The sequence below is a fragment of the Secundilactobacillus paracollinoides genome (assembly GCF_001702155.1).
Taxonomy (GTDB): domain Bacteria; phylum Bacillota; class Bacilli; order Lactobacillales; family Lactobacillaceae; genus Secundilactobacillus; species Secundilactobacillus paracollinoides.
In genome coordinates, this window is record NZ_CP014912.1 from 749,729 (window position 1) to 807,399 (window position 57,671).

The following is a 57,671-nucleotide window of genomic DNA, read 5'->3' on the forward strand; positions in this document are numbered from 1 at the left end:
TTTTTGGACTGCTTCAACAGCAGCAACGCTCCCTGACAGACCTGCGCCAATGATCACGACATCATAGTTATCCTGCATTTCTGGCTCCTTTCTTTATGAATGTTTGACGGTTAAAGGTACAGCAGTCTTTTGCTCAGTCTGACTATCAAAAATATGATGGTAGCGAATCGTAATCAGGGCTGCTGAAATAAACCCAATAAGCGCCAATCCAACGTCGAATAAAATGACGTTTGCTAGATTAGTCGCCAACGCACCGGCAATCAAATTGACCGTAAACCCAGCAATGGCTGACGCAGTGGTAATAATCCCCGTTGCAGTTCCCTTTTCGTTTGGAAAAAAGGTCCCCATAACTGTAATGCCAATTTGCATCACGCCGCCTGCTGCGGAGAAACCGACAATGAAAGCCATCAGCGTACTAATGACGGGCGTTGGGAAAAGGTATAGCACAAGTAATGAAACGAAAGAAATTGCCATGTAGCTCAGCAAAAATTGAATATCCTTCACACCACGGTGCGATAGCCAAATTGTCAATAGCACGCAGGAAATCGACCCCACACTATAATAGCTGACTAAAGCACGCGAACTCACATCGTTCATGCCAACGACTTCTTGACCATATTTCGTAATCCAAATGCTAACAAGTAGAAAAACGCCATCCGCTGTGTAGCCAAATATAGCAAACAGCAACCCGTCAATCCAGATATTGCCTGATTTTTTCGAATGATTTTTCACAACATGTGAATTGCTGTGTTGAACATTTGTCTGCTGTTCTCTAACAGGAAAATGCGCAAAAAAGGTGATAAAAAGCACAACGACAGCAAGCACTGCAATGCACATGATAAACGACCAGCCATACCATAAATGCTGTGCAACAATGAAACTGATCACCAGTGGTAACGTAAACTGACCAATGGAAGCAAATGCTTTTAGTGTCACGTTGGCAATCGTCTTATGCTCTGGGAATAACTCCATCAGTGCTGGGTAAGTCCCTGAATCAAGAAACGCGCCACCGATCCCGCCAATAATTGCGAAAATTAAGGCGAGCGTCAATGAGGTACATAGCAATTCACCAAGGAAGAACACGATGGACAGCAGGCCACCCAAAATAATAAACAGTCGACGGCCTAGTTTATCTGATAACACGCCAGAGACTAGTGAAACAAATACCCGTCCAAGTCCAACGGCCGAAATGACAACGGCAACTCCGGCTAAATTAGTTTGCCATTGCTTCGCCAGCACATCCATATTCTGTGGCAAAATAATAATCGACATCCCGACAATGAGGTAGTTCAGATACATGCCGGCACTCGTTGATAAAGCCCGATTTTTCATGATGTCTCCTCCACTTCATTACAATCTCTATCGTGCACTCTAATTGGTGTTCTGTGATGCAACCTCGAGTTGCGCCTTAGGTGCTTTCTTGTGACGACCAAATAATTTACGGTAACGGTACATGATGGCACCCGCAACAACAAACCCAATCAGAGCTAGGACAACATCAAACAACAGGACATTTGCAATGTTGCCTGATAATGCGCCACCAAATAGCGGAACAACAAATCCGGCAATGGAAGCTGATGTTTGCGAAACACCGGTAACTGTTCCCTTACCATTCGGGAAGAAGGTGGCCATCATGGTCAACCCAATCTGCATGACGCCTCCGGCAGCTGAGAATCCGACGACAAATGATAAAATCGAGCAGACCCAAGCTACTGGAATCAAATACATTAAGAGGAGCGAAGCAAACGACATCATCATGTAGACAAACAAGAAGTGAATATCCTGAACACCACGATGTGAGAGATAAATGGTTAATAGAACACAAGTGATCGACCCAATGCTGTAATAACTGACTAGTGCACGGGAACTCACATCACCCATTTTGACAATGGCCTCACCGTACTTGGTGATCCAGGTACTAAACAACAGAAAAATACCTTGAGCAACAAATGAGAAAATCGTAAACAACGTCCCATCGATCCAGACATTTCCTTTAGACTTCTGTGGCTTGACAGGTGCGGCAGTTTCTTCTTTTTTACTGCTACCTTGACTGGCTGCAGGAAACTTCGACAACGTTAACAGGAAGACCACATTGAGAATCAAAATTGCGGCACAAAGCAAAAATGACCACCCATACCAAAGCTTATTCGCAACAATCATGCTAATGAACAACGGCAATATAAATTGGCCACCCGAAACAAAGGCTTTGATGACAACATTGGCAGCCCCTTTATGCGTTGGATACATTTCCATCAGTGCTGGATAAGTACCAGCATCTAAGAATGAATTGGCAATTCCAGCTAGAACACCAAAGATAATTGCAACAATCAATGAATGACTGATTAAAATTCCGAGGAAAAATAAAATATAGGTTGCACCACCGACGACGGCAAATGGCTTTCGACCCAATTTATCTGACAAAACACCTGAAACAAGCATCACGATCAGCCGACCAATTCCGACAGCCGAGATAACGACTGAAACACCGGCGATGCTTGTATTCCACTGTTTGGCTAACGTATCCATATTTTGCGGTAGGATCAATATTGCCATCCCAACAACGAGGTAGTTCATATACAGGCTAATACTGGTAGGGACATATTTATTCTTCATTATTTCCACCTTCGCATTTTCTGGTCGAAAACACAAAAAAGCCATAGCTATAGTTTCCGACCAAGTAATTATGAGTCGACTAATACTAAGCTTGTGATTTTTAAAATAATTTCTAACACCTGTAGACAAAACAGTTTCTTGTCTATTAAAAAGCATTAAATCACAACTATATCGCTTATTATGCATCAGTGACATCATATTGATTTTTAGAAACGAACTATGGGATTAAATAAATATGTTAACTAATTCACTTGTCACTATACCACATGAAAACGGTTTATCAAATAGAAATCCGTTGTTGTTTTAATAGAAAAATTCTATAAATATTGTAGTTGATTTAAAGCCTATATAGGTAATAATAGAAGTTAATTCATCGTCAAAGGAGGAAAACATGGCTGCTTATGAGCATCAATTTGTCTACACGACTAAAAAATTGCCGGTCCTATTTATCGTGCACCCGGCATTAAAAAACGTTGTTGTTCATCGACACTGGCATGATGACGTAGAATTAAATTACACTATTAGTGATACGATTGATGACTTTTCAATTGGTGATGACCACTTCACAACCTCGCCGGGACGAATATTGCTGGTGAATTCACGTGAAGTTCACGGCGTACAGTCCAAACAAGCGAGTGCAGATGGTCAACAACCTGCCGCACTGACCATCGTTTTTCCCCTACCTTTTTTGAAAGACTGTTATCCGTCAGTTGAACAAATTCAATTTGATCTCAATCACCCTGACAGGTTCTCAAACGATCAAAAGCGTGCTTACCATGAACTTCAACGCCTACTGAATGAAATCATGAGCCAGTTTGGCCATGACCAAAACGAACTGACTATCTTGAAAATTCGAACGTATTTAATGATGATCGTCACCACGCTTGTTGAACATTTCTCGCGTTCAAAAGTTTACGCTCTGCCACAAAACACTGAGAAACAGCAACGACTCTCGTCAATTACCGAGTACATGTATCAACATTATCAAGAACCGCTGAAGATCGATGATATTGCAAACAGTGTCCACCTTTCGAAGGAATATCTTATTCGGTTCTTTAAACAGAATTTAGGGACAACGCCATATCAATATTTGGCATATGTCCGTTGTCAAAAAGCACAGAGCTTGTTACTTCACAGCGAAAACAACCTGACAGAAATTGCCGTTAACACGGGGTTCGGTAGTTTGCGATCCATGAATCGCACCTTTGAAAAATTTGTGCACGCAAATGCCAAAAATTGGCGAATCAAAAATCAAGCAAGTCAATAAACGCCGAATAGTCGTCAATAATTAGCCTAAATTAACCGCTTTCAACTGTTAGAATGACGTTGGGATGAAGTAAATGTTATCTAATTCTGATAAATAGCCTATTATACAGAAGAGGATGATGCATATGACAGAAAAAGAAATTACAGTACAAAGAGACAACCTAACCATCCGCGGCACAATTCTAACGCCGGATGACACGACCACCTACGATTTAGCGATTCTCATGCACGGGTTCACTTCAAATCGCGGCTTCACGCCGGATCACATTCTCTATAACCTGAGTCGAAAACTGCTAAAACAGGGTATCGCCTCACTTCGGTTTGACTTTAACGGTCACGGTAAAAGTGACGGCAAATTTGAAGATATGACGGTGCCAAACGAAATTTCCGATGCCGAGGCCATTCTGACCTATGTCCGGCAACTTCCTGAAGTGCGCCACATCTATCTGATGGGTCACTCGCAAGGCGGTGTTGTGGCCAGCATGCTTGGCGGGTTATACCCCGAGTTCATCACAAAGATCGTGTTGATGGCACCAGCTGCCACTTTGAAGGACGATGCGCTTGCGGGCGTGTTACAGGGTGCAACCTACGACCCCAATCACGTGCCAGATAAGCTATTAGTCCGGCCAGATGCTGGGTTAAGCGTCGGTGGAGCCTATCTGCGCTCAGCACAGGTCCTGCCAATTTACGAAGTCGCGCAACGGTATCACGGCCCAGTCACCATTATTCACGGCGACCACGATGTCGTTGTGAATATCAAGGCCTCTAAACGGTACGAAGCCGTTTACGAAAATGCGACCCTGCATGTGTTGAAGAACGCTGACCATAGTTTCATTAATGCCTCCCGGGAGACTGTGACCAACTTGGCGACAGAAGCAATTGTTAAACAAGTTCAACTGAACCATTAAAAAAACACCAATCAGACAACGTGCTGATTGGTGTTTTTTTAGTCGGTTAAATAATCCAGTAATTTAAAAACAGTCTCCTGATTCTCTGCAGGAACCGGTGTCGCAAGGATATCCTGTGGCGTTTCATTCAAAACAGAACCGGCTGTATAGGCGCCATCGTTCACGACCATTTCCCGGACATTGTCCGCTAATGGCTCAAAATGAAACTGGAGACCAATGGCTTCGTGGGGAATCACAAATCCCTGGTTCTGTAACCCCTCACTAGAATAAAGCAGTTCAGCCTCGTCTGGAATCTCAAACATTTCCTGGTGCCAATGCAGGACCAGCGAGGTTGCTGGCAAATCAGGGATGGCATGGTTCTGCAACGTAACTGGTGCCCAGCCAACCTCTTTTACCGGCGAGGCGTGAACCGCGTATCCTAGTGTTTTTGCGATTTGTTGCGCACCATAGCACGCGCCAAAAATCGGCTTATGTGCCGCCAAAAGTTGCTTGATCAGTGCGCGCTCCTGTTTGATCCAGTCCAGGTCATCATTTGGACTCATGGGGCCGCCGAGAACGATCAGCATATCAGTCTCATCCGCTGTGGGCAAATGACCGAACTGATACGGATGATACACATACATCTCATGGCCCCGAGCCTGCGTCCAGGTCTGAATCGCGCCCGGCCCTTCATTTGGCGTGTGCTGTAAAACGTTAACGCGCATTTATCGTCGCTTCCTTCTCTAATTGTCTTCCTGCATGGTAGCACAAATCGTCAGTTCAGAACATCAAGCCTTTATTAAAATCATAATCATGACGGAAATAATCAACAAATAAAATTATTGTTGACAATATATGTAAACAATTTATAATTAGGTTTTGAATTGAGGTGTTTCGATGAACTTTCAAGATTTACCCATAGCAGCATTGATCCAAGGGTACCATCCGGTCGGTGGTCAGCTGCAATGCAACTACTGCACCGCCCGTTTTTCAGAACCTGAAGCTGTCATTACCCATCTGAACGCAACCCATGGCGGCGCCCTAGACGCACTGTTAACAGCTGATACGAAGTACAACACGTTAACTGAGACGCAGATTCGGTTATTGCAGGCGTTTAGCCTTAAACAAAAGAACCAAGCCATTGCTGACCAGCTTGGGGTAAGTGCTTCGACGATTCGCCACCAGAAATTTACTTTTCGGGAAAAGGCCAAACAAGCACGCCTATATCTCGCGCAGTATCAGGCCGTTTTTGGCGACGAGCCGACTAAGGATTACCTGCCAATTCCGCCCATGGCCACTGACAACGACGACCGCTTCCGGATCACCGAAACAGAATACGCAGACACCACGCAAAAATATTTCACATTCACTGATGCCGGCATTGTGCTCACCCGCTTGCCAAAGGGACAGAAAAAGATCATCACCCTGCTCTATCGCATCGCTGATGAATTTTCGTTTAATACCAAATACCCGCAGCACGAAGTGGATACCAAACTTAAGGCCATCTATTTCGACTACGGCATCATCAAACGCTACCTCATTGATTACGGGTTCTTAGCCCGCACTACTGACAATCGGACCTACTGGCGCATTTTTTAAAGGAGCATACTCATGACTGACCACAAAGCGTTGAAGGACGCCTATAAACGACAATCCACCTACTATGGTGTCATTCAGATCACCAATACCGTGAACCATAAGATCTACATCGACACCGTACCGAACACCAAAAATCGCTGGAATTACTACAAGTTCAATCTTAAAAATCACACCTATGGGCACACGCCATTGCAGGCCGACTGGGACGCTATGGGGGAAGACGCCTTTACGTGTGACGTCCTTTGGGAAGAGAAAACGGATGACGTGGTTAACCTGCGTTATGAACTGCGGGAATTAAAGAAAAAATGGTTCGAAAAACTGCAGCCGTTTGGCGATAACGGCTATAATACCCCGCTTAAGGAGCTAAAATAATGACCCCAACCTTCACACCAATTGATTTACAAACCTGGCAACGCCGGGATTACTTTTACTACTTCACTAAAATGATGCCGACTGGCTTTACCGTCAACGTGGACGTGGATATCACTGCCACCTACGACGCCGCAAAATTGGCTGGCTATCACTTCAACGCGGTCTACCTGTATCTGATGACGCGGCTGATCAGCGAACAACCAGAATTCATGATTGCCCAACGCGGGAAACAATTGGGTTACTACGACCATTTGACACCGTCATATTCGGTATTTCATGAAGACGACCACACGATTTCCGGCATTTGGACTGACTACAATGCTGATTTGGCAGTATTTAACGCCAATTATGAGGCCGATAAAACACAGTACAGCGACCAACACGGTGCTGTTGCCAAGCCGGATCAACCAGAAAATGCCTACATGATCAACATGAATCCGTGGTTGCACTTTAACAGTTATACGCCGCTATCGTTTAACGGTCTACCCAACTTTTTACCAGTGATTGAAGCCGGCAAGTATGTGCTTCAGGACGACCGGCGAACCATGCCCGTTTCGTTTACCATTCACCATGCGGTTGCGGATGCTTGGCATGTTAGCCATTTTTTTAAGAAGCTGCAGGAAGCATTGAATAAGCCGGAAGATTGGCTTAAATAGACTTAAAAAGGATCTCCACTAATCTGGAGATCCTTTTTGTTACGCTGGAACAACGGTTAATTCAAGTTTCATCCCTAATCCATCCGCATACTGACTGAGTATTTTAAGGGTTGGCATTGTCTCTAGCAGTTCAAGGCTAGTGACTTGAGCCAGACTCATACCACTCCTCTTAGCCAATTCTTTCTGGGAAACCTTCAAATTCCATCTCTTTGAAACAAGTTGGACTAAGGCGTCTATCAAAACTTTATCCACTGGTGAAATTGCGGTCAGTATTTTTTCAAATTCCTGCCATGTTGTCATCTTAGCGCCCCTTCGAATGCCATGCGTCGCTACACATTCAGGGCACCTGACGTTTCGGTTGATGACAAGCAATGTGTCCTTGTGACCAAAATCACCTTTACACAACCTTTACACGTTCAACACATTACCCTTACATTGGTTCGGTATACTAGTCTCAACAACTCAGCCATCTGCCGTTACTTATTTTGGTGATGTGCCTCTGCATAACCGCGACGACCACCAGGCTTAGGAATCATATCCTGCATCATGATCCCGATACCGCCATCCACTGCCAACTCTGCGCCGTTGGTGTAGTCTGACCGGTCACTGGCCAGATACAGCACGCTGTTGGCAATATCGTCCAGCGTCCCGATTCGCCGGCTAGCAACCAATCGCGTCCGGCCACTTTCCACATCAGGATCCGCGTAAAAGCTCTCCGACATCGGTGTTTTTACCAGACACGGCAAAATGCAGTTACTCCGAACGCCGTACTGGCCCCATTCAGCCGCGATCTGTTTGGATAACATATTAACCGCCGCCTTAGTCGTGCTATAAGCGCCACTATAGGTTTCAGGGAAGTAGGAAGCGACCGTTGAAATATGCACCATCGTGCCCTTTCTTTGCTTGATCATCTGTTTACCGAATCGCTGGGCCATCAAGAAATAGCCCGTGACGTTGATGTTTAGCGCCGTCTGCCATTCATCCAGCCGCAGATCTTCAAGTGGCGAAAACCGTAAAATAGCCGCTGTATTTACCAGGATATCGACGCGACCAAACGTGGCAACCACCTGTTCAACGGCTGCGTCCACCTGTGTTTCAGCCGTCGTATCGCAAGTCAACGCCAACGTCTTCACGCCAAATTTAGCCGCTAAGTCGGTCGCATACGCTGTCACCTTATCCGCCAGCAGGTCGACCAACACGACGTTAGCCCCCTGTTTCGCAAATTCAGCACAGATCTTCGTCCCCATTCCGCCAACGGCCCCAGTAACAACGCACACTTTTCCGGTTAACCCTAACCAACTCTTTTCTGCCATGTTCAAGATCTCCAATCTAACCTGCTGTAAGCTTCAAAAATGACCCAATTTCCGCACTTGGAATCGACACGATCTGTGGCGCACCAATCGTCTTAATCATGACCAAATTGAGGTGCCCATGCCGATTCTTCTTGTCGTTTTTCACTTTATCCAACGCTGCTGGCAAGTGTAGCAACGGTGACGTTGTCGGTAATCCAACCGCTTGTAAACGGTCGCGGAGCTTATCGGTGATTCCGGCCTGTGCATCACCATTGTTCTCGAAAAGTTGCATGATAGCGACCATGCCAATGCTGACCGCCTCACCGTGCCGCAAACCGCCATCTGCCAATGCCTCAACCGTGTGGCCAAGGGTGTGGCCAAAGTTTAGCAGTTGTCGTTGACCACTCTCTTTTTCATCCCCCATCACCACGTCGGCCTTAAATTGAATCGACCGGGCACTGAGTTCTTCAGTGTGCGTCATGATGTCGGCTGGTGAATTGATTGTTTCGATCAGCGACCAAAACGCACCACCAACCATGGCCGCCGTTTTGACAATTTCGCCGTAGCCTTCCACCAAATCACGCTGTTGCAACGTGTTCAATGTATTAGAATCGATCAGCACTAGATCTGGTTCGTAGAAGGCCCCAATAATATTTTTGATGCTGTCCAGATCTACTGCGGTCTTCCCGCCAACGGAACTATCGACCTGCGCTAACAGTGACGTTGGCATCTGAATGAACCGAATGCCGCGCATATAGGTGGCGGCTAGTAGACCCGTTAAATCACCCGTCACACCACCGCCAAGCGCAATCACGCCGTCGTCGCGGTTAAACGCATCCGCGGCTAATTGACGCGCCAAGTCACCCAAAACGGTCAGTGATTTCGACGATTCTCCAGCGGGAAAGTCGTAGCAAAATACCTGAAACCCAGCCTGCGTTAAAGTATCCGCGACCTGCCGTTGATACAGTGAGGCGACGTTAGAATCACTCACCAACGCAATTTTGCACGGTGACCAGACATTCGCCACCAACTGACCGGCTTGTTGCAACAGCCCAGCGGCAATCATGACCTGATAAGTCTTGTTTGTGAGTTTGACATCAACAGTTTTTATTTTAATGCCTCGTTTGTGGTTCCGTGTCAGTCTCTTCTTCGTCCATTCCAAACAGGAGATCATGCACCGCAACCGCCTTTTCAGCTAGGTCTTTGAATTCGTTTGGCTTCAATGCTTGCGTACCGTCTGATAACGCGTGAGCAGGGTCGTCATGAATTTCCACGACCAGTCCTGAAGCCCCGGCAGCTGTCCCGGCCAAGGCTAACGGCGTAACAAACTCAGTGTGCCCAGCGGCATGACTTGGGTCAATAATCACTGGATAGTGGGTCAATTTCTGCAAAACAGGGACCACACCTGCATCCATGGTGTTGCGGGTGTATTTGTTATCAAACGTCCGAATCCCCCGCTCAGCAATCATAATATTGTGGTTACCGCCAGCCGCAATGTATTCAGCGGCATTCAAAATATCGTCAACCGTTGCGGACATGCCACGCTTTAGCATCACTGGAATGTCAGTCTGCCCCACTGTCTTCAGCAACGAAAAATTTTGCATATTCCGGGCACCAATTTGGAAAATATCGGTGTATTTGGCAACCATTTCAACATGTTCGTCATCCATGACCTCGGCCAGCACATCCATACCGAACGCATCAGCAGCTTGACGCAGATACTTCAGACCGTCTTCCCCAAGTCCTTGAAACGAATAGGGTGATGTCCGCGGTTTAAACGCACCACCACGTAAAACAGTTGCACCGTTCTCCTTAGCAACCCGCGCCATCTTCAGCACATGTGCTTGTGATTCAACGGAACAGGGTCCCGCCATTAGGGTAAAATGATCACCACCGATAACACTGTGCTTCGTTTTAATGACCGTATCTTCTGGATGAAATTGACGGCTGCCTTGAACGGCCTTAGGCTCATCCGTAATCAGCTCCTCGGCAGCAGCCTTCTCCGATCCAATCAGTTCATCTGCAGTAATACCGGCAATGGCAACGCGGTTCTCATGGACAAACACATCGTGATGGTCGCCAAAGTGACGCTTTAATTCAGTCACAACGGATTCTTGACCTGGTTTCAATACAATTATCATTCTATGAATTACCTCAGTTTTCTTTATATTTTCTATCAATAGAAAAGAAGGTAGCAATAACAATGACACAACGTTATCACCACCTCCTTAGGTTTAAAGTGCAAAGTATTTTCTTTAATTGAGTGATTCATCTGGTGCAAGTATGTCGCTTCGTTGCGCCGGTCGGCCCTGCAGGCTGAGGTGGGGTCGCTCCAGAGCTATTGAATTTCTTTACAGAAATTCAAGAATCTCCTACGTCTCCCGTATTAGTAAGCGACCAAAAGACGGGCGCTAACTAATACCGACACCACAGCCTGCAATGCCGACCGGCTCCACTACGCTACGTTACTGTTATCCTCATCATAGATAGTAAGGCTTCATAAATGTTGTCATGAAACCTGTTAATCAATCGTTATCTGTGTCTAGAACGTGGTGAGAAACGTAGCTGTCAATGGTCTTACTAGCAGTCGAGGGCGAATTCTCCGCAAACTCGGTTTAACGCCATTGTGATACTTAATCAGTGATAGAAAGTAAGCTCAACGTCAGTGGAATGAAGCAATTTGGCACGGAGCTGTGGTGTCGACATCAGTTAGCGACCGTTCTTGGGGCGGTTACTGATGTGCGAGTCGATGGAGATCCATTCGAGAGCTGCGCAGCAGAAATCGAATTAGCTTCATCGCGAGCCACTCTCAGCGGAGTGCCAAATTGCGGAATGCAACGAACTCAGAACAACTAATTAAACTTCCTGAGCCTTCTTATCTTCATCCGCACTCTTCAACGCAATGAACTGAACGAAGTTACCAAAGCACTGCTTCAAAAAGCTAACACTGCCGGGATCATTAATGGTGCCGTTATCCTCAAACTTAGTTCCAGCTTGTGGCAACATGAATTCATTTCCTGGCATCACTTCAGCGTCAACACCTGGTGCATCCAGAATTTGACGGAGATTCATCTGGGCGCGAACGGTGCCTTGAATCCCAAGCGACGTACCAACGATCATCACTGGTTTGCCAGTAAATGGGTGTTCAGCACATGAGAGCCATTCGATTGCGCTCTTCAACGCTGCAGGCACTGCGTGGTCGTATTCCGGCACACCGATGATCACACCATCGGCATCGTCGATCTTTTGACCAAATGCCTTAACGTTCTCGGGTTCGTCGTTGACCAGGTCTTCGTTAAACAGTGGCAACTCCTTAATTTCGCACAGGTCAATGTCAGCTTGGGTATCAAATAAATCTTGCATAGCAGTCAGTAGTTTCCGGTTGTAAGACTTTGAAGCATTCGTCCCAACAAGGGCAACTAAATTGACTGCGTCCGGTCCTGCCGCTTTGAGACGATTCGCGTTTTCGCTAGCCGCTTCCCCAGCAACATACCCAGAAGAAATGCCCCATGAGTTCATCATACTTGGCATTGAGTCATGGCCGTTCGCACCGCCGACAACTTCACCAGCAGCGTAGTAGTTCGCAATTGGCTGGTCATCCGTGTTCACGAGTTGCATCTTGTCAGCGTTGACGGAGTAGCCGCCCAAGGTTGTGGCAAACCGGCCCCGTTGTTCAACCATGTAGAAGGTGTCTCCTTCGAATGCGTGTAGGTATTCAGGCTGACGATCGAATTCAGGATCCTTACCTGCCTTAGCATAGCCTTGATAGTTTTTAACAGTCTCTTCAAGTCCGGCAACGTCCACGTGAGCAGCCGCAGCGACTTCTTCAAGGGAACCTTTAACAAACAATGGTTCCTTATCCTTATTATCAAAGAACTGCTTGATCTCTTTTTCAGTGAAGTCATGCAGGACCAAAAGCTTGTAAACTTCTTTCCAGGTCCGTTCGTCCATCAACATGTAGGACATCCGGTCTGGTTGTTGCAGGATGGCATCACGGAAATCAGTATAGACAGCTGATTCGTTAACGATCCGCTTCCCCTTTGAGTTCACGTAGAGGGCACCGAGATCAGTGGCTTCCTTTGAAGCATAGGTGGTCAACTTAGCGATACCCGGTTCCGTTTCAACACCGTGTGGATAGATCTTGTACCAGCCCATGTTGTGGGACTTCAGGTTCAGATCCTTGTTAAAGCTGTAGGCGTCACCAGTTGAGGTCATTGGGCCATAGTAGTCAATGCCTTCACTCTCGGCACCACGCATTTTTTGGTTAGCACCGTAGCCACCGGAAGCCAAAACGATTGAGTGCGCCTTAATTTTAAAGGTTTCATTCTTAGCTTCAGCTACCAGGCCGATCACTTCACCCTTGCTGTTTTCGGTCATGTCTTCGACCCGGGCACCGAGGATGATCTTGCCACCCTTGTCTTGGAAGGCTTTAGAAACTTTACTGATAAATTCAAAACTAGAGGCAGTCGGTAATTCAATTTGCCGTTCAACGGAGTGTTCTGGAGTTTGCGTTTGTGCTTTTTGATAGTGCAAATCAGCAAAGTCACTGATGAAATCAATGGCTGGACCAATGTTGTTGGCCATCAATTTTGTTAAATCAGTTAAGTTCGTTTCACGTGATTCACGCGCAACATCTTGTGCCAACCGCACTGGGGTGTCTTCAGTGTGACCCAGCGCTTTTTCAGAGACCTTTGAGCCAGTCCCAACAACGTTAGAGCCGTTTAAGATGGTGGCACCGCCCATGTAGCCGTTCTTTTCAACTAAGATAACGCTTTGGCCCTCAGTCAGGGCGCGGGCACCGGCAACTAATCCGGCTTCACCGCCACCAATGATGACAACGTCGGCCTTCAAACGCGTTGTGACGTGGGTAACTTCTTTCTTTGGCTTTGGTGTCAGCTTAACGTCCTTGTCGTCCGCAACTGCTTCCTTAGCTGAATCCAGAATAGCTTGCGTCATAACGGTTGCCCCGCTGATGGCGTCCACGTCAAAGGACTGTTGTTCAATGATGTTGGCCTTCAGTTTGTCGATGACCTGGTTAAAGATACCTGACGTTTCAGAGTGCTTTAAGATCTTTAAATCTTCAAGCTTGTTATCGTTAACGTCTAGTTCGTAATTGATGATCCCGTTGTGACCCATTGCGGATCCTTTGATTTGTTTTTCGTTACTCATATGAAAACACTCCTTTATTTGTGACGGTTAAGCCGCTCGTATGATGAACAGCGTTGGTTTGGTCGATAAATATCGCTTCAACATCCTTGCGCCCTTCCACCATGGCTAGACCACGCTCACAGCCCTTAAAGAAACAGACTGTGGATAAGACCTCGGCAAGTTCGGAATTATCGGTGATGATGGTGACCTGTTGCACGTCATTTGTGACGGGAAAACCGGTCTGCGGGTCTAAGATATGGTGGTAAGTGCGGCCGTTGATTTCAAAATGACGTTCGCGGATGCCTGATGTGACAAATGTTTTAGCAGGGGCTTGCACCTGAAGTCGGGGTCGGCCCCGTTGCTGTTGCGGATCTTGAATGCCGATCTGCCATCGGCCGTCAGACGTGGCTGGATTCGTCCCCAGAATCTGAACGTTGCCGCCAAGGTCGATGATGGCACTGGTAATCCCCTGATCCTGCAACTGCTGACTAATCTGATCAGCAAAGTAGCCCTTGGCTATCGCGCCCAGATCGAGCTGCATGCCCGCCTGCGCCAGATACACAGAATGCTCATTTTCGTTAAGCACCACATCCGCAGAATGAATGAGCGTCAGTCGTTTGGCAATTTCGGTCTTTGGTGGCACCTGAGCGCCGCCAAACCCGATCTTCCACAGCTTGACCAGCGGCCCCATCAACACGTTGAAACTATCCGCATGTTTGCGGGTATAGTGAATGGCGTCCTGAATCAGACCATAGGCGGTATCGCTAACCGTTACCGGTGCGACGCCTGCTTGCTGATTAATGCGCGATAACTCTGAATCACCCCGGTTCGCCGAGAAAACGCGATCCATTTGGGCTAAATAATCATAGACGCTTTCGACAGCGTCCTGATTTTGTTCAAATAACGTCAAAGAGATGATCGTGCCCATCATCGAGAACTGCGAAACATATCTTTTTGACTTGGTATGCATTGGCATGGGGTTGATCACCTCCTTAAGGTGTGACTATTCAGTTTGGTCCGGCTTAGGACAACTTGAGATCTTCAAGTTCAACCTTTAAGTGGTCTAATGCAACTTGACCAGGGGCTGATGCAGCACCCACGGTACCAAAACTGAGACTTGAGCCAAAGACTTCACCAGCGATCCGGGAAACTTTCCCAAGATCACCCATAGACATTGTGATAATTGGTTTGGATAACGATAAACTTGCTCTATGAGTAGCCTCCAGGAGAGTGATGACATCCTGGACTGAATTTGGCATGACGGCCATTTTGGCAACGTCAGCACCGTATTCAACCATGCTGGTCAAACGACCAACAATGTCATCTTCCGCTGGGGTCTTGTCAAAGCCATGATTACTCATGATAATGACAACCTTTTGAGCATGTGCTTTCTCGATAATCCCTTTAACAGCTGATTCTTCGTGATACCGTTCAACGTCTAACGCGTCAGTAAAGTCACCGGCAACAACGTTTTCGCAGACTTGGAAATAACCGGCGTCGTCTAAAACGAGTTCGCCGCCTTCACCCTTTGTCCGGAACGTGGTGAGTAGGGCTAAATCGCCAATGGCGTCGTGCAATGCCTTACCCGTTTCAGCTAATCGATCAGCGTCTAGCACGCCATCAAAGAAATCGATCCGCCATTCAACTACGTCGGGTTGGGCAGCCTTAATGTCGGCTGCTTGACTTAAGATGTCTTCCTGCGTTTTTCCAGTGATCGGCACGGCAATCTTTGGCCGGCCGCTGCCAAGAACGGTGTTCCCTACTTTAACTGTTGGGTTTGCCAAGATTAAGCAGCTCCTTCCTGTACTTCTTCATTAGTTTGAGCATCTGAATGTTTGAAAAGATGGTAGTAACGAATCGTGATAATAGTTGTAACGATGAACCCGAGGGCTGCGATAATAATATCGAACAGCCAAATGTTTGCCAGGTTCGTGGACATCATCCCGGTGAACAGCGGAATGGTGAAGGATGCAATCGAACCAGCCGTGTAGAAGATCCCGGTAATGGTCCCCTTGCCTTTCGGGAAGAAGGATGACATCACAGTCAACGCTAATTGCATGACCCCACCGGCGGCTGAGAAGCCAACCACGAATGACATGATGGAACAGATCATTGCGGTTGGGAACAGGTACATCAACAACAAGGCAACAAATGAAATCGCGGTGTAGATCGACAAGAATTGAATTTCTTTGACAGCCTTCTTAGCCAAGGCTGCGGTGACGAACACACAAACTAGCGAGCCAACACTGTAGTAACTGACAAGTGCCCGTGAACTGGTCTCACCCATTTTTGCAATCGATGAGCCATATTGACTCAACCATTGACTGACCAGGTAGAAGGTCGCTTGAGAAATGTACCCGTAAAGGATGAAGAGCACGCCATCAAACCAGATGTTACCAGGACTCTTGACGTCAGCAACGTCTTCCTTTTCTTCCTTGGCTTTTGCTTCGGCTGCGGCCTTGGCATCAGCGTTTGGTGCTGGGAAACGACCTCGACCGTCATGAAAATGATGTTCAGCAATAGGATCGCGATACAGATGACGAATGACCAGCCATACCAGATATTGTCGGCGATTAGGAAGCTGACAAATAGTGGTAATGCAAACTGACCAGCTGAGATAAACGCCTTAATGATGACGTTTGACGTCCCCTTAGCATCTGGGAACATTTCCATCAGTGCTGGATACGTCCCGGAATCCAGGAACGAGTTCGCCATCCCGGCAATGATCCCGAAGATGTAGGCGACCACGATCGAGTGGCTTAACAAGATCCCAGCGAAGAACAGCAGGTACGTTGACGCCCCTAAGATAACGAATGGCTTGCGGCCAAACTTATCTGACAGCATCCCAGAGACCAGCAGCACGATCAACCGACCGATACCAAGTGATGAAATGACCACGGCAACGCCACCGGCATTGGTGCCCCATTGTTTGGCCAAGAACGACATGTTTTGTGCTAAAACGATGACCCCGATACCATGAACGAAGTAGTTCAGGTAAAGGCTGATCGCTGTTGGCATATACTTGTTTTTCATAATGAATACCCCTTCAACAATTTACTGACACCATTAAACGACTGGATACTTGGTGACTTCATGTCACGCGTTGAAAGGGCTCAATATGTGTGTCGGATATGCCCTTTCACAAAGGATGAATCATCGTTTTGATGCAGCTTAGTGCGTTTATCTACTATATGGTTAGTTGTCGCCGTTAAACAAAATGTCGCGGATGTAGTCAACAGGCATTTCCTTACCCGTCCAAAGCTTGAAGGCTGCGGCGCCTTGTTCAAGCATCATACCCAACCCGTTGAAGACGTGTTCAACACCAGCTTCTTCAGCAACTTCCATCAACTTAGTTGTCCGTGGGGCGTAGACCGTATCGAACACGATCAGATCCTTGCGGAACCATGATGGGTCGCTCACTAAGGTTTGACCTTCCAACGGGTTCATCCCAACGCTGGTGGCATCGGCATAGATGAAGGCGTCGTCGATTTCCTTCTTGAAATCATCCTGGTCTTCCAAGTGGTGCAATGTGGCTTTGCAGTCCGTCTTTTCGTTGATCAGATCAACGTTGCGTTGTGCTTGGGCCAAGAATTCATCATCCCGGTTGAAGATAGAAATTTCTTTAACACCATCTAATGCACATTGAATGGCAATCGCAGTTCCGGCACCACCGGCACCAGCTAACGTCATCTTCTTGCCACGAATGTTGATGCCTTCGTCGTCCAATGACTTGATCATGCCGATTCCATCAGTGGTGTACCCTGTCAAAACACCGTGGTCGTTAACAACGGTGTTAACAGCGCCAATCATTTCAGTAGCTGGGTCAAGTTTATCTAATAAAGGAATAATTTTTTTGCTTGTTTGGCATTGAGATGTTTGAGCCTCTCATGTCCAATGTTCTGATAGCGTTTACAGCACCTTCCAAACCATCATTTGTGATTTCAAAAGCAAGGTATGCGTAGTTTAAACCCAGTTTTTCGAAAGCATGGTTGTGCATTGTAGGAGACATGGAATGGCGAATAGGATAAGCCATTAAGCCGATTAAAATTGTGTGTCCATCTAGTTGATTCAAAGACATGAAAATCACTCCTAAGTTTATTTAATAAGGTAAAGACATTAATTGTTACTCAATTCACTTGCAATATTATCATGGCAATTTATCAAAATAAATAATACTCAGCGCTTTTTATGATAGAATATATCTATAAATAGCAAGGAAGGCTAAGACTATGAACTTACGTCACCTACAATTTTTCCGCGAATTAGCAAAAACACAACACATGTCCAAGGCGGCTGAAAACCTTGGTATCTCACAACCGTCACTGAGTTACGCCATTAAAAAATTAGAAGCTGAAGTCGGCGTCCCGTTGTTTGAACCCGACGGTCGCAATATTAAACTGACACAAATTGGTAAGATCTATCTCTCGTATATCGACAACAGTCTGGACAGCCTGTCCCAAGGAAACGCTATTGTCCGCCAATTAACGAATCCGGACCAAGGGCACGTCAATTTAGGATTCACCTATACCATGGGGCAACGACTTGTGCCTGAGCTGATGACCCACTTTAAGGCGCAAAAAGAAAATCAAAAGATCAGCTTTGATCTTGGCCAAAACACCACCCCACAACTTTTACAGGATCTGTACAACGACAAGTACGATGTCGTTTTAGCGTCCTATTCTGAATTCTTTAATGAACAGGAAGCTGATAATGTCTTTCAGTTCATTCCCATCGTCAAGCAAGCCATTCGGGTCGCTATTCCAGTCGACCATCCGTTAGCAACCAAGGATAAGATTTACTTCAAAGACCTGGAAAAATATCCGATAATTCTCTTTTCAAAGAATAGTGGCTTGCGCCCATTAATTGATAAAATCATCGCCAGCAGCGGGATCAAACCCAATGTTCTGTATGAAATCGAGGAAGACTACACCATCGCCGGCTTCGTCGCGAACGGTGTCGGCATCGCCATCATGCCAAATCTCCCGTTGCTGAACCAGGACCGCGTTTTGTTGCGGCCAATCGAAGACAACACCACGAGCCATGATCTTTATCTCATCACCAAACAAAACCACTTTGTCACCCCATCCGTTCACCGGTTCCACAATTTCGTTCGCAGTTATTGTCGGCAGACGTTCGCTAGTGCTAAGCAGTTGATTTAATGTGCTACACTGTCGATTCGTTGCAGGCATATGTCAGTCAACACCTGGTGCCATTAGTACTTCGACGCCGCTTCGTTGCGCCGTTCGGCCCTGCAGGCTGAGGTGGGGTCGCTCCGGAGCTATTGAATTTCTTGTCAGAAATTCAAGGATCTCCTACGTCTCCCGTGTTACTAGGCAAGGAAAGAACCCTTGCCAACTAACACCGACACCACAGCCTGCAATGCCGAACGGCTCCACTACGCTACAATCCTTGAAAGCCTCAATATTGAAAATGAGTGTTCATAGCAGTGCTCAGAAGCCAGTTAGTTTATCCAGATTGTCAACTGACACATCGTAAGAAGCATTGCTATTGAGAGTCTGGCAGCAGTCAAGTGCGGATTCTCTTCGAACATGGTCTAACGCTAATGTGATGCTTAACTTATCCGAAAAATAAAACTCAACGTCAGTGAAATGCAGCAATTCGGCAGGTTGTCGTGGTGTCGACATCAGTTAGCGACCGTTTCTTGGTCGGTTACTGATGTGCGAGACGACTGAGATCCACTCGAGAGCTGCGCAGCAGAAATCGAGTTAGCTCAGTCGCGAGCCACTACGACGGCCTGCCGAATTGCGGAATGCAACGAACTACTATGGACAAATCAAAAAAACAGATACCGCTCACTCGAGCCATACCTGGTTTTTTAGTTTAAATCAATTCTTCTTCCGTTACACCCTCAGCATCAGGCTTCTTCTGCCGTAGAATCACCATCACTGACAGTGCACATAAGATGCCGATCAGTGCGATGCCCACGTCAAACCACATGATGCTGTGAACGCTTGTTTTCGACAGGATACCTGTAAATACGGGGATCGAAAACGACGCGATGGCGCCCGCCGTATTGTAGATGCCCGTGATTCGACCCTTGGACCTTGGAAACACATTGCCCATAATCGTCAAGCCAATCTGCATCACGCCACTGGCTGCTGAACAGCCGATAACAAACGAACCGATATACATCAACCAGCCAACTGGGAACATCGCCATCAGCAACAGCGTCACAAACGACAACAGCGTGTCACCCACCATGAACCAAACGGGTTTGATCACGCGTTCCACCAGCATGACCGTTGTGATCACACCCAGAATCGAGCCGACACTGTACACGCTAACTAGCATCCGTGCATGCACCATGTCCAGTTTAACGACTGTTTCACCGTACTGGGTCAGCCACTGACTGATTAGATAGAAGGTGGCCATAGAAATGTAGCCGAAGATGGTCAACACAACCCCCAGCAACAGTTTGCGCGGCGTCATTTTTGACTTTTCCTCTGGTGCGGTTAACACGCTCTTCGTGGTGTCAATTTCCGGCTCCGGTGCAACTTCCTGCGCCATATCTGGGAACTGTCGGTGCCACATCACAACAAAGTTGATGGCTAAGGCAACCACACAGAATGTAAATGACCAGCCAAACCACAGATTGAAGCCTTCCAAGGTCGCAACAAAGATTGGCAAGATCAGTTCACCAATTGACGCAAACGCCTTGATTAAAATATTGGCGGCGGCTTGTTTTTGCGGATACAGCTCCATCAAGGCCGGGTAAGTCCCAGTATCCAAAAACGAGTTCGCCATTCCGGCTAAAATCCCAAAGAAGTACGCCTCCACCACGGTGTGCGACAAAATAATGCCCACAAAGAAACAGATGTAGGTGGCGATTCCAATTTTAACGAATAATCGCCGGCCAAAACGGTCTGACAGTGCGCCGGCAATATAGAGCACTAATAACCGACCAATCCCCAGTGATGAGATCACATAGGAGACGCCCGCGTCCCCGACGTGCCAACGGGTACCCAGTGCCGTCATATTTTGCGCCAAGATCACAATGGCCATCCCGTGGATCAAGTAATCAAAATAGAGACTAAAGGTGGTCTTTAATCGTTCTTTTCGTGACATTTTTCTCACCTGTACCTTGATCAGATTTGAATTGAGTAACCGTCAGTACAAATGTTCAGTAATTAACATAATTAAATACTATTTAAATTTAAATGGTGGGCATTGTCAAGAAGAATTCATCCGGCACTTTGGTCTCGCAAAATCCTGGGAAACAAAGATAGCTATTCTACGCCGTTTAAACCGTTTTCAATTCCAAACAAAAAAGAAAGCACTTCCCAATGCTTTCTTTTTTAAAACTTTACAATGATATGGCTTTTGAAACGCATGACCTGCCTAACTTATGGTTATCATGTGCATTCCCAAACACATGTTATGCTTCAGGTAGGTGTAAAAATGTTGAGATTTCTTCTGTTGGAATCGACTTGATTTCAGGTTCACCTAAGGCCTTTAGGTAAACCAGGTTCAAATGGCCGTGACGATTTTTTTTATCGTTTTTGACCTTGTCGAGTACCAGTGGTGAAGTTAAGAGCGGTGATGTGGTCGGCAGATCAACCGCCGCCAGCCGGTCCTTCAAGGCTGCTGTAATGCCTGTTTCAGACAAGCCCGCATCTTCGAAGACCTGCATCAACGCGAGCATCCCAATGCTGACTGCTTCGCCATGCCGTAGGTCGCCGTCAGCCAGTGCTTCGACTGCGTGACCCAGCGTGTGGCCAAAGTTCAGGAGCTGTCGGGTGCCGCTCTCAGTTTCGTCCGCCATCACGACCTTCGCCTTATACCCGATGGAACGGGCGCTGAGCTCTGGCGAATGTGTCAGCAGATCAGCGGGCGAGTCGATGGTTTCGATCAGTTTCCAAAAGTCACCACCTTCCAAGGACGCTGTTTTGACGATTTCGCCATAGCCCTCAATTAAATCGCGTTGTTTCAACGTTTGTAAGGTGTCTGGATCAATGATGACCAGGTCTGGTTCGTAGAACGCGCCGATGATATTTTTGATCGTATCCAGATCCACAGCGGTCTTGCCGCCGACGGAACTATCGACCTGTGCCAGTAGTGATGTGGGGATCTGAATGAAACGAATGCCGCGCATGTAGGTCGCTGCCAGCAGACCTGCGAGATCACCGGTCACCCCGCCACCCAAGGCAATCACCCCGTCATCGCGGTTAAAGGCAGCAGCGGCCATCTTTCGAGCCAGGTCTGCTAGCACTGTCAGTGATTTTGATGCTTCACCAGCTGGAAAGTCGTAGCAGTGCACTTCAAACCCTGCTTGTTCCAGCGTTTTGGCAACGCGTTCTTGGTAAAGTGGTGCAACGTTGTCATCACTGACAAGCGCAATTCGTCTTGGTGACCATAATTTAGCCACCAGGGCGCCGGTTTGGTCCAGCAGCCCGCGTTCGATCAACACATCGTATGACTGGTTCGGTAACGTGACGGATACTGTTTGCATCTTAGCGCCCCGCTTCCGCTTGCTGGTTATCCATGCCGGTCAGCAGGTCGCGGATAGCGAGTGCCTTTTCGGCCATTTCCTTGTATTCGTTTGGCTTCAAGGCTTGGGCACCATCGGAGAAGGCGTGGGCTGGGTCATCATGAATTTCAACAACTAATCCTGACGCACCAGCAGCGGTTCCGGCCAAAGCCAATGGTGTCACAAATTCAGTATGGCCAGCAGCGTGTGATGGGTCAATGATCACTGGGTAGTGGGTCAATTTTTGCAAAACAGGCACAACGCCAACATCCATGGTGTTCCGGGTGTACTTGTTATCGAAGGTCCGGATGCCCCGTTCGGCAATCATGATGTTGTGGTTGCCATCAGCAGCAATGTATTCTGAGGCGTTCAAGATATCGTCAACCGTTGCGGACATCCCGCGCTTCAACATCACTGGAATGTTGGTCTTCCCAACAGCTTTCAAGAGTGAGAAGTTCTGCATGTTGCGGGCGCCAATTTGGAAAATGTCAGTGTACTTGGCGACCATTTCAACGTGTTCGTCATCCATGACTTCAGTCAAAACGTCCATGTTGTATTCATCAGCGGCCTTGCGGAGAAATTTCAACCCGTCTTCGCCTAATCCTTGGAAGGAGTATGGGGAAGTCCGTGGCTTGAAGGCCCCGCCACGTAAGATCGTTGCGCCACTGGCTTTGGCCACGGCAGCCATCTTTAGGACGTGTTCCTGTGATTCAACGGAGCATGGCCCGGCCATCAGTGAGAAGTTATCACCGCCGATAACGCTGTGTTTTGTTTGAATAACGGTATCTTCTGGATGGAATTCACGGCTGCCTTGAACGGCTTTTGGTTCGTCCGTGATGATTTCTTTGACAGCGGCTTTTTCGCTGGCACTCAGGTCTTCAGGAGTAACACCCTGCAAGGCAACGCGGTTGTTATGGACGAATAGATCGTGGGTGTCACCGAAGTGTTGTTTCAGTTCTGAGATAACGGCTGGATCTTCTTTAGTCAATACAATAATCATTTTGCATTCCTCATTTCTGGTTTGGGTTAGTTTTTTAAGTTATTTTGCGACAAGACTGAGTAGGTGGTCGTTCACCACTTCTTTGACAGTGGCAACCGGCATTGGTTCTGACGTCCACTGGACGAACGACCCGGCTGCCTGGTGAATCAGCATGCTGATGCCGTTCATGGTGCGGCATCCCTGTTGTTTAGCGACCTTCAGAAAATTTGTTTCCAGTGGGGCGTAAATCGCATCCGCCACAAACTGTTCTGGCTGCAGTAACGCCATGATGCTGTCATCGAGCGGGATCCCCGTGTTGGTCCCCATCCCGACGTTGGTGGTGTTCATGATAATGTCGGCGTCGCTGATGGCCGTTGCCATGGCATCCAGGTCCTCATATGGGAGCACCCGGATGTTGGGCGACCAGCTGGTCAGCTGATCATGGATGGCGTCAAAGGTGCGGTTATGCCGTTTAAATACGGTGATGATCGCCCCGGCTTCAGCACTGGCCGCAACCACTGCCCGACCAGCGCCACCAGCACCTAAAACGACGATGTGCTTGCCCTTGACTGTGAGTCCCTCATCGGTGAGGGCATCCACAAACCCCTGGCCATCGGTGCTGTCCCCCACTAAGTGACCGCTTTGGTTAATAATGGTATTCACGGCACCAAGTCGTTTGGCCATCGGAGTCAACTCATCCATGTAGGGGATGACCGCTTCCTTGTACGGCATTGAGACGTTCGCGCCCCGTACTGACAAGGCTCGCAATGAGGCCACCGTGTCACCTAATTCTGCCGCCTCGACATCGAAGGCTAAGTAGACGCTGTTGATGTCCAGGGTGTTGAAGCTCGTGTTGTGAATCAGCGGCGACAAACTATGATGTGCCGGTGCTGCAATCAATTCAAATAAATCGGTATGTCCATCAAACATTTCTCTTTTCCTCCTTGTCAAAATCTAACGGTCGCTGTTTTGACCCATCGCCGTTATTCATCCGAAGATAAACAAAAATCCCGCAGTGTATGTGCACTGCGGGAAAGAATTTCTGCCGAATAATCTAATATAATCGGCGTTTATCGGTTCACACAGTGAGTAAAACTAACTTTCTTAACTGTGTGACCTAACCATGTTGAAAAACTATTGGTCGCACAGGCTGCTTGAGAGTGGTGTCTGCAACCCGTACGTTGTAGACACCTACCTGAACCAATAGTAACTAAATCGATTTGAATTTCGGTTTATGCTTTCTGTCATGATTGTTAGCTTCTAAAAATTAAATTAGATTTTGATTGCTTTTAACAATAAACTATCTTGGCGATTCTGTCAACGATTAATGCGTTTTTAATTTAACTTATTTATTGAATATTGAGATAATGTCTATTGATGAAACTGCTATCTCACGGGATTATATTGGATGAAAGCTGATTAGTCAGGGATTTAAAAACTTTTTAAAATTTATTTTTCAGTCTTTTGATGATTACGCTTCATAACTATTATAGGTTAATACCATAATATATAAATTATAATAATCTTATTTCATCATTCACTCTGTTTAGTGATTCAAACCGTTCTCTAATATTAATCGATGCTTTCAGCATAAAACAAAAGGCCAACTCTCTTGCGAGTTGGCCTTTTGTGTGTCTCTAAATCCGAATGATTACTGTTGTTTCCGTTTTCTAGTTAAGGCTAAACCGAAGAGTCCCACAAGGAGCCCCAACAGCCCTAATGTGCCCGATTCACGTGTATCATTTGTCTGTGGCAACGTTGTTTGCGGCGTTGTCTTTTGCGCTTGATTGCCATACTGGCCAGTTGTTTTTGCTGGTTGCCCCATTGACCATGTGATGGTCTGGGTCGAAGTAACCGGTGCGGTCGTTTGGCTCAGATCAGCCTTTTGACTGGATTGAACAGTGGTTTTAGCCCCAGTCTGTTGAAGCTGACCGACATGGACTGGCTCTTCTGTGCCATCCGTGATATCTGAATCAGTTTGCTGTGTGGTTGCTGGTTCATCAGTGGTGGTTACAGGCGTGTCACCAGGGGTTGATGGTGTTTGGTCATCCGTTGACGTGCCCGTTGTCGGGGTGTCGGTTGTGCCTTGGCCATTGTCTGGTGAACTGACGATGTTTTTCTGGTAAACATAAGTGATGACTTGATTGTCCGCTGTAAAGGTGCCAGTTGGTGTGGCTGATCCAGTTGCAAGGCTTACATAGGTGTACCCAGGAATATCCTGATGGGTAACCAGATAGCCGTTACCAACGCTAGCCGTTTTTGTAACCGATGGTGCAAGCGGATTGCCATTCTCGTCCACATAGTTGATGGTTAGGGGCCCGCTCTTTTGTGGCGTAGTCTCTTGGCCAATTGCTGAGTATAACAATGTAATCGTCTGCGGGGTTTCCGTTAAAGTCCCGTCTAATGAAGCTGAATCCGGCGCAACGCCAATAGTCTGATAACCATCGATTGGTGCTTGAGTTACTGCATACCCCTTTCCAACTGTACCATCTAGTGTCGATGTTTTAATTAACTTGCCGCTAACGTCCTGGTAATTGACTGTGAGTGTGCCAGCTGGAACGCCTGTAGTCTCTTGGCCAATTGCTGAATATAACAAAGTAATCGTTTGTGGGGTTTCTGTTAACGTCCCGTCTAGTGAAGCCGAATCTGGCGCAACACCGATGGTCTGATAACCATCGATTGGTGCTTGAGTTACTGCATACCCCTTTCCAACTGTACCATCTAGTGTCGACGTTTTAATCAATTTACCGCTAACGTCCTGATAATTGACTGTTAATGTACCAGCTGGAACACCTGTAGTATCTGTTCCAATTGCTGAATATAACAGTGTAATCGTTTGGTCTTTATCAGTTAGTTCACCATTCAAAGATGCTGAACCAGAAGCCACGCCAATGATACGATACCCATCAACGGCTTCTTGTGTGACGCTATAAGAATTTCCTACAGCACCAGTTAAGACCACACTAGATTTCACCTGTTCACCATTCACGTCCATGAAGTTAACTGTTAAGGGCTTAGCAATGTTCTCTGAAAGACCAACTTTCTGATAGCTGACAATGACCGTCTCATCTTGAGGATCAGTAGTCGTGGCCGTTAAAGCACCAAAACTAGTTATACTACTTGCCGCATACCCATCAATATGTGGTGTATAGACTGTCGCATCCGTGACGTCTGGTGTCCAAACATAGTTTCCTGAATCAGCGTCATAATTACCCGTCCAAGTAACTGTTTGTGTATTCGATGCTGGCGTTTCATCCTCAGGACCTGAATAGTTGACTGTATAGTCTGTCGTCACTTGAATAATTGTTGGCTGATAACTCACAGTCTCAGTCTTTAAAGTTGGTGCAGTTGGTATCACAATTGAAAAGGCCGCGCCACCAATGTATTGAATTGGCTGTGTATTATTGACCGTCCCATTGGCGTTTAGGCCAACATAGAATGTGTAATCGGTTTCAGTGACACCTTTTTGCAGAACCCAGGCTTGACCACTTGGGTTATCTGAATTCAACGTACTGTTTTTAAAGTTACGGTAACTCCCATCATCCTCGGCCTCAACTAAATTACCGTAGATAACAGCGTCCGTACTGTTTGTTACTTTAATCCCTTGGTTTCCATCAAGGTCCGCAAACCCAGCAATTAAATCAAGTGTTGCCGGTTCACCTGTATCAGCGTAGTAATATTTAACTGATGCCGAAATATCCTGAACGTTATGGGGTGTAAACCCGATTTGATCAGCGGTCGTATCGATATAGGAATTGGTTGTGCCTTTAGCTGGTGTGTAGCCTGTGATACTCTCCACCACAGTGATCAACCGGCCAGATTGTGGGTCCGTAAAGGCTTTCTCATAAGTCCACGAAGGTAAGTTGCCGTCGTTCAACGTTTTATTAGTTGCATCGATTCGCTTGGCACCCTCAGAAAAAGTAATATCAGCAACTTTCTTGGCTTCATCTGACGCTGTTTCCGTAGTGGCTGGAGCCCCACCACCTAGAAATTGTATCAGCTCTTCATCCGTCCAGTTATCAGGTGAACTAGACGTGATTGCGACTGTGTTGTTATCGTATACTTCTTTTTCTGCTGCATATGCCGCGTTATTTGGTTCTTGATTCTCAGTCGCTGTTTTTAAATCCGAAATTGCTGTCGCATTATCAGTCTCAGCCTGTGCAACCGTCTCAGCCAAATCATCTGGTGTTGTCGTCACAACTTTCGGATCATTTTCTGTGACAGCAACACCCGTGTCTTTAGCTGTATCAACAGCATTCTGCAGATCAGACGAGCTGGTCTTTAAACTATCAGTATTTGTCGTAGATGCACTAACAGGCGCTGTCTCAGACGGCGTCGTTACTGCCTCTTCTTCTGTTGCTGGCGTTGATGTAACTGGTGTCTCAGTGACGTCACTACCATCATTGGTATCGTCAGTGCCTTCCGACTGAGAACCGCCAGTAGTTCCCTCACTTATATCATTGGTTTTCGCAGCACCACTGGTTACCCCGCCTTGTACAGTCGTTGACTGAACACTCGTAGTAGCTGCTTGCGCTTGTTGCGGTAATGTAAACAGCACCATGCTCCCTAAAACTGCGGTTGATACTAGTAAAGTCTTGGTCCAGCCAGACTTTACCCCATCTAGTTGTTTATTTTTCATGTTTAGTTCCCCCAGTTACCTAATCCCGTGATAATTTCCAATATGACATTCCACCAATAGTGTACCATATTGTTGGGAAAATAAAACGCTTATTCCAAAATAATATATGCCTTGGGAAAAATTATTTTTGCTCGAAAACCTTCTAATAAGGGCGATTAATTTTGCCGGTCCTTCGAATAACTTTCCGTTGACAAACCTATCCCGCGTGAGTAGTCTTATCACCAATCAAATACCGTCCATAAAAACCAATGATGTGGAGATCAAGATTATTGTGCACGTAAAGAGAGTCGTCGTCGCTGAGAGTACGGCCGAACGCAAGTAGTTAAATGGACCACAGAGGGTTCCGGCGAAAGATACAGCATGTATTGATTACCCGGGAACGTTCAGGCATACGTCAGTTGTCGGAGGTGTGAATACGCACCTCGCTAAGGGTGGTCAAGGGGGAAACTCTTTGACTGAAGTAAGGTGGCACCGCGGCATAAATCGCCCGTCCTTATCTAAGCGCTAGCTATGCGTTTGGATATGGACGGGTGTTTTTTATTCTCTCAGACTAAAGGAGTAACCAGCATGAAACGATGGCAGTTCTAATCACCAGTACCCACACATGTCAAACAAAACTATATGAGGTGACAAATCATGAAATTAAATGACCTAAAAGAACGCAGTGTTGGCTACCCAGCCGTTCCCGTAACCCTGCAATTTAGCATGCCAGACTTTAACCCAGTTGATATCTTTAACGCGTTGAAGGGCACCAACGACCCTGGCTTTCTCCTTACTGGGAAGCCAAAGGAAACCGAAGACGGGTATACGCTGATTGGTCTGGGACCGACCCACACCTATACCTACCGGGATCACATTTTGACCGAGGAGGAAGCCGATGGGCACACCCTCATCAGCAAAACAGATTTAAAACCGATCCTCGAAACTGTCTTAGCCGAAAATAAAACACCAAAGTTGCCCGACATGCCGCCATTTACCGGCGGCCTCGTTGGCTACTTCAGTTACGACTACGCGAAATATGCAACCACCGCATTGCGTGAAGATGTAGCTGACCCAATGGTGTTGGACGATGCTGACTTACTGCTCATCAAACGGGTGATTGCATTCAACCACCGAAAAAAGATCGTCACCCTGAGTCAAATCGTGGCCACAGATAAGCTTGACGACGAATACGAGGCTGTCATGGCACAGTTAACTGACTTAAAAGAAACGTTACTGGCTAGCACACCAAAACAGTTGCCTGATTTTCGGTTAACTAAACCATTCCACTTTCACTTTAGTCTCGAAGAATTCACTGAGAAAGTTGCTGATACCGAAAAGCACATCGTGGATGGTGATATTTTCCAACTCATTTTATCTAACCCGCAACAGGCAGAAATGAGTGGGTCGCTCCTCGGCGTTGCACCAACGCTGTTTAAGACCAGTCCCTCACCCTACCAATTCTACTTTCACCACCGCGACTTCGAAACGTTGGGTGCGTCGCCTGAAACATTGATCACCAAACGCGATGATACGCTGTTCACCTATCCGTTGGCCGGTACCCGGCGCCGTGGTGACACCCCAGAGGAAGACGAAAAGTTTGCTCATGAATTGCAAACCAGTGAAAAGGAAAAATCAGAGCACAACATGCTGATCGACCTTGGCCGCAATGATTTGGGCCAAGTGAGCCAATTTGGTTCCGTTCAGGTGACCCAAACACGAAACCTACTGAAATTTTCAAACGTGATGCACCTTGGATCAACCGTTGAAAGCACCGCTAATAAGGATGCCAGTGCCATCGATATCGTCAACGCTGTGTTACCTGCCGGCACGTTATCTGGTGCACCGAAGATCTCTGCGATGCAGATTATCAGCAACCTTGAGAATCGCAAACGCGGCGTTTACGGCGGCTGTCTTGGCTATCTCGACTTCAGTGGTGACCTAGATCTCTGTATCGGCATTCGACTAACTTACCGCAAAGGAAGCAAGATCGTCGTCCACTCCGGTGCCGGCATCGTTGCCGACAGTGTTGCCAAGTATGAATATCAAGAATTTAACAACAAGGCCCGTTCCGTGGTGAACGCCATCAACGCCGCCGACAAGGGAGGAATCGCACATGCTTTATCTAATCGATAATTACGACAGTTTCACGTATAACTTGTATCAACTCATTGGCACACTCACCGAGGAACCCATCACCGTTGTGAAAAACGACCAGATCACAGCTGACGAACTCGCCGCAAAACAACCAAGCGGCATTATCCTTTCTCCCGGTCCTGGCCGCCCTGAGGATGCCGGCAACATGAACAGTATTCTGGAAGCCTTCATCGGCAAAGTGCCCATTTTAGGCGTTTGCCTGGGGCATCAAGCGATTGGTGAAGTCTACGGTGCCCAAGTGATCCACGCGCCAAAACTCATGCATGGCAAGCCATCTCTGATGACACAGCAGGGCAACGACAGCATGTTTGCTGGCCGCCCGGCACAGTTCGAATGCGCCCGGTACCACTCACTAGTGATCGACCCAGCTACCTTGCCAGACAACCTGAACGTCACGGCCACTGCTGAGGATGGCACGATTCAAGCCGTTGCCGATGACGTCAATCAAGTCTATGGTGTTCAGTTCCACCCCGAATCGATCATGACGGAACATTCAGTTGGTCAACAGATCATAAAAAATTATTTAGCGCAAATTCCTATCGCAACAGCGCTTCGCGGCCTTGCGTAAAAAATAGTTTCAACAAACTTGTTGACATCTATCTTAGAAAGTTTTAATCTTATGCCAATCAAATAATTCGTCCATACAAACCTATGATGCGGAGATCAAGATTACCGTGCATGTAAAGAGAGCCGCCGTTGCTGAGAGTGCGACCAAACGCAGGTAGTTAAATGGACCACAGAGGGTTCCCCCGAAAGAGTATCAAGTACGGGGAAACGCACAGACATGCGTCAGTTGTCGGAGATGTGAATATGCATCTCGCTAAGGGTGATGGTATCGAGAGTAGTCTCATACTATCAAATTAAGGTGGCACCGCGGAATTCAAATCCGTCCTTAACTCAGTACACACTTTGTTGTGTGGGCTGATGTTATGGGCGGATTTTTCTATTCCAAGGGAGATCTTACAAATGACAATCAAAACACGATGGCAACTCCAGTTCGCATCACTTCATATCGCACATGACACTCAAACCCAATCCACTGGAGGAATTACCCATGACAATGACAATCGAAAATGCAATTACTAAAGTAGCAGCTCGTGAAGACTTAACCTTTGATGAAATGAACGACGTAATGAACGAAATTATGGACGGCAAAGCAAACGACATTCAAATTTCCAGCTTACTGACTGCCTTAACAGTGAAGCACGAAACCGTTGAAGAAATTGCCGGCGCTGCTGATTCCATGAGATACCACGCCTTAACCTTCAAGGCCGGCGAACCGGTCCTTGAAATCGTTGGTACTGGTGGTGACCACGCCAACTCATTCAACATTTCAACCACGTCATCGTTGGTCGTGGCCGCAGCCGGCACGCCCGTTGCTAAGCATGGTAACCGGGCCGCTTCTTCTAAGAGTGGTGCCGCCGATGTCCTCGAAGCCTTAGGCGTCAACATCAACGTCACCCCAGAGACCAGCGAAGAGATCTTAAATAAGATCGGCATTTGCTTCTTATTTGCCCAAGAATATCACCAAGCCATGCGCTTTGTGGCGCCGGTTCGTAAGACATTAGGTATCCGGACGTTGTTCAACATCCTTGGCCCACTGGCTAACCCAGCCCACGCCGGCATGCAACTCTTAGGCGTTTACGATGACAACTTACTTGAACCAATGGCCCACGTACTCAACCAATTAGGCGTTAAAAACGCCTTAGTCGTTCACGGTACTGACGGCTTGGATGAAGTTTCCATCTCAGCCCCAACCAACATCGTTGAGGTGCGTGGCGACGACTTCAAGTCCTACACCATCACCCCCGAACAATTTGGGTTGACTCGGGCCACCAAGGCTGACATCGTCGGCGGTACCCCTGAAGATAACGCTCAGATCACCCGCGACATCCTCGCCGGCAAGAAGGGGCCTAAGCGCGATATCGTTTTAATGAACGCCGGCTTAGCCCTTTACACCGCTCACCCAGACATGACCATTGAAGATGGCATTAAACTTGCCGCTGAAATGATCGACACTGGCAAAGCCCAAGCAAAGCTCGAAGAATTGATCACCTTAACGAAGGGAGCCCAAGTCGCATGATTTTAGACGATCTCGTGGCAGCGACCAAGCGCCGCTTAACCAAAGAAAAGCAAACTGAATCACTTGAACAGGTCAAAGCCCGCGCTGCAACAGTCCCTACCAAGGATCCGCAACAAGTCTACGACCGCTTCCTAGAACCCGGCATGCACCTGATTGGCGAAGTCAAACAAGCCTCCCCGTCAAAGGGTCAAATTGCCACTGACTTTCCCTATCTCGACATTGCCAAGGACTACGACCAAAACGGGGTGACCGCAATTTCCGTTCTGACCGAACCCGACTATTTCAAAGGGGACATCCGCTACCTTGATGAGATCACCAATGAAGTCACCGTACCCGTACTGCGGAAGGACTTCGTTGTTGACGACTACATGCTGTACCAGGCCAAGGCTGCCGGTGCCAGCATCGTCCTCCTCATCGTCGCCATCCTGACCCCGCAGCAACTACACGACTATTTTAAAGTAGCAACTGACTTAGGCTTGGCCGTTCTGGTTGAAGCTCATGATGAAACCGAAGTGCAGCAAGCCCTCGATTTAGGCGCCAAAATGATCGGCGTTAACAATCGGGACTTGAAGACCTTCACCGTTTCCCTGAACAACAGTTTGAACCTGCGCAAGCTCGTCCCAAACAACATCGCCTTCATTGCCGAAAGCGGCATTCATGACCGCGATAACATCGCAACGTTAGAGGCAGCAAATGTCAATGGTGTGCTCGTGGGCGAAACGCTCATGCGCGCCGATGACAAGGTAGCTAAGATCAACGAGTTATTAGGAGTGACCGTCAATGACGCAAATTAAGATCTGCGGCCTGATGCGTGACCAGGACGCTGACGTTATTAATGAAGTAAAACCAGATTTTGCGGGCTTCGTTTTTGCCCCAAGTCGCCGTCAGATCAGTCTGGAAACCGCATTACGATTCCGACAGATCATCGACGACTCGATTCCTACCGTGGGGGTGTTCGTCAACGCGTCCCTCGACGAGATGCTGACCGCCTTTCGTTCCGGTGCGATTCAAGTCGTGCAGCTTCACGGCAACGAGTCTGAAGCAACCGTTCAAGCATTAAAGGATGCGGGCGCCAAGGTGTTCCAAGTCTACAAACCAGACGAACCGATCACCCCGACTGCCGCCGATTACACCATGCTAGATAGCGGGGCCGGTTCAGGTATCCCACTTGACTGGAAGCGCGTACCGCAAGCCAGCCACCCCTTCATTCTGGCTGGTGGCTTGACCCCGGAAAACGTCACCGAGGCCATCAACACCGTTCACCCGGACGTCGTTGATGTTTCCAGCGGTGTTGAAACTGACAAACAAAAGGATCCAGCAAAGATTCGAGCAATCGTGACCACTGCTCACAATAACTAAACTAAACAACTGAGAGGACCTTTCCAATGACCGAATTAAATCTTGAATTGAACAAAAACACCACTGGCCGTTACGGCGAATATGGTGGCCAATATATTCCCGAAACCTTAATGAACCAGCTCGATCTGATGACCCAAGCCTACGAGCATTACAAGAACGACCCAGAATTTAAAACAGAATTGCACGACCTGCTCGTCGATTACGCCAACCGGCCTTCATTACTCTACTATGCGAAGCGCATGACGGAAGACCTCGGTGGTGCTCAGATCTACCTGAAGCGTGAAGACCTCAACCATACCGGGGCCCACAAGATCAACAACGTGATCGGCCAAGCCTTACTTGCGAAGCACATGGGCAAAACGCGGTTGATTGCCGAAACTGGTGCTGGCCAACACGGTATTGCCACCGCAACGATTGCTGCCCTGTTTGGGATGGAATGTGAAGTGTTCATGGGCAAAGAAGACACTGACCGCCAAAAATTGAACGTTTACCGGATGGAATTACTCGGTGCTAAAGTGCACCCCGTTACCAGTGGGTCAATGGTCCTCAAAGATGCCATCAACGCGGCGTTACAAGAGTGGGCTACCCGGGTCGATGACACGTTCTACGTCATGGGCTCCGCAACTGGTCCTCACCCATACCCACTGATGGTTCGGGATTTTCAAAGTATTATCAGTCAAGAATCAAAGTCTCAATTAAAAGACCAGACTGGCAAATTACCAGACATGGTCGTTGCCTGTGTCGGCGGCGGCAGCAACGCCATCGGCAGCTTCGCCAACTACATTGACGAGCCAAGCGTGCAACTCGTTGGCGCCGAAGCCGCTGGTAAAGGCGTTGATACGAACTTGACCGCCGCCACCGTTGAACGGGGTTCCGATGGGATCTTCCATGGTATGAAATCCATGTTCCTGCAAAACGAAACGGGCCAGATCAATCCCGTTTACTCCATTTCAGCTGGATTGGACTACCCTGGCGTTGGCCCAGAACACGCTGCCTTAGCCGCATCAGGCCGAGCACAATACGTGGGCATTACCGACGATGAAGCCGTCGCTGCTTTCGAATACATTGCGAAAACAGAGGGGATCGTTGCCGCAATCGAAAGCTGCCATGCCGTAGCATACGTCCAAAAGATCGCCCCAAAGATGCGGAAAGACCAAATCATTGTCTGCACCCTATCAGGCCGCGGTGACAAGGACGTTGCTTCAATTGCCAAGTACAAAGGAGTCAATATCGATGACTAGTAAATTAAAACCACTTTTTAACAACAACAAAGCTTTCATTCCATTCGTTGTCACAAACGACCCTGACTTTCAAAGTACGGTCAATAACGTTGTCGCACTCGCAAAGGGCGGCGCCGACATCGTTGAATTAGGCCTGCCCTTTTCAGACCCCGTTGCTGACGGGCCAGTCATTCAGGCGGCAGACATTCGTGCCCTGAAGGCAGATCCAGATATTGCCACCGATACCTTCTTTGACATTGTTGAAGCGATTCGGAAAGAAACGCAGGTGCCATTAGTCTTTCTGACCTACCTGAACATTCCGTTCCAGTACGGCTATGAAAAATTCTGTGCCCGCTGTGAAGCACTCGGGGTTAACGGCCTTGTCATCCCTGACTTACCCGTTGAGGAACGCGGTGAGATCGACCCATTTGCTGCTAAGCATGGCATCGACATCATTCCACTGGTGACGCCAACCTCAGCCAGCCGAATCGAAAAGATCGTCTCCAAGGCGACCGGCTTTATCTACGTGGTCTCCTCACTTGGGGTTACTGGCGAACGGACTAAGTTCGCTGATGACCTCAACGACCTTGTCACTCGCATTCGTGCTGTGACCGACGTCCCAACCGCTATTGGGTTTGGGATCCACACGCCGGAACAAGCCGCTGAAATGACTGCCATTGCCGATGGTGCCATTGTCGGGAGTGCCTGTGTCAACCTGGTTGCTGAATATGGTGACCAAGCACCACAAAAATTAACGGATTACACGAAACAAATGAAGCGGGCCATTGCTGGTCAGACCAGCAACGCCTAACAATTAATAAAAACCAGCGTTCCGATATGTCGCAATTGATTGTGGCAATCGAAACGCTGGTTTTTATTAGGAAAGAAATAAGTAGAGAAACTCGTGGCGGGTTAACGATACACGCGGTGCATCAATCACCGCATTTCCTAACCCTTGATGCCAGTATAGGGCGTCATTGTAAAGAACTCATGTTGTTCGTGTAACGATTGTTTAAAGGTTTGCGCTAATCAGGGCAAGCGTTGGCATCACCCCATCATCATATTTTTAATTCCCATCACAATGAGGAGCACGCCTAAAATCGGTACCATGTATTTATTTAACTTCTTTGAATCCAACTTCGTCAAAATCATCGGCATGACAAACGCCCCAATGATCGACCCGATCATCAGTCCGATACCGGCGGACCAAACAACGTTACCGGTACTGATGTGACACACGATGCCCATAGCAACGATTCCCGTGAGTGTATACGCCGAGGTTGCGGCGGCGTTAGTGAAGTCCAAACCCATGAAAAGCAGCCCTGACATCACTGGTGCACCGCCGCTCAATCCGCCGATACCGCACATTAAACCGCCTAAACTGCCAAATAACCCTGGCGCCACCTTGTTAAAGACAGCGCCATGGTCGTTTGGCCGTTTGCCCTTCTTTTTGAAGACGCGCAGCACAAACTGCACCCCGATCATCGCCAAAATAAGCCCAACGATGATCGAATACACCTTTTCATCGATAAACCGGGCAACAATCGACCCGATAATCACTGAGGGTGCCGCGTAAGCCATCATCCGAAATCCCACCCGATAGTTGATCTCCTTTTCATGTGAGTAGGAAATGACGCCCATCAAAAGCGGCGGCAGCGCCGTTACCAGCGATGTCGATGCCGCCGCTGATGCGCTCAATCCCAGCACCGTCGTCATCACACCCAGGTAGTAACCGCCTCCGCCACCACCCATTGTCATGATCAAACAGCCAATCAAAAATCCCAAAAACACCGTCACACCAATATCCATTGTGAAGTCCCCTCACCACATTTTCTACCTTCCATTATAGGCGTTGCTAGGGTTAAAAGACCGTTTATTTTGAACAGTTGTTGGTTTACTTGTAAAATTCAATATTTCAGTCCATAACACTTGCAATTAAAAGTGAATTGTCTTATACTGCCTCTTATCACCTTTGGAGGACAATAAAATGGACAAAGATAATCATTCAGCCGCTGCGTTGATCCACCAGATCAACAGCCGCGACACTGCGTACATCAATAAGCAGTTTCGTGCGCTCAATCTCAACAGCGAACAGGGCCGTGTGATCTCATACGTTGCCCGGCATCCGCAGTGCAAGCAACGTGACGTCGCACATTTTTTGAATCGTCAGGAAGCCAGTGTCACTAACCTGGTCAAGGGGCTGGCAAAACGAGATCTGTTGTCGCGGGAAGTGCCAGAAGATAACGAGCGAACTAAATTGTTATCCCTCACAGAAGAAGGCGAAACCATGGTCGTTAAGATCGATGCAGCCTTTGATCGTCTGCAGGCCTTTGTCGACGGCACGCTGAAAGATGACGAACGCACGACCTTGGAACAACTGCTCGAAAAGGTCAACACGGTTTCATTTGACGACTAAGTAATTTTAGAAAAGAAGGCAACAAAATGACATTAAATCCAGCACAAATCAAAGCAACGCAAAACGAATTAGCATAAAACTTCGCCCTTTCTGGTCTAACAAAGGAACAGGTCTGCACTGACCTCAACATCTCATCATCAAAGTTCGACCACGTCATGAACTTGAATCAACAAGCACTCGAAGACCCATGGATCATGAAGAATTTCCTGATTGAAAAGGTGGCAGCCACTGGCAAACAACCAGTACCCTTTACCGCCCTATCAGGCGATTATCACCGACACTGGTTCCTGAACAGTAAGATTATTGAGAGTGGGCAGATGACGGCGGGAGATCGGTAGAGAGTGGAGGAAGGTGGGTTAGGGGCGGTGTGTAACGGACTCTGGCCGAAAAGTCCGGGTCTGACTTTTTGGTCAGAGTCCGTTACACGTTAGCCCCGTGCCTTCCGAAACTCGTTTCGGCACAGTTGCCAAGAAATCCCTAACCAGATCTCAATTACTACCAACAAAGAACCACCATAAAAAGGCTAATCATCTACTGACTAGCCTTTTTATAATTCAAATAAATAAACCGCTTACAAAAAACCTCACATCCCCTTGACTTGTCACCAAAAATTGACTATACCATAACCTGTACTTACTCTTTCCAAGGAGGAAACCATTATGGATGCAAAAAACAGAACTCACCCGAATCTTAACCGCAGGCGGTCAGGTTGCCGTTGCAACGCTGACTGAAGACGCAACCAGTCCTGACGTCCGAATCGTCATTTTTAGCTACATGCCGGATACTCACCAACTTATCTTTTCAACGGTGTCTGATTCCCCGAAGACGGCAGAAATCACAGCGCATTCAACCGGCGCCTTTACGACCATTCCCGCAGGCAACCAAGACGTTGTCCGTGCCAAGAACGTCACCGTCAAGAAGGTTGACGCGACCGACGAAATCACCTCGGTCTACTACGACAAATATCCATTTGCCAAGAAGATGGCTGACAATCATAGCTTCTACGCACTTGAATTCACAACCGCAGAAGTTACAGCCGATGGCGAAACTGCCACGGTCACATTCTAATTTGCGCCTCGAAAAAGAACCCTGGTCATGCTGACTAGGGTTCTTTTTTAAGCCAATGTTTTTCCTAGGCAACCGTGCCGAAACGGGTTCCAGAAAACTGGCCATGTAAGGGTAATTAGCGGCAAATCCAAGCCCGGGATTTCCCACTAATTACCCTTACGCTCTGGTCTCAACCCGTTTTCTTCCACCCTCTATTCCTCAATCCCTTGGAACTGCTTTGAGAACTGATCCACCGCTTTAATCGCCTGAAAAACGTCATCAGCTGTCACGTCAAAGCCCATGTTATGAATGGTTTCCCCACCCTGAACAGTCAATTCTGCCACCTTCATCAAATCAGCATCCGACGCATCTTCAAGGTGCAGATCTGCCAAAGTCGTCGGTAACCCAAGGGCTAATTCAAACGCTAAATACTTCTCCAAACGGCCATCACTAGCCCCTTCTAGTACGAGGTTCACCAAGGTTCCGTAAGCCACTTTCTGGCGGTGTGAGAGCTTATGAACGTCTCCTGATAAGGCTGTGAGTCCATTCTGAAAACTATGCGCAGCAGCTAACCCAGAACTTTCAGCGCCAACCCCGCTTAACAGAATGTTGGCTTCAACGATCTGGTCAACCGCTGGCGTGACCATGTGCTTGCCGGCTGCCGCAACGGCCTGGTCACCAAACTCAAAGAGGAGCGCTTCACACTTCTCAGCCAGGGCAATACCAGCAGCGGTCTGTTTCGTTTCCAATGGTAACAACGTGGTCGTCCGTGCCCGCGCAATGGTTTGCGCCTCCACATTCGTTGACAACGCATCCGCCATCCCGTCAATCAGGAACTTCACTGGTGCGTTCGCAATCACCGCCGAATCCACTAAAACGAGATCCGGGTTCTTGTCATAAAACATGTACTTCAAAAATTCGCCCGTTTCGGAATAAATCACACTCAACCGCGTACATGGTGAGTCATTCGAAGCTAGCGTCGGCACGATTACGATCGGAATTTTCAAGCGGTCGCCCACTGCCTTGGTGGTATCATTCGTCTTTCCACCACCCAGCGAAATGATAAACTTGGCACCGGTTGATTCCCCGATACCCTGTACCCGGTCAATTTCTTCAGGTGAGCTTTCGCCATTGAACGCCACCCGCTCGATCGTTAACCCCGCATCCGTTAAATACCCGTAGAAATCCTCGCCAACCAATCCCCAAACAATGTCATCCGTCAACAAAATACCATGACTCCCAAAAGGTTTAATGTACTGAGCAGCTGTCTTCAACAATCCTTTGCCTTGAACATACGTAGAAGGTGATGCAAATGCTGTAGTCATAATTATTCCTCCATTAGGGTAATTTAATTGTTTCACCAGAAGTGTAATCACTTTCACTATCGTTATCAAGCAATATTCTTGTAAATTTGTGTACAAAATATCTCACTATTTACAACGGTTCACGATACTTTTTCACAAGTATTTATTTACTGACACGAGTCGCTGAATTCACAAAGTTGGTATCTATATTGTGTCGGGATTCCGCTCCGTTCCGCCGGTCGGCCCTGCCAGTAGTAGTGGGGTCGCGATGAAGCTAACTTTCGCAAGCGAAAGTGGATCTCCATCACTCCCGCATGAGTAAGTGACCAAAGAACGGTCACCAACTCATGCCGACACTACAACTGGCAATGCCGACCGGCTCCACTGCGCTGATACTTGCTGTACGTGGTACCATAATGATGAAACTTTCTGTTCAACCAAATAAACCGGATAAACGCACTAGTCAAAGGTTCGCTGTCCAAAACTGGTAAGCAGTCGAGGGCGGATAATCTTCAAACTAGTTTTAACTCAATTGTGATACTTAACGAATAGTTTGAAGTTAGCACCCTGTTAGTGGAATGGAGCGATTTGGCACGGAGTCATGGTGTCGACATCAGTTAGCGACCGTTCTTCGGTCGGTTACTGATGTCGACACCATGAAGATCCATTCGAGAGCTGCGCAGCAGAAATCGAATTAGCTTCATCGCGAGCCACGATGACGGAGTGCCAAATCGCGCAATGCAACGCCAACTACAGCTACCCAACAGAACGATCGAGTAGGAGGTAATTGATTAATTCAATTACCGACCTCTCACACCACCGTACGTACGGTTCCGTATACGGCGGTTCAATAATTTAAGCACTTTGTATTGACTGGAGTGTCTTGCTCATATTGATGAGTCCAAGGCGTTCCAGTCTTTTGTTTGTCAGAGTATAGGTCAATGTCTTGCTATGCGCAGTTCGCCAATAACCCTTACGGGTATTGGCCATTGTATAAGCACTGGTGCCAGAAAGCCCCAGTTTTACAAGATGATTGACCTTTGTTTTGAGCTTCTTCCACTGTTTCCAAATATACTGGCGAATCCTTGCTCGCAACCATTCGTCTAAGTGACGGATAAAATTGGTCATTTTCCCGACCGAATAGTACTGTAACCACCCACGCATCTTTTGATGAATCTCGTTAAACACCAGGTTTAACGAAACGCCCCGATTGCGCTTGGTCATTTTCCTGAGTGCAGACTTGATGCGTTGCTTGGCCTGCCAAGCAGGTCGCGCATACGCACCTCCTCGACCAACCCCCAAGGAAAATCCCAGGAACTTGGCCCGCAGAGGCGAACTTACTGATGTCTTGTCCTCATTGACGGTGACCTTTAGGTCGCCTTCAAGAAAGCGAGTAACATTAGTCAGAACCCGTTTTCCAGCACGTTTGCTTCGGACATAAATATTACAATCGTCCGCATAGCGGACAAACTGATGACCTCTGGAAGTTAACAGCTTATCCAGTTCGTTGAGATAAATGTTAGCCAAAAGTGGCGATAAGGGGCCACCTTGAGGGGTGCCTTTATCACTTCGTTCAAATAGACCACCATTCATGACACCGCTGGTTAGGAAGCGACGAATGAGATGCAGTATCCATGGATCCGTAATATACTGCTCAATAAATTTAATAAGCAGATCGTGGTTGACCGTATCGAAGTATGCTTTTAAATCGAGATCCACGACATAGTGATAGCCCTGATTGTAGAACTGAACCACTCTATCAATGGCATCTTTAGCACTTCGATTCGGTCGGAACCCAAAACTATTATCTGAGAAGACACGCTCAAATGTTGGCACCATGACTTGCGCCATGGCTTGTTGAACAAGTCGGTCAATCACAGTTGGTATTCCGAGCTTGCGTTTACCACCATTAGGTTTTGGAATTTCAACCCGCTTAACGGGACGAGGCCGATAGGTCTCGTTTTGTAAAGCTTGCAGTAATTCCTGTTTATGTTTCCTCAAGTAGGGCAACAGTTCGTCAACGGTCATTCCGTCTAGTCCTGCTGCACCTTTGTTTCTGCAGACGCGAAGATAAGCCTCGTTCAGGTTATTTCGGTCTAAGACTAACTCTTGAAACTTAGTGCCGTTCATCATCGTATTTTCACCAGAGTCAGTGCTACGCACCCCGACTTGTTCTTGGGCTTCCAGTCCTACTGTCCGCCGGCGGTCAGCTTTTTCTGTATTCTGCGGTTGTTGCACTGTCTCCACCTCCAATATCAATGATGACCTATTATTGTTCAGCCCTTCGTGGCAGATACCACTACTATGGCCTCGGCTGACTCCTGTATCGTTCTGCACCACATCACTGCGATGTTTGTTCCTGTGGCGCTTAGCGCGCCTCTTGTCGGGAACGTACGATACAGGCCTCCCCGGGTAAGAACGCCCACTTTCGTACCATGTCATTGCCAGCTTTACTGCGATGGCCTCGAGTAGTATTGGACTTTGGTTTGTTTGGCAACCTCGTCCGACCAACACAGCCTTATAGCTGATTCTTGTACATCAATGCGGTACTTTGTCGCCGACTTCCTTCAGATTCCACCTCACGATGGACACCCTTGTCATTGACTTGCGGTTCCGACTACTACGGCCCGCAACGGACTTTCACCGTCTAGTTGGCGCCCATGCCGGGCGCACCAAAAAAACTGGCCGACCACTATGATCGACCAGTTTCCTACTATTTTTTGTGGGTTGGTGCATAAAACACGTTAATTCAGTATTAAGCTTTGAGTTCAGTTTGTTTCCCATCAAGGTCAACTGTCAGTGGTTCGCCTGATAACAGGGTTAATTGGCTACCATTTTGGTCAACGTGGACTTGGATCGAACGACCGCGGAATTGAATCCGGAACTGGTAGGCGTTCCACTTCTTTGGCAAGAAGGGTGCGAAGTGCAGTTGGTCGTCACGAACACGCATGCCGGCAAACCCTTGAACGATGGCTAACCAGCCACCGGTCATTGAGGTGATGTGCAGGCCATCGACCGTGTCGTTGTTGTAGTTATCCAAATCCAAACGGGCTGTCCGTTCGTACATTTCAACGGCCTTGTCTTCGTAGTGAAGGTCGGCGGCTAAAATGGAGTGGATGGCTGCGGATAAACTAGATTCGTGAACGGTCAGTGGTTCGTAAAAGTCAAAGTTGGCTTTCTTTTGGGCTGGCGTGAAGTCATCGATAAAGTCCCAAACACCTTGTAAAACATCGCCTTGCTTGATGTATGGTGAACGAAGGATCTTATCCCATGACCAGTGTTGGTTGATTGGCAGCTGATCGGCTGGAATGGATGAGACGGGCTTGAGGTCTTTATCCAAGAAACCATCGTGTTGAACAAAGATGCCAAGATCCTTGTCTTCAGGCAGGTAGAACCGGTCAACGATATCTTGCCAGTGGGCTTTTTCGTCATCAGAAACATCAAGTTTCTTTGCGACTTCAGGCGAAACCTCGCCCAAAATCTCAAGGGTGTACTTGAGCGTCCATTTAGCCAAGTAGTTCGTGTACCAGTTGTTATCAACGTTGTTTTCGTACTCGTCAGGGCCAGTGACACCGTGGATCATGTACTTCTGGTTCCGTTCGCTAAAGTGGACCCGGTCAGCCCAGAACCGAGAAATTTCGGTGAGGACTTTGCTGCCTTCGTTTAACACGTAAGACTTGTCACCGGTATAACGCGTGTAGTTGTAAATGGCAAACGCAATGTCGCCGTTCCGGTGAATTTCTTCAAACGTGATCTCCCACTCGTTGTGGCATTCGATCCCGTTGAAGGTCACCATTGGGTACAAGGCCCCTTTGAGCCCCTGTTCCTTGGCGTTCACATAGGCACCATCCAATTGTTGGTACCGGTACATCAGTAAACTGCGGGTAACCTTTGGATCCGTGATGCCCAGATAAACGGGAACGGCGAAAGCTTCGGTGTCCCAGTATGTGGCACCACCGTACTTCTCACCGGTAAACCCTTTGGGACCGATGTTTAACCGGCTATCTTCACCATAGTAAGTGGAGAATAACTGGAAAAGGTTAAATCGGATCCCCTGTTGTGACTCAGTATCGCCTTGAATCTCAACGTCGGATTTTTCCCAACGGTCAGCCCAGATCCGGGCGTGAGCGGCAAACAAGTCGTCGTAGGAAACGGCGTCGACTTTAGCACTCAAATCATTCATGGCTGCTTCCAGCTTATCTTGCGTGTCGTAGTCCCGTGAGCTCACAACGGTAATGCGTTTGGCAATGGTTGCACTGGCGTTAGGTGCCAGTGCCCCGCTAAATTGGTTCACAACTTCCTTATCGTTTGGTTGGTCAACAGCATCCTGACTCAGGTCCGTTTCGTTGGTCATCTTGATACCAACCGTGAAACGAGGCGTGCCAAACGGGTTTTCCTTCGTAATGGCCACGATTGACGCATCGGTAGCATTCTGGGTCGTCTTCAACACATTCCAGAAATGTTCATCGTAGTTGGCATCTTCGTTTTGCACGTCAGCATCCATCGCCGACTTGAAGGTTACCTTAACGTTGTCGTTGGACTTGTTGGTTGCCGTGACACGAATCCCAACCAACTCCTTATTGGCAACACTGATGAACCGTTCAAAGGTCATGGCAATCGCATGGCCGTTCTTCGTCACCGTAAATGACCGGGTCAGCTTGGCTTGCTTCATGTCCAAGTTCAGCTCGAAATCGCTGACTTTATCCTTGGCAAGATCAATGGGTTCGCCATCGATCAGCACGTTTAACTTGATGAAATTGATGGCGTTGATAACTTTTCCGAAATACTTTGGATAGCCATTCTTCCACCAGCCAACACGCGTCTTGTCTGGGAACCAGACACCGCCGAGGTAGATACCCTTTAAGGTGTCGCCTGAATAGTCTTCTTCATAGAATCCACGCATCCCCATGTATTCGTTACCCAGTGAGGTCATGGATTCCTGAAGGCGCTTGTCTTCAGGGTCTAACTTGTGAGTGACGATGTTCCAGGGGGTGACTTCAAATGTCCGTTTCATAAAGGTACGTCCTCCTTGATTTTACGACTTTACAGCTACATTACTTTTGGTTGTTGTTTCTTGAACGACTTTATTTTTGACCACGGACAGCCGGTCAAACCGGAAAATGAATTGGGTGATTAAGCGTCTTCATTTATTTCGTATCGGTTCAACACGGCTGTTGTGGGGTGTTTACTTATTGGATGAAAACTTGTATGACTGACAACGCGTTTTGCGGCCGCGTTGCTGTGGATAAATTGTGCCTTTCGCTTCGTTCCGCCGGTCGGCCCTGCAGGCTGTAGTGGGTCGCTCCGGAGCAATGCCGACCGGCTCCACTGCGCTGATACTTGCTATTATTGAATTGGCAACGCACAGTTGACTCGTTATGTTCAATCAATTAATTCGGTTAAACACTATCATCAAAGGTTCGCTGTCCAAAACTGTGAAGCAGTTGAGAGCGGATAATCTACGAACTAGTCTTGATTCAATTGTGATGCTTAGCTAACCGTTTGAAGTTAGCACCATGTCAGTGGAATGGAGTCATTTGGCGCGGAGCTGTGGTGTCGACATCAGTTAGCGACCGTTCTATGGTCGGTTACTGATGTGCGAGACGATGGAGATCCATTCAGATGGCGCACAGCGACAGCTGAATTAGCTTCATCGCGAGCCACTACACGGAGCGCCAAATGACGCAATGCAACGAACAGCTAACTCAAATAGAAGTCACATTGCCGAAACGTGTTCCACACTCTAATTCTCTGTATCAGCTGGCTCTTCCTCAGCGTCAGACTTCCGAGCCCAAACTTCTTTGACGATACCAACGGAGAAGGCACCGATGATTAAGAAGATTCCTGAAAGTAACAGCATGGTAGGCATGTGTGAGCCTAACAGTGGGAAGATGGCGAAACTTGCGATTGAAGCAACGATTTGTGGCAGGCAGATACTACTGTTGAATAAGCCAAGGTAAGTCCCCATATTTTCTGAATCTTCGATGGCGTTTGTCAGGAAGGTGAATGGGAAGGCGTTCATAGCAGCCCATGCGCAGCCAATTAAGATAAATGAGATGAACAGTGTGTACTTGTCGTGGATGAAGAAGATCGAGCCAAACCCGATACCGCCCATAACGAGGCTTAATGCATAGAAAATCTTGTGGTGACTGTTGCCGACCCGTGAAAGAACCAGTGCCCAGATAACGGCAGCGATCGATTGAACGGCTGACATCACACCATACCAGTTACCGGCAGCTTGGTAGCCTGCTGATGCAGCGTTGGCAGTGTGCCAAACGTTGGAAGCAATGGCTCCGGTAGCGTAAGTCCAGAGGTATTGGAAGCCCATCCAGCAGAAGAACTGAACAACTGAAACGGTCCAGAAGATCTTAGGGGCAGTCTTCAATGCTTCAAAGATTCCTTTGTGGTTGCTGTTGTCAGCAATACCATGGTATTTAGCGTAGGTGTCTGGATCATATTCCTTAACACGGAAGACGGTCAACAGGCAGCAGAGTAACAGAATGATGGCACCAGCATAGAAGGACCAGATAACTGAGTTAGGCACAGTCCCCTTCTTAGCGACGTTGGCGATACCTAAAGCAGTCAAAGCAAATGGGAAGATACTTGCTAACAAAGCACCGGCGTTTGAGGCGAAGCTTTGAATGGAGTATGCGAACCCTTTTTGTTTCTCGTTAACCATGTCACCGACCATCATCTTGAATGGCTGCATGGCCACGTTTGATGACAGATCCATGAATAACAGGGTAATGGCACCAAACCACAGTGCCGCTAACGACCCATAACCGAATCCAAAACTACCAGCGTTTGGCAGTAAGAACATGACGATCATGGCGACCACCGCACCAATTAACAGGTACGGGATCCGACGACCAAGCTTAGGCATCCAAGTCCGGTCTGAGAAATACCCAACGAGGGGTTGAACGACCATCCCGGCCAGTGGTGGCAGGATGAAGAAGAACCCGAGGTTGTTTGGATCGGCACCTAAGGTTTGGAAGATCCGCCCCATGTTAGTGCTTTGTAATTGAAACGCCATTTGCACGCCTAGGAACCCGAAGTTGATCAGGAAAATGGTGCTGGTTGGCAATGATGGCAATAAATCTTTTTTGGACGTTGTTTTACCCGTCCCGTCAGCGACATCTGTTGCTGATTGTGCCATATGAATCCCTCCTCGATGATAATCGAACAATAATTGCAAACGTTTTCTACATCACTTATTATGCAACCGGTTGCACTAATCTTTTTAAAAAAGACGGGAAACAATATCCCGTCTTCGCCCGTCACACTGGGCGTTATGCCCGCATAACTTTTTTTCAACTTTTTTTGTCTCATAAATTTCGTGTTAAACAGATCTAGACCAATGATGTAACCGGTTAAGTTGGTTGTTCCAAACGCGCTACTGTCTAGATGTGGATGAGTCTAGTCGCTTCGTTCCGCCGGCCGGCCCTACCAGTAGTAGTGGGGTCGCGATGAAGCTAACTTTCGCAAGCGAAAGTGGATCTCCATCACTCCCGCATGAGTAGATGACCCAAGAACGGTTACCAACTCATGCCGACACTACAACTGGCAATGCCGACCGGCTCCACTGCGCTGACACTTGCTGTAATTGGCAACTCACAGTTGACTCGTTATGTTCAAATCAATTAATTCGGCTAAACACTATCATCAAATGTTCGCTGCCCCCAACTGTTAAGCAGTCAAGGACGGATAATCTACGAACTAGTTCTGATTCAATTGTGATACTAAGCTAACCGTTTGAAGCTAGCACTGTGTTAGTGGAATGGAGCAATTTGACACGGAGTTGTGGTGTCGATATCACTTGGTGGACGTGTTCTTCGGCCACCTAGTGATATGCGAGTCGAATGAGATCCACTCGAGAGCTGCGAAGCAGAAATCGAGTTAGCTCATTCGCGAGCCACCACAACGGAGTGTCAAATTGCGCAATGCAACGAACGGCTTGCTTCTAGGCCACCGTGCCGAAACGAGCTCCGAAAAACTGAGGGCTACTGCCTAAGGTTCTCTGACAAAAATACCAAACCCAGGTATTCCTGCCAGAGTACCTTAGGCTCCGCCCTCAAACCGTTTTTCTCCGCTCTCTATCGCTCTATCGTAAACGGAATCAACTCAGACCGCTTATCCGGATCAAACAGCACCCGCACAGCTGCGGTACCCATTGTTTGCGGGTAGAGTTCGACAAAGCGGACGGATTCGCCCATCAGAAAGTTGTTTGACCGGTTGCGGTTAAAGCTGATCAGCGGCACGTCACGGTTGAGTTGCCGCCACAGCAGCTGGTAGATCATGAGTCCAAGAGCGTCATCCGTTGTGACAATACCTTCAATCGTTGTGCGTGTTGTGAGGTACTGGGCCACGGCTTGGTCGAGCCGAAATTCGCTGAGCTTCGGCACTTTCAGTACTTCTGTCGGTACACCGGCAGCCGCCATGGCCTTTTGAAAGCCGATCCGCCGTTTACGTTCAAATCCCTGTTCAGGATCGGATTCCACAAACAACGTCCGTTTTGTTTCAAATTTGCGAATCATATACTCGCCCGCCTTTTGACCAGCAAGCTCGTTATCGTTATTAACGTAGTTTTCATTAAAATTTTGGCGGGAAACCCATGATTTCAATCATGGGAGGAACGCCCATGTTTCGCAACGTTAGTTGCGTTTTAGCAGAGGCCTTCCCGCCTTCCCCCTTTCTGTTCGTTGGTTCTCAATGTAGTGTTCGACTGTTTCTTTTGACATATCCCCTAAAGTGCCCATGTAATAGCTTGGCGACCAAAGGTGACCGCCCCAAACTATTTGTCGTGTTTCTGGATGAATTTTGAACCATTCGCGTGCTGAGACACCCTTTAATACCTTGACAATATTGGCCGGCGCGTACTTTGGTTTAAAGCTGATTAGCAGATGGATATGATCAAGCATGACTTCGCCTTTCTCAATTTCAATTTCGTTTTGATTCGCAATGTTTTGCAAGATTGTCAACATCTCCTTTGCGAATCTTGGTGTGTTAAATATTTGTTTCCGATACTTCGTTACCCAGACTAAATGGAAGTGAAAGTTATAAACATATCCGCGTTCGTGTTTCGCGTTTTCTTTTGACATATGATTTACTCCTAACGTTTATAGATAAACGACTTCGTTGTTTAAATGTGGTGACAGTCGTATAATAATTATAGTCTAAGGAGGTGATATATGTGACTAAGAAAATGTCTGAGTTCAAATACCATTACGGAATTAAAATGCGAATATTCCCATCTCGTGAGCAGAAACATCAGCTTGACAACAATATCAACGCAAGCCGTTTTGCTTACAACGAAATGGTGGCTATCGACAAAGAACTATTTCAATTGCGTAAAGTAAAGTGTTACATTGCTTCGGTTGTTAATCGCATTGCCTACCTGCAGAAACGTAAAAACAACACACAAATGTTGTTTGCACTACATCCTTGGTTATCAGGTACCAATGTAGGTACCGACGTTGTAGATCAAGCACGACGAGCTTATCAGAGCGCGTGGCGTTTATTTCGACAAGTACACAGATCTGGCACACCAAAGTTCCATAAAAAGCAGATGAGTGGCAGCTTTCAGCTCCCAAATCGCTATGCTAAGGTTCAGCCGAATTTGTTCAATGGCAGTTGCCGTTTTCTCGATTCTAAGCATGTTAAAATTAGCTTGATTGGCCGATTGCGTGTGTCTGGGTCACATAGACGCTTGTTTAGTTGTGGCAATGATGTTCGTATTGGAACAATCACTGTCTCACGCGATGCCACTGGGCGTTACTACTTATCTATGCAACTAGGATCGGACACCCCGTTTGTTGTGGGTGGCAAGCAACAGATCTCTCCAGTAGGCATTGACCTAAATACTGACAATTTCCTAACTGATTCAAACGGCAACATCGTTGCCAATCCACGTTACTATCGCTCTATCAAGGGCAAGCTAGCCAAAGCCCAACGTAAACTTTCTCGTCGTGCGCTACGGGCTAAAAAAGAAAATCGGCCGCTTCGTGAAGCTAAGAATTATCAGAAACAACGTGTATTGGTGGCCACCCTCCAGCGAAAAGTTGCTAATCAACGTAACAACTTTCTACATCTTGTCTCAACAACACTTATCAAGAACCACGATTTAGTTGTTGCAGAGGAGTTGCGGAGTAAGAATATGTTACGAAACCATGCATTGGCAATGAGCATTGCTGATGTTGGCTGGCGAACTTTTTTAGGCATGCTGGCCTATAAAGCCGACCTATACGGCCATAAATTTGTCACCGTTAATCCGCGTAACACGACGCAAACCTGTAGTGAGTGTGGATATTTGATGTGCGGTGATAAAAAACTGACCTTAAAAGATCGTGAATGGACTTGCCCACAGTGCGGTAATCACCACATTCGCGATTGGAATGCTGCTAAAAACATTCTCAAAAAAGGCTTGGCAAGTGCTTAACTTGTTTGTCCGTCTGGCAACCTGCGGGCATAAAAGGCTTTGATAATTAGCACGTAAGACCTGCATGCAGGCAATTGCTGTATCTAAGCAAATTGTGGTCGTTGCACCGCTAGGTGCAGTTCTCACAAGCTTCCGACTTTAGTCGGGAGTGGTTGACCGTCGGCATTGGGGTCACCAATAACCACGTAGTTGACCTGTTGTGCACGGAGCAACTTGATCACTGGGTCGTTTTTCTTTGAATACAGTAACACGAAATAGTGGATCAAGCCCTGACTGATCAGCGATTCAACGTTAGCGGTCAGCTCCGCCATGGTATTTGCAATCGCCACGGACAGGACGCCGTTGCGCGCCCGCAGCTCTTGATTGATGCCCATTAAAATGTCGACATAAAACGGGTTGGAGGCCGGACTCAATTCGCCAGGTGGAAACACCACGCCAACCGCGTTCGACACGCCATTGGTTAGGTTTTTGGCATTGTAGTTTGGCATGTAGCCCATTTCATCAGCCAGCGCCTTGATCTTATCGCGGGTCTTCTCACTGATTTTTGGATGATTGTTCAACGCCCGTGAAGCAGTTGATACCGATACCCCGGCGCGTTTCGCAATGTCTCGAATTGTAACCATGACGATCCTTCCCTTCCCATATCACCATTGTACCAGATTAGCGATGGAATAGGCCGGTTTCGTGGTGTTTCTAGCGATTTTGCTGTTCCATAGTTAATAGGTGGCGTTTTAAATCGACGCCGCCGCGATACTGCCCCGCACTGCCGTCCTTGCGCACAACGCGGTGACATGGTACCACAAACAGCAGCGGATTTTTAGCCACAGCTGTCGCAACGGCCCGGACAGCTTTAGGATACCCTACTTGCTGTGCTAAGTCACTATAGGTGAGTTGTGTGCCATAGGGGACAGTCGTTAAGGCCTGCCAAACGCGTTGCTGCAACGGCGTCCCACTCAGGAATAAAACGGGCACATCAAAGATTTCTGACTGCCCAGTTAGGTAGCGTGAAATCTTCTGCGCCGCGGCAACGAAAAATGGTGTTTTTTTCGTCATAAACGACACAGTTGGTATAAGATTATTGGGCATATCCTGCTCATTTCCCGGTGTGCCCACAAATACGAGCTGAGTGGCCGTGCCTGCCAGCCAAGTCAGCTGACCATTAACGGGTAATTGAATTTGATAATAACGTGTCATCTGCTCACCTCCACGAACAGTGTAGCAAAATTTCAAAACTAAGAGTTGCACTATCTGGCTTTCTCATGTTCTTACTTCCTATTATTGCAGTCTTTGTTGTATAGTAGTCCTATAAGAAGGTAGGTGGACACATGACTGAGCACCGATTAACGGCCCGCAGATGGCAAGCGATTCAGCAAAATGATCACCAGTTTGACGACCAGTTCTGGTACGGCGTGACGACAACAAAAATTTTCTGTCGCCCGTCCTGTGCCTCACGGTTGCCGATACAGACGCACATTCGGATCTTCCTGTCACCCCAGGAAGCCATCGCAGCGGGATTTCGCCCCTGCAAACGTTGCGCACCAACCGGTCAACCCGTGACTAACCAGACTTGGGTAACTGAGATCGACCAGATTCTCACTGCTCATTTCAAAGATTCCCTCAGTATGACCACCCTTGCCGCACTAGCCCACGGTTCAGAATCTTATATCCGACACACCTACAAACGGGTTACCGGCCAAACGCCCCAGCAAAAATTAATCGATTTACGTTTGACGGAAGCCGCAACGCTCTTAACCACGACAACCCAGTCTATCAGTTGGATCGCCGCCGAATCCGGCATACCAAATACGGCCTATTTCACAACCGCGTTCAAAACAAAATTTCACGTCTCACCCAGTCATTATCGAAAGGAAGCCCAACATGCCAACCGTTGACCTCACGCAACTTTATGAAACCATGAGTCACCACATGGGGCCGTCCGGCTGGTGGCCGTCTGATACCAAGCGCGACATTATCGTGGGCGCCATTTTAGTTCAAAATACCTACTGGAAAAACGCCGGAACCTCACTCAACAACATCAAGACCGCCACAAAGATGGACGCTAAAACCCTCTTAGCGCTGTCCCAGGATGACTTGATCGACCTCATCCGTCCCAGCGGGTTCTACAACAATAAATCTAAAGCGATTCACAATGTATTTCAGTGGTTCGAGGACCGCAACTGGGATTACCACCAGATTTGGGTGGACAACCGCGCCACCCTGCGGCAACAACTGCTAAAACTGCCCGGCGTTGGCAATGAAACCGCGGACGACTATCTCGTTTACATTTTTGACCAGCCCGATTTCATTGCGGACACATACGCCCGCCGGCTCTTTGCCCACCTGGGCTATGAGAAAACGGATAGCTACCCGCATTTAAAACAGCAGATCACACTTCTAAAAACGTTTACCTTTGAAATGGCACAGGATTTTCACGGCCTGATCGATGAGTTCGGTAAACAGTATCTGCAGCATGAAGGTGATTTTGAAACGAGTTTTCTTGTTGATGAGCTACCGCGTTTGCAGACACACTAAAACGGACACCCCCGCGGGATGTCCGTTTTTTGTTGCTATTAGTTACTTAAAATGTCATCAGTTGGCACGAGGTAAACGCCCCAAGAACCATACCCAGACGTCCAAGTCTTATACGTTGAACTGTCATAGCCATGCGGAGTCGCATAAATCCCGATCTGCCAGCCTTTATAACTGGCACGTTTGGTCGCTGTATACCCCTGTTTTTCCAGTTGGGCCGTGACTTGCGCTGTGTAGGACGTCTTGCTGGAAACGGTCGTCCAGTTGAACGGCGAAAAGATGCCGACTGCTTTCTTATTTGAATCCGTCTTCGAATACTTAGTGGCCTTGTTGACGCCAGCGTTCAGATCGGTCCGTGCATCCGCAGACAGCGACGTATTCAGCAGCGTGCCAGGGAACAGCGAGAGAATGTCGACCTGCAGGGTAGCCGCCTCACGCGCTGATTTGATTCCCGCAAGACCACCGCCGTACGAAAGCACCTCAGCGTTTTTGACGAGTTTATCGGAAGGATTATTGCCCTTCGTCAAATAGCTGCGCCAAACAATGCCGCTGACCTTACCAGTATTGTTGATCACTTGATAGTAGATTCCCGACTTTTTCCCGACTTGTAACTTGATCGATTTTGAAAGATACCAAGTTGTTTTAGGATAGTTTTTCAAATTGTGCAGCTTCTTAGTGTGCGTCGTGTTCCACATGTAAGCCGATTTCTTAGTGTCCTTAGCATGGTAAGCCAGGTCATTATAGGCCTTCGTTTTGACGACCTTGTAAGTGGTCGCAGCCTGAACCTGTGATTGACCACTGCCCAGCGCAAGTCCCCCGACAAGCAGTGCCAACACGCCAACGATAACCTTTTCCTTCATAGCGATTCCCCCTGTGCGTAATTTGCCCTTATTATGTTAAATGTAGCATATTGCACATGGGTTGAGCAACCAAAATGGCAGCGTTTTTCTTTAGACAAACAAAAGGCACGCAATTGTTGAAAAACAACTGTGTGCCTCTATGTTTAAGTGTTAACTAACAAGTACTTCAGCAACTAATATGCCACCGCCAAATAGAAGAACGAACGCAACAACTGGCCATACAAACCGTAACCAGTGAGAGTACTTCATATCAAGCATTTGCAGCGTCGCCATTACCAAACCAGTTGGTGCCAAGAAAAGCATTGCATATTGGCCGAATTGATAAGCAGTAACAACAACGTAACGTGGAATATGAACTGTATCAGCTAATGGTGCCAAAATTGGCATTGATAAAACAGCTAATCCAGATGAAGATGGCACAATGAACCCGAGTACAAAGAAGATCAGTAGCATCACGATGATGAAAACTGGACCGCTCATGTGAGAAACTAAGTTCGATGAAAACTGTAGCATTGTGTCAGAAATCATCCCTTCGTTCAACACAATGTTGATACCACGAGCTAAGCCAATGATCAACGAAACACCGACTAAGCTAGAAGCACCATTCACAAACGCATCAACAACGCCCTTTTCACCAATACCAAAGCGACCAGTAGCGGTTAAGAACATGATGATGATTGCAAATGTCTGGAAGGAGGCGGCCATTGTTGGGAACCACCATCCCTTAGCCATAACGCCCCAGACCATGATTGGGAACGTCACAACGAACAAGATCAAGATAAATTTCTTACGTGCAGTAAAGGCGGTATTTTCACCATTGTCAGTAGAAGTGACTGACCACATCTTGTTAAAGGACTCGTGGTCCTCATATGAATATGACGACTCAGGATTATCTTTAACTTTTTTACTGTACCAGTGGAGGTAGAAAATGACGAAGGCGGCCGCAACTGCACAACCAACGACCCGCCAATTTAGTCCCTGTGTAAAGTCGATTCCAGCAGCATTTGATGCAATCACAACTGAGAATGGGTTGATTGTTGAAAAACACGTCCCAACTGAACTAGCAAGGAATATTGCCCCAACACAGACAATCGAGTCGTAGCCCATCGCAATGAAAACGGGCACCAAAATCGGGTAGAAGGCAACTGCTTCTTCTTCGATCCCGCAAAGGGTCCCGCCTAAGACCATCAACACAGCCACTAAGAAAATCAGTAGGAACTCATGTCCTTTAGTTTTTTTCGTTAGGGCAATCAGTCCAGATTCAAAGGCCCCACTGGCTTTAACAACACCGATCAACCCTCCGAGGACAAAGATGAAGACCATTATATCAACAGCTTCAATAGTCCCACGCACCATACTGTTCGGAACCGCTGCAATTCTTGCAGGCCGTTGTTTCAATCGCTGGTACGTATTTGGAATTGAAATGGCATCTGTAATCCCACCAGAAGTGAATTGCTTGATGTTGATTTTAACCCCTAATTTGTCTAGTTCATGCTGAGTGGCTGGCACCTTTTCAATCTGACCACCAGGCTTTTTAATTTGTAACTCAGAAGATGGCTTATTATAAGATAATTTAGAATAGCTCCCCGCTGGAATAAACCAAGTTGCTGCCACGGCTAAAATTGTCAGAATAAATAAAATTACAAACGCGCCGGGCATTTTTAATTTGAAGTGTCTTTTCGTTTTGACGCCTGTCATGAGTTTCACCCCTATATGTTTTGTCTCTAAAACCAGAAAACGTGACCCTAAATCAGCAGGTTGTTCTCAGCATCTTTAGGATCACGCAACACTCATTTGTGTCTATTCATTCACTAATGCACCAGTTTTACTGATAACAGTCCCAACCTTACCAGCCAAGGCATCATCAAGATGATCTAGTGATGTAATCAACGCAGTCCGATCAGCATCACCATCAACAAAGGTTAAGCATGCTTCGATCTTTGGCAGCATGCTACCAGGTGCGAATTGTCCTTCGTTAATGTAGTGCCGTGCTTCTCGATTACTCAAATCACGTAGAACCTTCTGATCAGGCTTGCCGTAGTTAATATAAACATCGTCAACTGCTGTTAAAATGATCAATTGATCAGCTTCCAGATTATCAGCTAATAATGCACTAGAGCGGTCCTTATCAATAACAGCAGGTACCCCTTTAAGGCCATCATCCGTCTTAACAACGGGTACACCACCGCCACCACCAGCAATAACCAGATTGTCGGCCTCAACTAGCGTGTTAATACTATCAAGTTCAATGATTGATTTTGGTAGTGGCGAGGGCACAACTTGTCGGTAGCCACGGCCAGCATCTTCTTTGAACACGTAACCCTTGTTGCGTTCAATTTGTTCAGCATCTTCCTTACTGTAAAAAGCACCCACTGGTTTAGTTGGATTCTGAAATGCTGAATCAGTCGGATCAACTTCAACCTGGGTCACCATGGTCACAACGTTTTTGTTCATCCATCGGTGATGCAATTCGTTTTGAAGACTTTGTTGAAGATGATAGCCAATGTACCCCTGACTCATGGCGCCACATTCTGGGAATGGAAATGCCGCTGTTTGACCATGTTCGGCCGCATAGTTCATCCCTAAATTAATTGCACCAACTTGTGGTCCATTTCCATGGCTGATCACAACCTGGTGACCAGCAGCCACTAATCCGATTAAAGATGTAGCTGTATGTTTAACCAATTCCAGTTGTTCCTCAGGTGATTTTCCTAAGGCGTTACCACCTAATGCAACGACAATCTTTGCCATATCGATCCCCCCTGTCTGGACTACTCGCCTAAGGTAGCAACCATAACGGCTTTAATCGTGTGCATCCGGTTTTCTGCTTCTTGGAAGACCACTGATGCTTCACTTTCAAAGACTTCATCGGTAACTTCCATTTCAGTCAAACCATATTTTTCGGCAATTTCTTGACCGACCTTTGTATCTGCACTGTGGAACGATGGTAAACAGTGTTCAAAGATAACGTTTGGATTGCCTGTTTTTTCCATCATGGCCTTGTTAACTTGATATGGTTTCAACAGCTTGATGCGTTCTGCCCAGATACTATCAGCTTCACCCATCGATACCCAAACGTCAGTGTAAATGACATCAGAGTCTTTAACACCCTTATCAATGTCATCAGTGACCATAATTGTGGCACCCGTCTTAGTAGCAAGTGCATTGACCTTAGTCATCAACTCTTCTGTTGGATCCAATTCTTTAGGGCAAACAAGATGGAATGCCATCCCCATAGTTGCTGCACCAATCATTAGAGCGTTAGCAACGTTATTACGACCATCACCCACGTAGGTGAAATGAATGTCGCTATAGTTTTTCTTCAAAACTTCTTTAGCCGTCAAAAAGTCAGCCAAAACTTGAGTCGGGTGATCTTCATCGGTCAAGCCATTCCATACGGGAACACCAGAATATTTTGCCAATGTTTCAACTGTTCGTTGTGAGAACCCACGGTATTCAATACCATCATACATACCACCCAGAACACGAGCAGTATCCTTAGCCGTTTCTTTCTTACCCATATGAGAACCGCTTGGTCCTAAATAAGTAACATTAGCACCTTGGTCATAGGCGGCAACTTCAAATGCACAGCGTGTCCGAGTTGAGCTCTTTTCAAAAATCAGGGCAATATTCTTACCTGCTAATTTTTGTTGTTCAGTACCGGTGTACTTTGCCGTTTTGAGGTCTTCAGATAATTGAAGTAAAAATCCCATTTCCTTTGGTGTAAAATCTAATAGGGTTAAGAAGCTTCTGTGACGTAAGTTAAACATTGTGTGTTCCTCCTTTGTTATTTACAATGTTTAGTATAGTAAGCGGTTTCATAAATCTTCAAAATGCTTCAAGAAGTTGCTCAAATAATCTCATGGGGGTATTTTTTTGTTTAAACAGACGCGTTTTATCAACTATGGAAGGTGGCAACGCATCCTAATTGCAGCAGTTTGTATTGCACTTGCCTCACAAGTGAATTTTCAAACATACGCACCCGGTTTTATACTTGCACTATCACCGTTGATCATGCCGATTTTTCTTTATTTCAATGCCGATTTAAATCCAATTCAACTCATGCTGGCAATTGCCTTTGCTTCACCAATATTTCGAGGTATTCTCTTATTTATTAGTCACGATGGTTCGCAGGATCAAATTCTGACATTTATCATGACCGATATTGCTTTTTATTTATGCTACGGTGCCCTTTATTACTTACTCTATTGGCGTCGAGGCCAATGGAACAACAGCTCCTTTTTCTTCACGATTGTTGTCTGCGACTACGTGTCTAACCTATTAGAAGCAAGTCTTCTAACACACTTTGCACACTACAGTTATCAATTATTCCAGCTATTATT

At 47.2% G+C, this 57,671-nt stretch carries 48 protein-coding genes and 3 pseudogenes (2 of these 51 running past the window's edge); 20 read left to right on the forward strand and 31 right to left on the reverse strand.

Translation table 11 applies throughout. The features are described 5' to 3' along the window. The 3 genes in view from AYR61_RS03045 to AYR61_RS03055 are tightly spaced (at most 39 nt apart) and all read right to left on the reverse strand, a layout consistent with a single transcriptional unit that may run on beyond the window. Positions 1-78, reverse strand: the 5' portion of a protein-coding gene (locus AYR61_RS03045) for an FAD-dependent oxidoreductase (RefSeq protein ID WP_065901607.1). 1,356 nt of this gene lie to the left of the window's left edge; only the first 78 of its 1,434 coding nucleotides appear in the window; its start codon is at positions 76-78; its stop codon lies off the left edge, out of view. 15 nt (positions 79-93) lie between these two features. After that, positions 94-1,332 (reverse strand): MFS transporter, encoded by a 1,239-nt coding sequence (locus AYR61_RS03050; RefSeq protein ID WP_065901609.1) that lies wholly within the window; start codon positions 1,330-1,332, stop codon positions 94-96. 39 nt (positions 1,333-1,371) lie between these two features. Continuing rightward, positions 1,372-2,613 carry an MFS transporter gene (locus AYR61_RS03055; protein WP_054709454.1) on the reverse strand — a complete coding sequence of 414 codons (1,242 nt, stop codon included), beginning with the start codon at positions 2,611-2,613 and terminating at the stop codon, positions 1,372-1,374. A 391-nt stretch (positions 2,614-3,004) separates the two neighbouring features. On the opposite strand from AYR61_RS03055, the gene AYR61_RS03060 reads away from it, so the two are divergent. Together AYR61_RS03060 and AYR61_RS03065 are read left to right on the forward strand one after the other, a co-directional pair. Then, on the forward strand, positions 3,005-3,880 hold the full coding sequence (locus tag AYR61_RS03060; protein ID WP_065901611.1) for an AraC family transcriptional regulator: 876 nt from the start codon (positions 3,005-3,007) through the stop codon (positions 3,878-3,880). Positions 3,881-4,004: 124 nt separating this feature from the next. Continuing rightward, positions 4,005-4,787 (forward strand): alpha/beta hydrolase, encoded by a 783-nt coding sequence (locus AYR61_RS03065; RefSeq protein WP_056987599.1) that lies wholly within the window; start codon positions 4,005-4,007, stop codon positions 4,785-4,787. 38 nt (positions 4,788-4,825) lie between these two features. On the opposite strand, the gene AYR61_RS03070 is transcribed toward AYR61_RS03065, so the two are convergent. Then, the gene (locus tag AYR61_RS03070) at positions 4,826-5,491 is read right to left on the reverse strand and encodes a type 1 glutamine amidotransferase (protein ID WP_065901612.1); all 666 of its coding nucleotides are present in this window, start codon (positions 5,489-5,491) and stop codon (positions 4,826-4,828) included. Between the two features lie 172 nt (positions 5,492-5,663). Here AYR61_RS03070 and AYR61_RS03075 point away from each other — a divergent pair, with 172 nt between their 5' ends. The 3 genes from AYR61_RS03075 to AYR61_RS03085 are packed head-to-tail and all read left to right on the forward strand — an operon-like array spanning position 5,664 to position 7,393. Then, complete coding sequence (locus AYR61_RS03075) at positions 5,664-6,365, forward strand: DUF2087 domain-containing protein (protein ID WP_054709445.1); 702 nt, start codon at positions 5,664-5,666, stop codon at positions 6,363-6,365. Between the two features lie 12 nt (positions 6,366-6,377). Next, entirely contained in the window at positions 6,378-6,737 is a 360-nt protein-coding gene (locus AYR61_RS03080) for a GIY-YIG nuclease family protein (protein ID WP_054709441.1), read from the forward strand. After that, positions 6,737-7,393, forward strand: coding sequence for a chloramphenicol acetyltransferase (locus AYR61_RS03085; RefSeq protein WP_054709437.1), 657 nt, complete (start codon positions 6,737-6,739; stop codon positions 7,391-7,393). Before AYR61_RS03080 ends, AYR61_RS03085 begins: the two co-directional genes overlap by 1 nt. Before the next feature lie 39 nt (positions 7,394-7,432). On the opposite strand, the gene AYR61_RS03090 is transcribed toward AYR61_RS03085, so the two are convergent. The 9 genes and pseudogenes from AYR61_RS03090 to AYR61_RS03130 form a co-directional block, all read right to left on the reverse strand. Continuing rightward, positions 7,433-7,693, reverse strand: a complete 261-nt coding sequence (locus AYR61_RS03090) for a helix-turn-helix domain-containing protein (protein WP_054709434.1) — start codon at positions 7,691-7,693, stop codon at positions 7,433-7,435. Positions 7,694-7,869: 176 nt separating this feature from the next. Then, entirely contained in the window at positions 7,870-8,706 is an 837-nt protein-coding gene (locus AYR61_RS03095; RefSeq protein WP_054709430.1) for an SDR family NAD(P)-dependent oxidoreductase, read from the reverse strand. Positions 8,707-8,722: 16 nt separating this feature from the next. Further along, the gene (aroB, locus tag AYR61_RS03100; RefSeq protein WP_065903754.1) at positions 8,723-9,796 is read right to left on the reverse strand and encodes a 3-dehydroquinate synthase; all 1,074 of its coding nucleotides are present in this window, start codon (positions 9,794-9,796) and stop codon (positions 8,723-8,725) included. A gap of 1 nt (position 9,797) precedes the next feature. Beyond that, positions 9,798-10,826 carry a 3-deoxy-7-phosphoheptulonate synthase gene (gene aroF / locus AYR61_RS03105; RefSeq protein ID WP_056987598.1) on the reverse strand — a complete coding sequence of 343 codons (1,029 nt, stop codon included), beginning with the start codon at positions 10,824-10,826 and terminating at the stop codon, positions 9,798-9,800. Positions 10,827-11,541: 715 nt separating this feature from the next. Continuing rightward, positions 11,542-13,854 (reverse strand): FAD-dependent oxidoreductase, encoded by a 2,313-nt coding sequence (locus AYR61_RS03110; protein ID WP_054709427.1) that lies wholly within the window; start codon positions 13,852-13,854, stop codon positions 11,542-11,544. After that, positions 13,847-14,803 carry an FAD:protein FMN transferase gene (locus AYR61_RS03115; protein ID WP_054709503.1) on the reverse strand — a complete coding sequence of 319 codons (957 nt, stop codon included), beginning with the start codon at positions 14,801-14,803 and terminating at the stop codon, positions 13,847-13,849. Before AYR61_RS03115 ends, AYR61_RS03110 begins: the two co-directional genes overlap by 8 nt. Positions 14,804-14,855: 52 nt before the next feature. Continuing rightward, positions 14,856-15,617 carry a type I 3-dehydroquinate dehydratase gene (gene aroD / locus AYR61_RS03120; RefSeq protein WP_065901614.1) on the reverse strand — a complete coding sequence of 254 codons (762 nt, stop codon included), beginning with the start codon at positions 15,615-15,617 and terminating at the stop codon, positions 14,856-14,858. A 2-nt stretch (positions 15,618-15,619) separates the two neighbouring features. Next, positions 15,620-16,866, reverse strand: a pseudogene (locus tag AYR61_RS15835) (MFS transporter). 162 nt (positions 16,867-17,028) lie between these two features. Further along, positions 17,029-17,911: pseudogene (locus AYR61_RS03130) on the reverse strand (shikimate dehydrogenase). A 151-nt stretch (positions 17,912-18,062) separates the two neighbouring features. Here AYR61_RS03130 and AYR61_RS03135 point away from each other — a divergent pair. After that, a complete protein-coding gene (locus tag AYR61_RS03135) occupies positions 18,063-18,992 on the forward strand; it encodes a LysR family transcriptional regulator (RefSeq protein ID WP_065901616.1) in 930 nt (309 codons plus the stop codon). Positions 18,993-19,674: 682 nt separating this feature from the next. Here the strand turns inward: AYR61_RS03135 and AYR61_RS03140 are convergent. The 5 genes from AYR61_RS03140 to AYR61_RS03160 form a co-directional block, all read right to left on the reverse strand. Beyond that, on the reverse strand, positions 19,675-20,919 hold the full coding sequence (locus tag AYR61_RS03140) for an MFS transporter (protein WP_065901618.1): 1,245 nt from the start codon (positions 20,917-20,919) through the stop codon (positions 19,675-19,677). Between the two features lie 310 nt (positions 20,920-21,229). Then, complete coding sequence (aroB, locus tag AYR61_RS03145; protein ID WP_056987595.1) at positions 21,230-22,303, reverse strand: 3-dehydroquinate synthase; 1,074 nt, start codon at positions 22,301-22,303, stop codon at positions 21,230-21,232. 1 nt (position 22,304) lies between these two features. Beyond that, on the reverse strand, positions 22,305-23,321 hold the full coding sequence (aroF, locus tag AYR61_RS03150) for a 3-deoxy-7-phosphoheptulonate synthase (RefSeq protein WP_065901620.1): 1,017 nt from the start codon (positions 23,319-23,321) through the stop codon (positions 22,305-22,307). A 39-nt stretch (positions 23,322-23,360) separates the two neighbouring features. After that, entirely contained in the window at positions 23,361-24,230 is an 870-nt protein-coding gene (gene aroE, locus AYR61_RS03155; RefSeq protein WP_054709417.1) for a shikimate dehydrogenase, read from the reverse strand. Positions 24,231-24,951: 721 nt separating this feature from the next. Further along, on the reverse strand, positions 24,952-27,939 hold the full coding sequence (locus AYR61_RS03160) for a MucBP domain-containing protein (protein ID WP_065901623.1): 2,988 nt from the start codon (positions 27,937-27,939) through the stop codon (positions 24,952-24,954). A gap of 636 nt (positions 27,940-28,575) precedes the next feature. Between AYR61_RS03160 and AYR61_RS03165 the strand changes: the two genes are divergently transcribed. The 7 genes from AYR61_RS03165 to trpA all read left to right on the forward strand — a co-directional run bounded on the left by AYR61_RS03165 (position 28,576) and on the right by trpA (position 35,548). Then, complete coding sequence (locus AYR61_RS03165) at positions 28,576-30,054, forward strand: anthranilate synthase component I family protein (RefSeq protein WP_056987448.1); 1,479 nt, start codon at positions 28,576-28,578, stop codon at positions 30,052-30,054. Next, complete coding sequence (locus tag AYR61_RS03170; RefSeq protein WP_065901625.1) at positions 30,035-30,643, forward strand: anthranilate synthase component II; 609 nt, start codon at positions 30,035-30,037, stop codon at positions 30,641-30,643. The genes AYR61_RS03165 and AYR61_RS03170 overlap by 20 nt, the downstream gene beginning before the upstream one ends. Before the next feature lie 492 nt (positions 30,644-31,135). Continuing rightward, the gene (gene trpD / locus AYR61_RS03175) at positions 31,136-32,158 is read left to right on the forward strand and encodes an anthranilate phosphoribosyltransferase (protein ID WP_054712133.1); all 1,023 of its coding nucleotides are present in this window, start codon (positions 31,136-31,138) and stop codon (positions 32,156-32,158) included. Continuing rightward, positions 32,155-32,952, forward strand: a complete 798-nt coding sequence (gene trpC / locus AYR61_RS03180; protein ID WP_056987447.1) for an indole-3-glycerol phosphate synthase TrpC — start codon at positions 32,155-32,157, stop codon at positions 32,950-32,952. Before trpD ends, trpC begins: the two co-directional genes overlap by 4 nt. After that, positions 32,939-33,517 carry a phosphoribosylanthranilate isomerase gene (locus tag AYR61_RS03185; RefSeq protein WP_065901626.1) on the forward strand — a complete coding sequence of 193 codons (579 nt, stop codon included), beginning with the start codon at positions 32,939-32,941 and terminating at the stop codon, positions 33,515-33,517. The genes trpC and AYR61_RS03185 overlap by 14 nt, the downstream gene beginning before the upstream one ends. Before the next feature lie 26 nt (positions 33,518-33,543). Continuing rightward, positions 33,544-34,758: a tryptophan synthase subunit beta gene (gene trpB, locus AYR61_RS03190; protein WP_065901628.1), complete on the forward strand. Its 1,215-nt coding sequence runs from the start codon at positions 33,544-33,546 to the stop codon at positions 34,756-34,758. Next, positions 34,751-35,548, forward strand: coding sequence for a tryptophan synthase subunit alpha (gene trpA, locus AYR61_RS03195; protein WP_065901630.1), 798 nt, complete (start codon positions 34,751-34,753; stop codon positions 35,546-35,548). The genes trpB and trpA overlap by 8 nt, the downstream gene beginning before the upstream one ends. Before the next feature lie 236 nt (positions 35,549-35,784). Here the strand turns inward: trpA and AYR61_RS03200 are convergent, their stop codons facing one another. Further along, a complete protein-coding gene (locus AYR61_RS03200) occupies positions 35,785-36,546 on the reverse strand; it encodes a sulfite exporter TauE/SafE family protein (RefSeq protein ID WP_054712127.1) in 762 nt (253 codons plus the stop codon). 178 nt (positions 36,547-36,724) lie between these two features. Between AYR61_RS03200 and AYR61_RS03205 the strand changes: the two genes are divergently transcribed. The 3 genes and pseudogenes from AYR61_RS03205 (at position 36,725) to AYR61_RS03215 (ending at position 38,221) form a co-directional block, all read left to right on the forward strand. Further along, positions 36,725-37,153, forward strand: a complete 429-nt coding sequence (locus AYR61_RS03205; protein WP_054712125.1) for a MarR family winged helix-turn-helix transcriptional regulator — start codon at positions 36,725-36,727, stop codon at positions 37,151-37,153. Positions 37,154-37,242: 89 nt separating this feature from the next. Beyond that, positions 37,243-37,491: pseudogene (locus AYR61_RS03210) on the forward strand (DUF2316 family protein); the annotation flags it as partial. Positions 37,492-37,816: 325 nt separating this feature from the next. Then, positions 37,817-38,221, forward strand: coding sequence for a pyridoxamine 5'-phosphate oxidase family protein (locus AYR61_RS03215; protein ID WP_054712124.1), 405 nt, complete (start codon positions 37,817-37,819; stop codon positions 38,219-38,221). Positions 38,222-38,412: 191 nt separating this feature from the next. Here AYR61_RS03215 and AYR61_RS03220 read toward each other — a convergent pair whose 3' ends face one another. The 6 genes from AYR61_RS03220 to tnpA form a co-directional block, all read right to left on the reverse strand. Next, positions 38,413-39,525 (reverse strand): glycerol dehydrogenase, encoded by a 1,113-nt coding sequence (locus AYR61_RS03220; RefSeq protein WP_065901632.1) that lies wholly within the window; start codon positions 39,523-39,525, stop codon positions 38,413-38,415. Positions 39,526-40,359: 834 nt separating this feature from the next. Continuing rightward, the gene (gene ltrA / locus AYR61_RS03225; RefSeq protein WP_065901638.1) at positions 40,360-41,742 is read right to left on the reverse strand and encodes a group II intron reverse transcriptase/maturase; all 1,383 of its coding nucleotides are present in this window, start codon (positions 41,740-41,742) and stop codon (positions 40,360-40,362) included. Positions 41,743-42,259: 517 nt separating this feature from the next. Continuing rightward, the gene (locus AYR61_RS03230) at positions 42,260-44,518 is read right to left on the reverse strand and encodes a glycoside hydrolase family 65 protein (protein WP_054711856.1); all 2,259 of its coding nucleotides are present in this window, start codon (positions 44,516-44,518) and stop codon (positions 42,260-42,262) included. Between the two features lie 729 nt (positions 44,519-45,247). Next, positions 45,248-46,660 carry an SLC45 family MFS transporter gene (locus AYR61_RS03235; RefSeq protein ID WP_065901640.1) on the reverse strand — a complete coding sequence of 471 codons (1,413 nt, stop codon included), beginning with the start codon at positions 46,658-46,660 and terminating at the stop codon, positions 45,248-45,250. Between the two features lie 937 nt (positions 46,661-47,597). Beyond that, entirely contained in the window at positions 47,598-48,125 is a 528-nt protein-coding gene (locus AYR61_RS03240; protein WP_065901644.1) for a type 1 periplasmic-binding domain-containing protein, read from the reverse strand. A 30-nt stretch (positions 48,126-48,155) separates the two neighbouring features. Beyond that, positions 48,156-48,602 carry an IS200/IS605 family transposase gene (gene tnpA / locus AYR61_RS03245; protein WP_065901646.1) on the reverse strand — a complete coding sequence of 149 codons (447 nt, stop codon included), beginning with the start codon at positions 48,600-48,602 and terminating at the stop codon, positions 48,156-48,158. Between the two features lie 104 nt (positions 48,603-48,706). Here tnpA and AYR61_RS03250 point away from each other — a divergent pair, with 104 nt between their 5' ends. Then, positions 48,707-49,939, forward strand: coding sequence for an RNA-guided endonuclease InsQ/TnpB family protein (locus AYR61_RS03250; RefSeq protein ID WP_065903756.1), 1,233 nt, complete (start codon positions 48,707-48,709; stop codon positions 49,937-49,939). Between the two features lie 122 nt (positions 49,940-50,061). On the opposite strand, the gene AYR61_RS03255 is transcribed toward AYR61_RS03250, so the two are convergent. Further along, a complete protein-coding gene (locus tag AYR61_RS03255; RefSeq protein ID WP_065901647.1) occupies positions 50,062-50,562 on the reverse strand; it encodes a LacI family DNA-binding transcriptional regulator in 501 nt (166 codons plus the stop codon). A gap of 70 nt (positions 50,563-50,632) precedes the next feature. After that, complete coding sequence (locus AYR61_RS03260; RefSeq protein ID WP_065901649.1) at positions 50,633-51,133, reverse strand: methylated-DNA--[protein]-cysteine S-methyltransferase; 501 nt, start codon at positions 51,131-51,133, stop codon at positions 50,633-50,635. Positions 51,134-51,264: 131 nt separating this feature from the next. Between AYR61_RS03260 and AYR61_RS03265 the strand changes: the two genes are divergently transcribed. Both AYR61_RS03265 and AYR61_RS03270 read left to right on the forward strand, forming a co-directional pair. Next, positions 51,265-51,831, forward strand: coding sequence for an Ada metal-binding domain-containing protein (locus tag AYR61_RS03265; RefSeq protein WP_065901656.1), 567 nt, complete (start codon positions 51,265-51,267; stop codon positions 51,829-51,831). After that, a complete protein-coding gene (locus AYR61_RS03270; protein ID WP_065901658.1) occupies positions 51,818-52,471 on the forward strand; it encodes an endonuclease III domain-containing protein in 654 nt (217 codons plus the stop codon). Before AYR61_RS03265 ends, AYR61_RS03270 begins: the two co-directional genes overlap by 14 nt. A 38-nt stretch (positions 52,472-52,509) precedes the next feature. Here the strand turns inward: AYR61_RS03270 and AYR61_RS03275 are convergent, their stop codons facing one another. From AYR61_RS03275 to argF, 4 genes are all read right to left on the reverse strand, one after another. After that, a complete protein-coding gene (locus tag AYR61_RS03275; RefSeq protein ID WP_054711844.1) occupies positions 52,510-53,328 on the reverse strand; it encodes a hypothetical protein in 819 nt (272 codons plus the stop codon). Between the two features lie 150 nt (positions 53,329-53,478). Continuing rightward, a complete protein-coding gene (locus AYR61_RS03280; RefSeq protein WP_065901660.1) occupies positions 53,479-55,026 on the reverse strand; it encodes a YfcC family protein in 1,548 nt (515 codons plus the stop codon). A 102-nt stretch (positions 55,027-55,128) separates the two neighbouring features. Continuing rightward, positions 55,129-56,079 carry a carbamate kinase gene (arcC, locus tag AYR61_RS03285; RefSeq protein ID WP_065901662.1) on the reverse strand — a complete coding sequence of 317 codons (951 nt, stop codon included), beginning with the start codon at positions 56,077-56,079 and terminating at the stop codon, positions 55,129-55,131. A 20-nt stretch (positions 56,080-56,099) separates the two neighbouring features. Continuing rightward, positions 56,100-57,098: an ornithine carbamoyltransferase gene (argF, locus tag AYR61_RS03290; RefSeq protein ID WP_065901664.1), complete on the reverse strand. Its 999-nt coding sequence runs from the start codon at positions 57,096-57,098 to the stop codon at positions 56,100-56,102. A 106-nt stretch (positions 57,099-57,204) separates the two neighbouring features. On the opposite strand from argF, the gene AYR61_RS03295 reads away from it, so the two are divergent. After that, positions 57,205-57,671: the beginning of a sensor histidine kinase gene (locus AYR61_RS03295; protein ID WP_054711836.1), read on the forward strand. The gene runs 832 nt beyond the window's last position; the window shows 467 of its 1,299 coding nt (coding positions 1-467); it begins with the start codon at positions 57,205-57,207; the stop codon falls past the right edge of the window.

What these genes read in the sequence shown, in the direction of transcription:
- AYR61_RS03050 (WP_065901609.1), bottom strand. Translation starts at nt 1,332, where the DNA reads ATGAAAAATCGGGCTTTATCAACGAGTGCCGGCATGTATCTGAACTAC.
- AYR61_RS03055 (WP_054709454.1), bottom strand. Translation starts at nt 2,613, where the DNA reads ATGAAGAATAAATATGTCCCTACCAGTATTAGCCTGTATATGAACTAC.
- AYR61_RS03060 (WP_065901611.1), top strand. Translation starts at nt 3,005, where the DNA reads ATGGCTGCTTATGAGCATCAATTTGTCTACACGACTAAAAAATTGCCG.
- AYR61_RS03065 (WP_056987599.1), top strand. Translation starts at nt 4,005, where the DNA reads ATGACAGAAAAAGAAATTACAGTACAAAGAGACAACCTAACCATCCGC.
- AYR61_RS03070 (WP_065901612.1), bottom strand. Translation starts at nt 5,491, where the DNA reads ATGCGCGTTAACGTTTTACAGCACACGCCAAATGAAGGGCCGGGCGCG.
- AYR61_RS03075 (WP_054709445.1), top strand. Translation starts at nt 5,664, where the DNA reads ATGAACTTTCAAGATTTACCCATAGCAGCATTGATCCAAGGGTACCAT.
- AYR61_RS03080 (WP_054709441.1), top strand. Translation starts at nt 6,378, where the DNA reads ATGACTGACCACAAAGCGTTGAAGGACGCCTATAAACGACAATCCACC.
- AYR61_RS03085 (WP_054709437.1), top strand. Translation starts at nt 6,737, where the DNA reads ATGACCCCAACCTTCACACCAATTGATTTACAAACCTGGCAACGCCGG.
- AYR61_RS03090 (WP_054709434.1), bottom strand. Translation starts at nt 7,693, where the DNA reads ATGACAACATGGCAGGAATTTGAAAAAATACTGACCGCAATTTCACCA.
- AYR61_RS03095 (WP_054709430.1), bottom strand. Translation starts at nt 8,706, where the DNA reads ATGGCAGAAAAGAGTTGGTTAGGGTTAACCGGAAAAGTGTGCGTTGTT.
- aroF (WP_056987598.1), bottom strand. Translation starts at nt 10,826, where the DNA reads ATGATAATTGTATTGAAACCAGGTCAAGAATCCGTTGTGACTGAATTA.
- AYR61_RS03110 (WP_054709427.1), bottom strand. Translation starts at nt 13,854, where the DNA reads ATGAGTAACGAAAAACAAATCAAAGGATCCGCAATGGGTCACAACGGG.
- AYR61_RS03115 (WP_054709503.1), bottom strand. Translation starts at nt 14,803, where the DNA reads ATGCATACCAAGTCAAAAAGATATGTTTCGCAGTTCTCGATGATGGGC.
- AYR61_RS03135 (WP_065901616.1), top strand. Translation starts at nt 18,063, where the DNA reads ATGAACTTACGTCACCTACAATTTTTCCGCGAATTAGCAAAAACACAA.
- AYR61_RS03140 (WP_065901618.1), bottom strand. Translation starts at nt 20,919, where the DNA reads ATGTCACGAAAAGAACGATTAAAGACCACCTTTAGTCTCTATTTTGAT.
- aroB (WP_056987595.1), bottom strand. Translation starts at nt 22,303, where the DNA reads ATGCAAACAGTATCCGTCACGTTACCGAACCAGTCATACGATGTGTTG.
- aroF (WP_065901620.1), bottom strand. Translation starts at nt 23,321, where the DNA reads ATGATTATTGTATTGACTAAAGAAGATCCAGCCGTTATCTCAGAACTG.
- aroE (WP_054709417.1), bottom strand. Translation starts at nt 24,230, where the DNA reads ATGTTTGATGGACATACCGATTTATTTGAATTGATTGCAGCACCGGCA.
- AYR61_RS03160 (WP_065901623.1), bottom strand. Translation starts at nt 27,939, where the DNA reads ATGAAAAATAAACAACTAGATGGGGTAAAGTCTGGCTGGACCAAGACT.
- AYR61_RS03165 (WP_056987448.1), top strand. Translation starts at nt 28,576, where the DNA reads ATGAAATTAAATGACCTAAAAGAACGCAGTGTTGGCTACCCAGCCGTT.
- AYR61_RS03170 (WP_065901625.1), top strand. Translation starts at nt 30,035, where the DNA reads ATGCTTTATCTAATCGATAATTACGACAGTTTCACGTATAACTTGTAT.
- trpD (WP_054712133.1), top strand. Translation starts at nt 31,136, where the DNA reads ATGACAATCGAAAATGCAATTACTAAAGTAGCAGCTCGTGAAGACTTA.
- trpC (WP_056987447.1), top strand. Translation starts at nt 32,155, where the DNA reads ATGATTTTAGACGATCTCGTGGCAGCGACCAAGCGCCGCTTAACCAAA.
- AYR61_RS03185 (WP_065901626.1), top strand. Translation starts at nt 32,939, where the DNA reads ATGACGCAAATTAAGATCTGCGGCCTGATGCGTGACCAGGACGCTGAC.
- trpB (WP_065901628.1), top strand. Translation starts at nt 33,544, where the DNA reads ATGACCGAATTAAATCTTGAATTGAACAAAAACACCACTGGCCGTTAC.
- trpA (WP_065901630.1), top strand. Translation starts at nt 34,751, where the DNA reads ATGACTAGTAAATTAAAACCACTTTTTAACAACAACAAAGCTTTCATT.
- AYR61_RS03200 (WP_054712127.1), bottom strand. Translation starts at nt 36,546, where the DNA reads ATGGATATTGGTGTGACGGTGTTTTTGGGATTTTTGATTGGCTGTTTG.
- AYR61_RS03205 (WP_054712125.1), top strand. Translation starts at nt 36,725, where the DNA reads ATGGACAAAGATAATCATTCAGCCGCTGCGTTGATCCACCAGATCAAC.
- AYR61_RS03215 (WP_054712124.1), top strand. Translation starts at nt 37,817, where the DNA reads ATGCAAAAAACAGAACTCACCCGAATCTTAACCGCAGGCGGTCAGGTT.
- AYR61_RS03220 (WP_065901632.1), bottom strand. Translation starts at nt 39,525, where the DNA reads ATGACTACAGCATTTGCATCACCTTCTACGTATGTTCAAGGCAAAGGA.
- AYR61_RS03230 (WP_054711856.1), bottom strand. Translation starts at nt 44,518, where the DNA reads ATGAAACGGACATTTGAAGTCACCCCCTGGAACATCGTCACTCACAAG.
- AYR61_RS03235 (WP_065901640.1), bottom strand. Translation starts at nt 46,660, where the DNA reads ATGGCACAATCAGCAACAGATGTCGCTGACGGGACGGGTAAAACAACG.
- tnpA (WP_065901646.1), bottom strand. Translation starts at nt 48,602, where the DNA reads ATGTCAAAAGAAAACGCGAAACACGAACGCGGATATGTTTATAACTTT.
- AYR61_RS03250 (WP_065903756.1), top strand. Translation starts at nt 48,707, where the DNA reads ATGTCTGAGTTCAAATACCATTACGGAATTAAAATGCGAATATTCCCA.
- AYR61_RS03255 (WP_065901647.1), bottom strand. Translation starts at nt 50,562, where the DNA reads ATGGTTACAATTCGAGACATTGCGAAACGCGCCGGGGTATCGGTATCA.
- AYR61_RS03260 (WP_065901649.1), bottom strand. Translation starts at nt 51,133, where the DNA reads ATGACACGTTATTATCAAATTCAATTACCCGTTAATGGTCAGCTGACT.
- AYR61_RS03265 (WP_065901656.1), top strand. Translation starts at nt 51,265, where the DNA reads ATGACTGAGCACCGATTAACGGCCCGCAGATGGCAAGCGATTCAGCAA.
- AYR61_RS03270 (WP_065901658.1), top strand. Translation starts at nt 51,818, where the DNA reads ATGCCAACCGTTGACCTCACGCAACTTTATGAAACCATGAGTCACCAC.
- AYR61_RS03275 (WP_054711844.1), bottom strand. Translation starts at nt 53,328, where the DNA reads ATGAAGGAAAAGGTTATCGTTGGCGTGTTGGCACTGCTTGTCGGGGGA.
- AYR61_RS03280 (WP_065901660.1), bottom strand. Translation starts at nt 55,026, where the DNA reads ATGACAGGCGTCAAAACGAAAAGACACTTCAAATTAAAAATGCCCGGC.
- arcC (WP_065901662.1), bottom strand. Translation starts at nt 56,079, where the DNA reads ATGGCAAAGATTGTCGTTGCATTAGGTGGTAACGCCTTAGGAAAATCA.
- argF (WP_065901664.1), bottom strand. Translation starts at nt 57,098, where the DNA reads ATGTTTAACTTACGTCACAGAAGCTTCTTAACCCTATTAGATTTTACA.